Source organism: Pedobacter sp. Leaf216 (assembly GCF_001421515.1).
In the GTDB taxonomy this organism is placed as follows: Bacteria; Bacteroidota; Bacteroidia; order Sphingobacteriales; family Sphingobacteriaceae; genus Pedobacter.
In genome coordinates this window covers 115344-173014 of record NZ_LMKM01000033.1, presented here as the reverse complement: position 1 = coordinate 173014, position 57671 = coordinate 115344, and the positions used below count along the sequence as shown (strand labels likewise).

General features: G+C 37.1%; 47 protein-coding genes (1 of these 47 only partly in view). 12 read left to right on the top strand and 35 right to left on the bottom strand.

Annotation, left to right across the window (positions count from 1 at the left end; all coding sequences use genetic code 11):
• Positions 1–69 carry the beginning of a murein L,D-transpeptidase family protein gene (locus ASE74_RS19060; protein ID WP_055912486.1) on the bottom strand. Its footprint begins 666 nt before the window's first position, so the window shows 69 of its 735 coding nt (coding positions 1–69); its start codon is at positions 67–69; its stop codon lies off the left edge, out of view.
• 255 nt (positions 70–324) lie between these two features.
• Here ASE74_RS19060 and ASE74_RS19055 point away from each other — a divergent pair, with 255 nt between their 5' ends.
• Both ASE74_RS19055 and ASE74_RS19050 read left to right on the top strand, forming a co-directional pair.
• Positions 325–2409, top strand: coding sequence for a hypothetical protein (locus tag ASE74_RS19055; RefSeq protein WP_055912483.1), 2085 nt, complete (start codon positions 325–327; stop codon positions 2407–2409).
• A gap of 145 nt (positions 2410–2554) precedes the next feature.
• Positions 2555–3103 carry a transposase gene (locus ASE74_RS19050; protein ID WP_055912481.1) on the top strand — a complete coding sequence of 183 codons (549 nt, stop codon included), beginning with the start codon at positions 2555–2557 and terminating at the stop codon, positions 3101–3103.
• 340 nt (positions 3104–3443) lie between these two features.
• Here the strand turns inward: ASE74_RS19050 and ASE74_RS19045 are convergent, their stop codons facing one another.
• From ASE74_RS19045 to ASE74_RS19030, 4 genes are all read right to left on the bottom strand, one after another.
• Positions 3444–4058, bottom strand: coding sequence for a trimeric intracellular cation channel family protein (locus tag ASE74_RS19045; RefSeq protein ID WP_055912479.1), 615 nt, complete (start codon positions 4056–4058; stop codon positions 3444–3446).
• Between the two features lie 112 nt (positions 4059–4170).
• On the bottom strand, positions 4171–4470 hold the full coding sequence (locus tag ASE74_RS19040; protein WP_025145767.1) for a septum formation initiator family protein: 300 nt from the start codon (positions 4468–4470) through the stop codon (positions 4171–4173).
• 197 nt (positions 4471–4667) lie between these two features.
• Positions 4668–5963, bottom strand: a complete 1296-nt coding sequence (gene eno, locus ASE74_RS19035) for a phosphopyruvate hydratase (RefSeq protein WP_055912477.1) — start codon at positions 5961–5963, stop codon at positions 4668–4670.
• Between the two features lie 368 nt (positions 5964–6331).
• Positions 6332–6841 (bottom strand): GNAT family N-acetyltransferase, encoded by a 510-nt coding sequence (locus tag ASE74_RS19030; RefSeq protein WP_055912475.1) that lies wholly within the window; start codon positions 6839–6841, stop codon positions 6332–6334.
• Between the two features lie 74 nt (positions 6842–6915).
• On the opposite strand from ASE74_RS19030, the gene ASE74_RS19025 reads away from it, so the two are divergent.
• From ASE74_RS19025 to ASE74_RS19015, 3 genes are all read left to right on the top strand, one after another.
• Complete coding sequence (locus ASE74_RS19025; protein ID WP_055912473.1) at positions 6916–7548, top strand: ATP-binding cassette domain-containing protein; 633 nt, start codon at positions 6916–6918, stop codon at positions 7546–7548.
• Positions 7548–8099: a hypothetical protein gene (locus ASE74_RS19020; RefSeq protein ID WP_055912470.1), complete on the top strand. Its 552-nt coding sequence runs from the start codon at positions 7548–7550 to the stop codon at positions 8097–8099. The genes ASE74_RS19025 and ASE74_RS19020 overlap by 1 nt, the downstream gene beginning before the upstream one ends.
• 66 nt (positions 8100–8165) lie before the next feature.
• Complete coding sequence (locus ASE74_RS19015; protein WP_157255483.1) at positions 8166–8660, top strand: hypothetical protein; 495 nt, start codon at positions 8166–8168, stop codon at positions 8658–8660.
• Positions 8661–8816: 156 nt separating this feature from the next.
• On the opposite strand, the gene dacB is transcribed toward ASE74_RS19015, so the two are convergent.
• From dacB to ASE74_RS18920, 19 genes are all read right to left on the bottom strand, one after another.
• A complete protein-coding gene (gene dacB, locus ASE74_RS19010; protein ID WP_055912466.1) occupies positions 8817–10223 on the bottom strand; it encodes a D-alanyl-D-alanine carboxypeptidase/D-alanyl-D-alanine-endopeptidase in 1407 nt (468 codons plus the stop codon).
• 24 nt (positions 10224–10247) lie between these two features.
• Complete coding sequence (locus ASE74_RS19005; RefSeq protein WP_055912464.1) at positions 10248–11369, bottom strand: ATP-binding protein; 1122 nt, start codon at positions 11367–11369, stop codon at positions 10248–10250.
• A gap of 144 nt (positions 11370–11513) precedes the next feature.
• The gene (locus tag ASE74_RS19000; protein WP_055912462.1) at positions 11514–12116 is read right to left on the bottom strand and encodes a CDP-alcohol phosphatidyltransferase family protein; all 603 of its coding nucleotides are present in this window, start codon (positions 12114–12116) and stop codon (positions 11514–11516) included.
• Positions 12117–12182: 66 nt separating this feature from the next.
• Positions 12183–13172: an aspartate-semialdehyde dehydrogenase gene (locus tag ASE74_RS18995; RefSeq protein WP_055912460.1), complete on the bottom strand. Its 990-nt coding sequence runs from the start codon at positions 13170–13172 to the stop codon at positions 12183–12185.
• Between the two features lie 391 nt (positions 13173–13563).
• A complete protein-coding gene (locus ASE74_RS18990) occupies positions 13564–14436 on the bottom strand; it encodes a sugar phosphate isomerase/epimerase (RefSeq protein ID WP_235526167.1) in 873 nt (290 codons plus the stop codon).
• Complete coding sequence (locus tag ASE74_RS18985; protein WP_055912456.1) at positions 14437–15312, bottom strand: sugar phosphate isomerase/epimerase; 876 nt, start codon at positions 15310–15312, stop codon at positions 14437–14439.
• 11 nt (positions 15313–15323) lie between these two features.
• The gene (locus ASE74_RS18980) at positions 15324–16214 is read right to left on the bottom strand and encodes a hydroxypyruvate isomerase family protein (protein WP_055912454.1); all 891 of its coding nucleotides are present in this window, start codon (positions 16212–16214) and stop codon (positions 15324–15326) included.
• A 1-nt stretch (position 16215) separates the two neighbouring features.
• A complete protein-coding gene (locus tag ASE74_RS18975) occupies positions 16216–17454 on the bottom strand; it encodes a nucleoside permease (RefSeq protein WP_055912452.1) in 1239 nt (412 codons plus the stop codon).
• 157 nt (positions 17455–17611) lie between these two features.
• Positions 17612–18292, bottom strand: coding sequence for a DUF1080 domain-containing protein (locus ASE74_RS18970; protein WP_055912450.1), 681 nt, complete (start codon positions 18290–18292; stop codon positions 17612–17614).
• Between the two features lie 104 nt (positions 18293–18396).
• Complete coding sequence (locus ASE74_RS18965; RefSeq protein ID WP_055912448.1) at positions 18397–19854, bottom strand: Gfo/Idh/MocA family protein; 1458 nt, start codon at positions 19852–19854, stop codon at positions 18397–18399.
• A 31-nt stretch (positions 19855–19885) separates the two neighbouring features.
• Positions 19886–20269, bottom strand: a complete 384-nt coding sequence (locus ASE74_RS18960; protein WP_055912445.1) for a c-type cytochrome — start codon at positions 20267–20269, stop codon at positions 19886–19888.
• Between the two features lie 107 nt (positions 20270–20376).
• Positions 20377–21429: a sugar phosphate isomerase/epimerase gene (locus ASE74_RS18955; RefSeq protein WP_055912443.1), complete on the bottom strand. Its 1053-nt coding sequence runs from the start codon at positions 21427–21429 to the stop codon at positions 20377–20379.
• Positions 21430–21438: 9 nt separating this feature from the next.
• The gene (locus ASE74_RS18950; protein WP_055912441.1) at positions 21439–22596 is read right to left on the bottom strand and encodes a Gfo/Idh/MocA family protein; all 1158 of its coding nucleotides are present in this window, start codon (positions 22594–22596) and stop codon (positions 21439–21441) included.
• Positions 22597–22862: 266 nt separating this feature from the next.
• The gene (locus ASE74_RS18945) at positions 22863–24563 is read right to left on the bottom strand and encodes a GMC oxidoreductase (RefSeq protein ID WP_200912328.1); all 1701 of its coding nucleotides are present in this window, start codon (positions 24561–24563) and stop codon (positions 22863–22865) included.
• A gap of 25 nt (positions 24564–24588) precedes the next feature.
• Complete coding sequence (locus ASE74_RS18940) at positions 24589–25173, bottom strand: gluconate 2-dehydrogenase subunit 3 family protein (protein ID WP_055912437.1); 585 nt, start codon at positions 25171–25173, stop codon at positions 24589–24591.
• Between the two features lie 279 nt (positions 25174–25452).
• Positions 25453–26358, bottom strand: a complete 906-nt coding sequence (locus tag ASE74_RS18935) for a sugar phosphate isomerase/epimerase (RefSeq protein WP_055912435.1) — start codon at positions 26356–26358, stop codon at positions 25453–25455.
• A gap of 47 nt (positions 26359–26405) precedes the next feature.
• Positions 26406–29336: a TonB-dependent receptor gene (locus ASE74_RS18930; RefSeq protein WP_055912433.1), complete on the bottom strand. Its 2931-nt coding sequence runs from the start codon at positions 29334–29336 to the stop codon at positions 26406–26408.
• A 193-nt stretch (positions 29337–29529) separates the two neighbouring features.
• Entirely contained in the window at positions 29530–30552 is a 1023-nt protein-coding gene (locus ASE74_RS18925; RefSeq protein ID WP_055912430.1) for a FecR family protein, read from the bottom strand.
• A 106-nt stretch (positions 30553–30658) separates the two neighbouring features.
• Positions 30659–31219: an RNA polymerase sigma factor gene (locus tag ASE74_RS18920; protein ID WP_055912428.1), complete on the bottom strand. Its 561-nt coding sequence runs from the start codon at positions 31217–31219 to the stop codon at positions 30659–30661.
• 260 nt (positions 31220–31479) lie between these two features.
• On the opposite strand from ASE74_RS18920, the gene ASE74_RS18915 reads away from it, so the two are divergent.
• The 3 genes from ASE74_RS18915 to ASE74_RS18905 all read left to right on the top strand — a co-directional run bounded on the left by ASE74_RS18915 (position 31480) and on the right by ASE74_RS18905 (position 33939).
• Positions 31480–32424, top strand: a complete 945-nt coding sequence (locus ASE74_RS18915; protein ID WP_055912425.1) for an NAD-dependent epimerase/dehydratase family protein — start codon at positions 31480–31482, stop codon at positions 32422–32424.
• Positions 32425–32497: 73 nt separating this feature from the next.
• Complete coding sequence (locus ASE74_RS18910) at positions 32498–33226, top strand: YebC/PmpR family DNA-binding transcriptional regulator (RefSeq protein WP_029274031.1); 729 nt, start codon at positions 32498–32500, stop codon at positions 33224–33226.
• Between the two features lie 149 nt (positions 33227–33375).
• Positions 33376–33939 (top strand): transposase, encoded by a 564-nt coding sequence (locus ASE74_RS18905; RefSeq protein ID WP_055912423.1) that lies wholly within the window; start codon positions 33376–33378, stop codon positions 33937–33939.
• Positions 33940–33985: 46 nt separating this feature from the next.
• Here the strand turns inward: ASE74_RS18905 and ASE74_RS18900 are convergent, their stop codons facing one another.
• From ASE74_RS18900 to ASE74_RS18860, 9 genes are all read right to left on the bottom strand, one after another.
• A complete protein-coding gene (locus tag ASE74_RS18900) occupies positions 33986–34765 on the bottom strand; it encodes a dienelactone hydrolase family protein (RefSeq protein WP_055912422.1) in 780 nt (259 codons plus the stop codon).
• A 202-nt stretch (positions 34766–34967) separates the two neighbouring features.
• Complete coding sequence (bglX, locus tag ASE74_RS18895) at positions 34968–37265, bottom strand: beta-glucosidase BglX (RefSeq protein WP_055912420.1); 2298 nt, start codon at positions 37263–37265, stop codon at positions 34968–34970.
• A gap of 147 nt (positions 37266–37412) precedes the next feature.
• On the bottom strand, positions 37413–39158 hold the full coding sequence (locus ASE74_RS18890) for a discoidin domain-containing protein (protein ID WP_055912418.1): 1746 nt from the start codon (positions 39156–39158) through the stop codon (positions 37413–37415).
• A 15-nt stretch (positions 39159–39173) separates the two neighbouring features.
• Entirely contained in the window at positions 39174–40553 is a 1380-nt protein-coding gene (locus ASE74_RS18885; RefSeq protein WP_055912416.1) for a glucoamylase family protein, read from the bottom strand.
• A gap of 64 nt (positions 40554–40617) precedes the next feature.
• Positions 40618–42090, bottom strand: coding sequence for a RagB/SusD family nutrient uptake outer membrane protein (locus ASE74_RS18880; RefSeq protein ID WP_055912414.1), 1473 nt, complete (start codon positions 42088–42090; stop codon positions 40618–40620).
• A gap of 11 nt (positions 42091–42101) precedes the next feature.
• Positions 42102–45113: a TonB-dependent receptor gene (locus tag ASE74_RS18875; RefSeq protein WP_055912412.1), complete on the bottom strand. Its 3012-nt coding sequence runs from the start codon at positions 45111–45113 to the stop codon at positions 42102–42104.
• Between the two features lie 355 nt (positions 45114–45468).
• Positions 45469–48348 carry a triple tyrosine motif-containing protein gene (locus ASE74_RS18870; protein ID WP_157255482.1) on the bottom strand — a complete coding sequence of 960 codons (2880 nt, stop codon included), beginning with the start codon at positions 48346–48348 and terminating at the stop codon, positions 45469–45471.
• Positions 48349–48611: 263 nt separating this feature from the next.
• Positions 48612–49547 (bottom strand): rhodanese-related sulfurtransferase, encoded by a 936-nt coding sequence (locus ASE74_RS18865; RefSeq protein ID WP_055912408.1) that lies wholly within the window; start codon positions 49545–49547, stop codon positions 48612–48614.
• A gap of 192 nt (positions 49548–49739) precedes the next feature.
• Positions 49740–52187, bottom strand: a complete 2448-nt coding sequence (locus ASE74_RS18860; protein WP_055912406.1) for a DUF5686 and carboxypeptidase regulatory-like domain-containing protein — start codon at positions 52185–52187, stop codon at positions 49740–49742.
• A 246-nt stretch (positions 52188–52433) separates the two neighbouring features.
• Between ASE74_RS18860 and kbl the strand changes: the two genes are divergently transcribed.
• From kbl to ASE74_RS18840, 4 genes are all read left to right on the top strand, one after another.
• Positions 52434–53621 (top strand): glycine C-acetyltransferase, encoded by a 1188-nt coding sequence (gene kbl, locus ASE74_RS18855; RefSeq protein WP_055912404.1) that lies wholly within the window; start codon positions 52434–52436, stop codon positions 53619–53621.
• 149 nt (positions 53622–53770) lie between these two features.
• Positions 53771–54811, top strand: a complete 1041-nt coding sequence (pheS, locus tag ASE74_RS18850; RefSeq protein ID WP_055912403.1) for a phenylalanine--tRNA ligase subunit alpha — start codon at positions 53771–53773, stop codon at positions 54809–54811.
• Entirely contained in the window at positions 54811–55221 is a 411-nt protein-coding gene (locus ASE74_RS18845; RefSeq protein WP_235526166.1) for a hypothetical protein, read from the top strand. The genes pheS and ASE74_RS18845 overlap by 1 nt, the downstream gene beginning before the upstream one ends.
• A 1-nt stretch (position 55222) precedes the next feature.
• Positions 55223–55798, top strand: coding sequence for a TetR/AcrR family transcriptional regulator (locus ASE74_RS18840; protein WP_029274048.1), 576 nt, complete (start codon positions 55223–55225; stop codon positions 55796–55798).
• 159 nt (positions 55799–55957) lie between these two features.
• Here the strand turns inward: ASE74_RS18840 and ASE74_RS18835 are convergent, their stop codons facing one another.
• Complete coding sequence (locus ASE74_RS18835) at positions 55958–56641, bottom strand: hypothetical protein (RefSeq protein ID WP_055912399.1); 684 nt, start codon at positions 56639–56641, stop codon at positions 55958–55960.
• 55 nt (positions 56642–56696) lie between these two features.
• A complete protein-coding gene (locus ASE74_RS18830; protein ID WP_055912397.1) occupies positions 56697–57653 on the bottom strand; it encodes a Fic family protein in 957 nt (318 codons plus the stop codon).
• Positions 57654–57671: the final 18 nt, after the last annotated feature.

Below are 57671 nucleotides of genomic sequence, written 5' to 3'. Positions count from 1 at the left end.
TTTAAAATTGTTTTGGGCATTCACCATAAGGCTTAGAGACAGTAAAAACGTTAAACAGATTAATTTCATAAAGATTGATTTGGTTTAAAAATAGGGATTTAACCACAGAGCGCATAGCGTTCTCTTTTTTTACCACAAAGATCACCAAGAAAAGGCACGAAGTACATTGAGTTGGGCGCTTAAAAACAGTTTAGGTAATCCGTGTTCCTCAGTTTAAAACTCAGTGAACTTTGTGGTTAAATGAAGTTGTATTTTAGCCCTCGCATAAATTCTTTACAGACAATAATCTTGAAAATTTCCCCAAAATTACCATCTTTATGAATTATGACTGTTTTTTTTTCGGGTACATCTATTTTGTTTTTTCTGGGTTGCTTGGCCTTAGGCGTATTGTACGCATGGTTGCTTTATCGTAACAACAAAAATTTAGATAAAAAACTTCAGTATGCCCTTACGGCGTTGCGTATAATCGTTGTAACAACTGTTGCTTGGTTAATATTTGCACCGCTCATCAAAACATTAAATTACACCTTAGATAAACCAGTAATCATTATCGGACAAGATAATTCCTTGTCTGTTGGTCAGGTAAAAGCTGCCGGTTTTGATCAAAAATTATATGAACAAAATCTTAAAGCCTTACAAGATAAACTTTCGGATAAGTATGAAGTAAAAACACTTCATTTTGGTGATGAGGTAGCAGAAGGTTTCGATTTTAAAAATCAGGGTAAATTAACGGATGCTTCTGCGTTTTTTCAGAAAGTGAGGGATGAGTATACCAACAGAAATGTTGGGGCCATTATTTTAGCAACCGATGGTATTTTTAATCACGGTGGAAATCCGCTGTATAGCGTAAATCAGATTAATGCCCCGGTTTATACCATTGCCCTGGGCGATAGTATCCCAAAACGCGATGTCTTAATTTCGAACGTAAATTACAATAACATTGTGTACCTGGATGATGATTTTACAGTAGAAGTTCAGGTGCAGGCTTTTCAGAGTGATGGCGAAAACACCGCTTTAACGGTAAACCAAAATGGTGTTAAAGTTGAACAACAAAATGTGGCTGTTAATGGAAGTTCTTTTGTTAAAACCATTCCGATTAAAATTAATGCGGGTAAAATCGGTGTTCAAAAATATACAGTTCAGCTGGGAGCCTTAAAAAATGAAATCACAACCCGCAATAATATTCAGACATTTTATGTAGAGGTGATTGATGGCCGACAAAAAGTATTGTTGGCTGCAGTTGCACCGCACCCTGATTTAGGCGTTTTAAAGGAGGCTATTTCACTAAATAAACACTACGAAGCTAAACTAGCCCTTGCTGATGATTTAAGTACAACAGATCCGTCGAAATTCGATTTAATTGTATTGTACCAACTACCGGATGCGCAAAATATATCAGTTAGTTTTTTAAAGAAATTAGCAGGTTTAAAGAAACCGATTTGGTATATTTTAGGCGCACAAAGCAATATAAATTCTTTTAATCAGGTACAAAACCAGGTAAACCTAAGTGCAGCAAACGGATCCATCCAGGAAGTTTATGCCGATTTTGCAAGTGGTTTTACAAGTTTTAATCTTACTGAAGATGATAAGAAGCAGTTTTCAGCTTTTGATCCGCTACTAAGTCCGTTTGGAAGGTTAACAGTTAATCCAGGCGCAATACCTGTTTTTAACCAGCGTATCGGTAAAGTAAGCACGCAACAGCCATTATTGTTCTTCGCCAATGAAAATGGCTTAAAGGCAGGCTATTTAATGGGAGAGGGGCTTTGGAGATGGAAACTTTCAGAAGCTGAAAATGAAAGCAATCAGTCAGTTTTAAATGATCTGATTTCGAAAACGGTTCAATATCTTTCCGTTAAAGATGATAAGCGTAGGTTTAAAGTGTTTACTTCAAAATCGGCTTACGATGAAAATGAAAGCATTCAGTTTAACGGCACGCTTTATAACGACAGTTATCAGCCTGTAAACGAATCAGAAGTTAATCTTCAGGTTAAAAATGAAGCTGGAAAAGTATTTAATTATATCTTTTCCAAAACTGAAAATGGTTATCAGCTGGATGCTGGTACCATGCCTGCAGGGAATTATGCTTATTTAGCCAATACAGAACTGGGTGGAAAGAAATTTACAGCCACCGGTAGCTTCTATATAAATGCATTGATTGCAGAATTTCAACAGACAACAGCTAACCACCAGCTTTTAAATACGATTGCTAAACAAAGCAATGGTAAATTGTTTATGCCGGTAGATTTGCTCAAAATAGCCGATGAGATTACTAAAAACGAAAATATTAAAACCATCAGTTACGAAGATCGAAAATACGATGAGTTGATCAGCGTGAAATGGCTTTTTGGCTTAATTATGATTTTGCTTGGAACAGAGTGGTTTTTGAGAAAAAGGAACGGGGAACTTTAAGTTCTTAGGTTTGATGTGCAGTCAGATGTTACCATCTGACTGTGAGAAAAATTTAAGATTTATTGTAAGAATGATGATCCGTTATTTAAGTAACTTTTTAAGTGTCAGATAATAATATCTGACACCATGAAAAAAATCTATTGTTATGGGATTAAGAAACAGGAATTTATTTCTGGAGAAGAAATGTTTTTTCGTGACTACCAGTTGCTTCAAACATTTAAAACTTCTTGAAAGCAGTCCGTGTAAATTAATAATTGCGAATAGTTTAAATTTCATCGCTGTTAAATACAAGATTTCAATTCTTGGATATGTAATTATGCCTAATCACTTTCATGTTTTATTCTATTTTAACGATGAAAATAAATTGTCGGATAGCATGCGCGATTTAAAGAAGTTTTGTGCCTTTGAAGTACGTAAGTATCTTGAGTCTAACCAAAGTTTATTGCTGAATTTGATAAGGATTGATAATGATAAACAGGTTTTTAAAATTTGGGACGATAGATTTGATGATGTTTGGATTGGAAGTAAAGAGCTTCTAGAAATTAAACTGGAGTATATTCATCAAAACCCATTACAATCTCATTGGAATTTGAGTGAATATCCTGAGGAGTACCGTTTTAGTAGTGCTGCATTTTATTTAGGAAATCCAGAAAATATTGTTGACTTAACTGATTATAGAGATGTTTTTGAATGATCGACTTAGTTTGAGTGATGTGCAGTCAGATGTTACCATCTGACTGTGAAGGGCATCTTTTAATTGGCATTACAATAATGGCAATTGTAATTTTGAACAATTTTGAGTGTCAGATGGTAACATCTGACACCACGGAGAGTTTAATCTTGATTTTACTCGGTACAGAGTGGTTTTTAAGGAAAAGGAACGGGGAACTTTAAGTTTTTAAGTTTAATGTGCAGTCAGATGTTACCATCTGACTGTGAGAAAATTTTAAGATTCATTGTAAGAATGATGATCCGTTATTTAAGTAACTTTTTAATTGTCAGATGGTAACATCTGACACCACGAAAAAACTAACTTAATGCCATTCATCTCGGTAAACAAACTTAGGCATGTGCCATTCAAAGCGGATAGAAAGTAGCCTTAATGTTAATCCGGTTATAGCAGCTGTAATGGTGGCCAGCATTTCGCTTCCGTGAAAATGCTCTATACCGATATATACAGCACCGGTAACTATCGCGGCACTGGCATAAATCTCTTTTCTAAAAAGAAATGGAACTTCATTACAAAGCACATCACGAAGTACCCCACCAGCACAGCCAGTAATCATACCACTAAAAAGTACAATTAAATAAGGTAAATGAATTTCTTGTGCAACCTGGCAGCCAATTATGGTAAAAACCACTAAACCTAAAGCATCCAGATAGAGAAAAAGCTTTTTGAGTTTAGTCATTATGGAGGCGATAAAAGCGGCAAGCAAAGCTGCTACAGCAGTTATTACCAAATACTCAGGGTGCTCTACCCAGCTCATAGGATAATGCCCGAATAATACATTTCTTACCGTTCCGCCACCTAAGGCCGTAACCCAGGCAATAATACAAACGCCAACCCAATCCATATCACGTCTGCCGGCAGATAGTGCAGCAGTCATTGCTTCAGCTGTTATGGCAATAATATAGAGGATGTGGAGCATTCTACTGGTTAACTGTTTGAATGGGTTAATCGGTTAACTGAAAGAGAAATTGTTTTATGGTTTATTGTTAACTCAAACTGTAAAATTTTAACTGAACACTTCCAACTGAAAATTAATCTTTCTTCTCTTCCTGGATAATTACAAAAACATCTTCATTGTCTTTTTTCATGAAGTATTTTTCGCGGGCAAATTTTTCAGCCGTATTGAGGTTGGTATTCAGTTCGTTTAAATCTTTTTTAACCTGAGCGGTTTCTTTCTCAAAATATTCTTTTTCTTCCTGTAACTTATTGGCCTGACTGCGGTATTCGTATTGCGACATCATATCGTTTTTGTCGAAAAACAGCATCCACATCGCAAAAGCGACAGTAGCAAGGAAATATTTATTGCGAAAAAGATCTATTAAACGTTTCATATATGATATGAGATTTTAGATGTGAGATTTGAGAAGATCAAATCCAACAAACAAATATAGTATTAAAATAAAAACATCCGAAGATTTAAAATCTCCGGATGTTTCGCAAATAAGTTTTTCAACTTGTTAACACCTCTCTGCCTTTGGCATCTCTCTTAAAGGAGAGAAGAAGAAGTCCCCTTCAGGGGATTTAGGGGTTATTTCTTAGCGTATTTGAATTTCGAACCGATAAAACGAGCGTTTTCACCCAATTCTTCTTCAATACGTAATAATTGATTGTATTTTGCAATCCTGTCTGAACGTGATGCAGAACCCGTTTTAATCTGTCCACAGTTTAATGCTACAGCTAAATCTGCAATGGTAACATCTTCAGTTTCTCCAGAACGGTGACTCATTACCGAAGTATAACCACTGTTTTGTGCTAAAGTAACCGCATTAATGGTTTCAGTTAAAGAACCGATCTGGTTCACTTTTACCAAGATTGAGTTTGCCGTATCTTCATCAATACCACGTTGTAAACGCGTTACGTTAGTAACAAATAAATCATCACCAACCAACTGAACGTGGTCGCCAATTTTATCTGTTAAGCTTTTCCAGCCAGTCCAGTCGTTTTCATCCATTCCATCTTCGATTGAAATAATTGGATATTTTGCAGAAAGATCAGCTAAATATTGAGCTTGTTCTTCGCTAGAACGGATAACGCCCGTAGCACCTTCGAATTTTGTGTAATCGTATTTGCCATCTTTGTAAAATTCAGATGAAGCACAATCTAAAGCCAAGCAAATTTGCGAACCTGATTTGTAACCAGCAGTTTCAATTGCTTTTAATACTGTTTCAATTGCATCTTCAGTACCATCAAAAGTTGGTGCAAAACCACCTTCATCACCCACAGCGGTAGATAAACCTCTATCGTGAAGGATTTTTTTCAGGCTATGGAAAACTTCAGTTCCCCAACGTAAAGCTTCAGAGAATGAAGGAGCGCCAACTGGCATAATCATAAATTCCTGGAAAGCAATTGGCGCATCAGAGTGAGAACCACCGTTGATAATGTTCATCATCGGAATTGGTAAAGTGTTTGCGTTAACACCACCAATGTAACGGTATAATGGTTGGCCAATTTCATCAGCAGCAGCTTTAGCAACCGCTAAAGAAACACCTAAAATTGCATTAGCTCCTAGGTTACCTTTGTTTTCGGTACCGTCTAGGTCGATCATTAATTTATCGATTGCATTTTGTTCAAAAACATCAATACCTCTTAATGCATCAGCAATTTTAGTATTTACATTTTCTACAGCTTTTAAAACACCTTTACCTAAATATGTAGATTTATCACCATCACGTAATTCAACAGCCTCATATTGTCCAGTAGATGCACCGCTTGGTACAGCTGCACGGCCAAAAGCGCCTGCCTCTGTTACTACTTCTACTTCTACTGTTGGATTGCCTCTCGAATCGAGAATTTGTCTGGCATGGACATTAACGATTATGCTCATTTTTATTTGATTTTTATTGATTTTTTAACCTGCTTAGTGTATAAAGTACAATTACTAAGCGCAACATCAAAGTTAGTATATTTTTTAAATAAATAAAGAGATTAAAGGCTTAATGTTACGATAGTTGTTTAAGCTTAATTGGCTGTTAATTTTAAGTTAATATGGTGTTTATTAATAGTTATTTTCATCTATTTGCTTATTAAAGCAGTTAATTTGCCTGGCTACATAATTTTTTATGGAAAAGCAGTGTGAGTGGCTTTTTTGAGGCTGTAGTCCCGCTTTTTGTTACAACAAAAGCTGAAAAAGCTTTTGGTTTCCACGGCAATCGGGTTTAAACCATAAAGTGCTGGTAATTCTTAGGTAAGTGATTAACCTAGCTGATTTTTTCTGAATCCAAAAATTAATTCATCAAAGTATTCGCCATTTTTAAAAATAGTCCCCTTTAATTCTGCCTCCAAAATAAAACCTGCTTTTTTTAAAACCCGCTGTGAGGCCAGGTTGGTATGCGCAGTGCGTGCAAAAATCCTTTCCACATCAAATGTTTCGAAACCATATTTAAGCATCTCTTTTACAGCTTGAGGAATAATGCCCTTGCCCCAAAAGTCTTCAGCAATCCAATAGCCCATTTCTGCACTTTTACTATAAATATCAGCTAATTGGTGCACACCTATCGATCCAATTACTTCATTATTTACCACAATAGCCTTAATTTGAAGGGGATGATGACTTAAAGCCAGTTGAATAAATGCCTCTCCATCTTTTTTTTGATATGGAAAAGGAAATTTATCAGTCAAATATTTTGAAATGTTGAAATTGTTGGCATGTTTAACCAAATTATCAAGATCGTTATGTTCGTATGGGCGTAAAATTAATTGCATGGTGTAATCGTTTATCAAGATGAATCTGATTTGTAACTTTTTATTAAAACCAAAGTCAGAATTAAAATGATTTTATGCTGCACATCAGTCAATTTGAAAAATCCTATTTCGGTCATCTCGTTTTAAAGATAGATAATATTAAAATCCCGGATGGTATTTTCTGGATAAAAGGAAGCAATGGTTCGGGCAAAAGTACACTGTTGAAATCAATTGCAGGGATTTTGGCCTTTAAAGGAGATATTGCCATTCACAATGTTTATTTAAAAAATCATGGCGTTAAATTCCGAAAACTTGTAAATTTTGCGGAAGCTGAACCAATTTTTCCAGAATTTTTAACAGGCACAGAAATGATTGGCCTTTTTGCGAAAGCGAAAGGTGCAACAGTAGGCCAGGAAAATGAATTGATTGCTGATATGGGTATGAAGGCATATATTCAGAATCCTCTTGGATCATATTCTAGTGGAATGCTTAAGAAACTGTCATTGGTTTTGGCTTTTTTAGGACAACCAAAACTCATTTTACTGGATGAACCATTGAATACGATAGATGTAGAATCGTTAAATGTATTGTACCATTGGATTGAAGAAAAACATCTAAGGGAGAAAGTCAGTTTTTTACTTTCTTCCCATCAGCCCCTTGATGAAACAAAATTATCTGGTATTAAACAAATTGATATCAAGGATCAGAGATTAACACTAAATTTTTAATGTTTACTACATCGAATATTGCTTTAAAGAAAATATTTGTAGATGGATTTTACAGAATTCATGCAGGTATGCTGGTGTTTATATTTGTAATTTTAATCAGTTATTGTTTATTTATCAATACCCTTGGCACAGTTCGGCCTGAGCAAATAGATTTCTGGCAATTCTTCTTTACCATCAGTATTGTAAGCAATCCGCTCATTTTAACTTTTTATCTGGTAGGAAGCACACTTTATGCATATAAAAGCCTTAAATATGTTTTAGATCAAATGGCTTTGCCACAGCAAGAATTCTTGTTTTACAGTTTTACTGCATCAGCAAGAAAAAGCCAGTTTAAACGCTGGGTTATGGTGTATAGCTATATATTTTTACCTGTTTTAAGTTATACGTTATATGCCTTAACAATCGGACTTGTATTTGGATTTTATATCATTTCAATTGGCATTTTGCTTTTTCAGCTGCTGCTGATTGCTGGCAGTGCATACATCTGTTTAAAAGAAAATAACCGTTTGGTTGAGGTTAATAAGTCCAGTTGGTTAATCAGGATTACCTGAAAATGGAACAAGCCTGTTTTCTTGTTGTATAGTTTTCAGGTTTTGAACCGGTCAAAATTGGCGTATGTGCTTACCAAATTACTTTCATGGGTACTGATTTCGGGCATATTATTGGTTTTTGCTGATCTTAAAGATGATTTAAGATTATTGATGCTTGTCACCTCATGTATTGTTGTTGCACATGTTGTACTCATTTACGAGGAAAAGGTTTTTAATGACAGATATTTATCCTTTTTGCCCAATTTTCCTTTTAGTAAATCCAGGGTGTTTTTTAGCTTTTGCTTAAATTATCTTATTTTATTATTGCCCGAGCTATGTTGGATTTTTACCCGTTTTGGCTTTATAACTTCATTCTTTTTAGCTGCATTTGCTTTTTCTGCCATTCTTTTATTCAGAAGTTTGCTTTTACTAAATGGGATTCGGGTTAAAGGATTTTTAATAGGCGTTTTTTGCCTGTTTTTACTTTTTTATGTGTTTATTATGTATGGCTTAGGCTTGGTGATTATTCCAATGAATTTGATTCTTGCCTGGATGGTGTTTAGAAGAAACTTTGAACCATAATTGTTTAGGTGTGTGATAAATGGTTTTTCAATCAAGATCTTTATTTTTCATTAAATCGAGATTGGGCTTTTATGTTCTTAAGACCCTGAAATGAATTCAGGGTGACGGCCGGAATGGATGTATCACCTAATATGTAATTACTCGAAGTTTTTTCTTCTACTTCAATTCATCCAACACTCTAAATAATTTTTTATTAATTCCACTTCCACTATAATTATTTATGTTGATTACCACAATGTATTTATTGCCTGCTGCATCGGTGTGGTAGCCCGCAAATGCTGAAACATCGTTTATTGTTCCGCTTTTAATTTTCATGCCATTATATTCAGGCAAGGCTTTATAATAATCAGAAAACCAATTTTCTTTTTGAATCTGAAATAGTATCCTTGCCATTGCTGATGTTGTTATCCTATCTCCAGGAGAAAGTCCGCTGCCATCGATAATGTTCAGTGCTGTTTTGTCAATTCCTTTATCTGCCCAAAAATTAATTTCCGTTTCTACACCTTTACTGGTTGTGCCTGTTTTACCAGATTTTATGGCAATGGTTTTCAGAAGTGATTCGCCATACAGGTTGATGCTTTTCTTTAAAAACCAATAAGTGATTTCGCTTAAACTTGGAGAACTTATGGTACTTATTTTTTGTGTAACCGAAGGAATTATCTGGTTGTTTAAAGTCATTAAACGGGCAGTTGTAGCTTGTTGAGAAACAGAAATCCCCAATCTCTTAAGCGTATCCTGCAAACGGTAGGCACAATCAAATGCAGGGTCGGGGAGGGCGACTGAAATACCAGATTTGGCAATGCCAATTCCCCAGCTTCCTCTGATATAAGCGGTATTACTGTACGGTGGCAAAAAAGCATAAGCACGATCACCCGAGCCTGGGCTGCCGGTTTTTAACTCATTTACAAGTTGGAGATAAGGTGTAGCCGGAACTGTTTTTATCACTTTAACAGCATCTGCTGTACTACTTCCAGACTTTAAATGAATATCGAATTGGTTTTCTCTCCAGGCCAATCCAGATGTTCCGGCACCGTAATAATTTCCTATATCTTGCCAAACCCAGCCTTCAGGTGTGGTTTGTGTACCAAAAATTCGGTCATCACCAATTATTGTACCTTCAATTTTTTTAATCCCTGTTGATTTTATTGCAGCAACCCATTGTGTTAAAACAGCATTTTCTTTATTTTGATAACGCCATGAGCCCAGGGTTGGGTCACCGCTCCCGATAATGATTAAATTTCCTTTTAAAATTCCATCTGTGGTAATTGTTCCGGTATAGGCCAATGTAGTTTGAAACTGAAAATCTTTACCCAAAATACTGAAAGCAGTAGCTGCCGTAATTGTTTTAAGTGTTGATGCGGTTGCTAAACCAATCTGTTCATTTTTAGCAAATAATGTTTTGCCTGTATTGGCATCCAAAACACAAAGTGATGCAATGGCATGTTTTGCCTGTTCATCATTTAATAAACTATTGAAAGCTTTTTCAAGATTTTGAATCCTGTTTTGAGCAAGCGTAGCCGTAACTGAGAAAACGAACAAGAATATTAATTTGAAAAATTTCATTTTTTTATGATCAAAGATGAGTTATTACAAAAATTGGGTATAATTTGATTTGTTTATCACATATGTTTCATTGGTGGTGTATGCATCCAGAAAAGTGGATGGAAATCTTACTTTTTTGTTTTCATTCCATTTAATCTCTATTGCATTTATTTTTCCATCAACTTCTTCAATTAAATCAATTTCCTGTTGCTGAAAACTACGCCAAAAATAATATTTGGCATGTTTTCTTTTATTGTTACTGGCTTTTATATACTCAGAAACAATATAATTTTCAAAAAGCTGACCAGCATCCTGCCGCAATCCTAATGTGTTAAAATTTTCAATCACCGCATTGCGGATCCCGGTATCGTAAAAATATATTTTTTTGCTTTTTTTTATTTCGTTCCGAAGATTGCTACTGTAAGCACCTAACCTAAATACTACGAAGCATTGCTCCAATAAATCTATATAACGCTCAACTGTTAATTTATCTGCTTCAATCATTTGCCCTAGCTCGGTATATGATACTTCATTGCCAATCTGTAGTGCCAAAGCCTGTACTAATTTTTCGAGTTGTAAAGGTTTTCGGATACCGGTAAGTGATAAAATATCTTTAAACAAATAACTGTTGGCTAAATTTAACAAGAGTTCTTTTTCTTCTCCCGGATAGTTTATAGCATCAGGGTAAGTACCATAAATTAACCTCTTTTCTAAAGCTTGCTCTTCGATAAGTACATTCGTATCATCTACAAGTTCTGCAACTGAAAATGGAAAGAGGTGGTATTCGAATTTTCTTCCGGTTAATGATTCTTTTATACCAGCAGCTAAATCAAGTGATGAAGAACCTGTAACTAAAAGCTGTACATTGGTAAAGTTATCTACGATCAATTTTAGTGTTAGGCCGATATTTGTAACGCGTTGTGCTTCGTCGATGAAAATAAATTTATTTGAGCCGATAATTGATTTAAGTCGCTCAACACTGATGTCTGTCAATATCGTTCGGACATTTGCTTCATCGCAATTCAGAAAAACGAAGGATAGGCCTGTTTTATTTACCAATTGCTTTAGCATAGTGGTTTTACCCACCTGCCTTGCACCGGTAACAATAATCGCTTTTTGCTTAAAAAACTTCGATTCAATATGGGTTTGCAAACTTCTAATGATCATTTCATGGTGTCATCTTCAGTAACAAATGTACAAAATTTTTAACCTAATCTCTTTTTTATATATAATTTAGTGATTATAATCTTCTTTTTATATATAATTTAGTGATTACAATCTCTTTTTTATATTCTTTAGTTATGTTTTACATTAGCCATTAAACAATTTATTGCGTTTAATTTCTTTCCCTTGTCTCAGTTTTATGGCGTGATAGATTGAGGGTACATCGTTTATCCATTTTTTTAGGGTGATAACAATGGCAAGTATTTCTATTCTTGTTGCTAAACCAAGCCAGAAACAAATTTCGAAAAGCATAACAGACTCACAGTGTATCATAATTTCTATCAGTGTGGCAAATATTGTTAATGTCCAAATTTTAGCCCCGATAGAATGTGTAGCAATTTCCTTTTTAAATTTTATATAACTCAGTACATAAGTAGAAGCCTCAAAAGCACCGAGTACAATCAATTTAATCAGGTTTGTTTTAAAAAAATCCGGGCATTGGATATAGGTAGCAACAGCCACCGAAATAAAAAATACCTGATCGATGCCTGAATCCAATCGCCTTAGCTTTTCTGAAGATATATTAAGCTTGCGGGCAATTATCCCATCAAAAATATCTGTTAATAAACCGATGGATAATAAGGTGATGGCTAAGATGGAATAGTGATTAATATGGAAAACACTTAAAAGAATTATTCCAAAGCCGATTAGTAACCTGGAATAAATTAAGGCAATAGGGAGATGTTTCATGGTGGAGAGCGTGCATAAAAAAAGTCCCCAGATGTATTATCAGGGGACTTTTTTTGAATTATTGATTTAAACCAATTCTTTTTGAACCAGGTATTCGGCAATCTGAACTGCGTTGGTTGCTGCTCCTTTACGCAAGTTATCAGCAACAATCCAAAGGTTTAATGCTTTAGGGGCCGATTCATCTCTACGGATACGGCCTACAAAAACTTCATCTTTCTCATGTGCATCTTTCGGCATTGGGTATTTTAAGTTGGCAACATCATCAACAACTATGATACCTGGCGATTTTTCTAAAATACTACGTACTTCAGCTAAATCGAAATCATTTTCAAACTCGATGTTTACTGATTCGGAGTGGCCACCCATTACCGGGATACGAACAGTAGTAGCGGTAACTCTGATGTTATCGTCGCTCATGATTTTGTTCGTTTCCTTAACCATTTTCATTTCTTCTTTCGTGTATCCATTATCCATGAAAACATCGATATGAGGAAGAACATTTAAGTCGATTTCGTAAGGATAAGCCTTAGGACCATCAATGCCTTTACGCTCATTCATTAACTGCTCAACCGCTTTAACACCTGTACCGGTAACCGATTGGTAAGTAGAAACAATTACACGTTTAATTTTGTATTTATCGTGCAAAGGCTTTAAAACCACCACCATTTGTATGGTAGAACAGTTTGGGTTGGCAATAATTTTATTATCAATAGAAAGTTCGTGTGCATTTACTTCAGGTACAATTAATTTAATTGCAGGGTCCATTCTCCATGCAGAAGAATTATCAATTACCGTTGTTCCAGCTTCTTTAAAACGTGGAGCATGCTCCAATGAAGTATTTCCACCTGCAGAAAAAAGAGCGATATCTGGTTTCATGCTGATCGCAGTATCCATGCTAACGATTGGGAACTTCTTACCCTTAAAAGTAATTTCCTTACCAACGCTCTTTTCTGATGCTACGGGAATTAACTCTGTTAAAGGGAAATTTCTTTCCTCCAATACTTTTAACATTACAGTGCCTACCAATCCGGTGGCACCTACTACTGCTACTTTCATTTTAAATTTTAATTATATTTTATTAAACATTTGATATAAGTCCAAATATGCTAAAAATTAAGCTTATATCCCCATTGTTGCCAATTAAATTTGCTTTTTATATTTCAAATGTTAGTTTTTCGATAGAAAATAAGGTGTAAGAATTATGCATTAATTCGATTTAGCTGTAACTAAAATGTATTAATCAGAAAGTGAATGGTAAGCTAGCGTTTTAGAAACGCTGCAGCTGGTAAGGCGAGCCTGAATTTATTTCAGGATCTGTACCACAAGAAAGTTGCTAAATATTTGGTAGCGAGGAGGGAGTTGAAATACTTTTCTACCAGGAAAATAAATCAGCATTACATTTTGAATGTGAACCCCGCAGATTTAGAACCTGCGAGGTATATTCAATTTAAATTAAGTTGGCTTTGATATAATCGCAGCTCGTTTTAATAGAACCGATTGGATTTGGCTGATAGTTGGTTTCGTGTTCTACAAAGAAATGTTGCATACCCGAAAGTTTTGCCTGGGCAAAAATCGCTTTGAAATCGATAGAACCTTTGCCTACTTCAGTATTCCATTCTGGTTTGGTTTTGTCCATATCTTTAACATGCCACATTGGGAAACGGCCAGGATATTTTTTAAATAATGCCAGCGGATCGTTACCTGAACGGACAGCCCAATATAAATCTAATTCAAAATTTACCAGATTTTTGTCTGTTTCGGTTAAATACACATCATAACCAGTTGTATCCCCTAATTTTTTAAATTCGAAATCGTGGTTGTGATAGGCAAATTTTAAACCACTTGCTTTTGCAATTTCGGCAACTTTATTAAAGTCGTTTGCGGTTTTTTTAAAACCGTCTGCACCCTTGCTTGTATCAACAGATGCGCCTGCGATGGTAAAATATTTACCGCCAATTGCTGCTGAAGATTCTATATCAGCTTTCAGCCTTTCTGTTTTACCTGTTTTTACAAAATCATCCATGTGGTAATGGCCACTTGGTGCTTTTAAGCCGTTTGCATCTAATAAAGCCTTAAATTCTTTTGGCGTTAGGCCCCAGAATTTACCATTTGAAAAACCATAGGTTTCTACTTCTTTATACCCGGCCTGCGCTACTTTTTCGATCACACCTTTTACATCTTTTGGTAATTCATCACGTAGGCTATACAATTGCAGGCCAACGTTTTTAGTCGCTTTATCAAAAGCAAATGATGGGATTAGCAATGCGGCACCCGCAGCTAAACCTGCCTGTTTTAAGAATGTTCTTCTTGAATTCATCATTTAAATAATTTCTTTTTTAATGTATGCGCAGCTTGCTGCAACAGATTCCATTGGATTTGGCTTATAATTGGTTTCGTGCTCTACAAAGAAATGTTTCATGCCCGAAAGTTTGGCCTCTGCAAAAATTGGTTTAAAATTGATTGATCCTGTTCCAACTTCAGCATTTAAGGCAGGGTTTGTTTTATCCATATCTTTAACGTGCCACATGGTAAAACGACCTGGATTTTCTTTAAATAATTTTATCGGATCGTTTCCAGATCTCACTACCCAATATAAATCAAGTTCAAAATCAACAAGATTTTTATCCGTTTCTTTTAGCAAAATCTCATATCCAGTTGTATCTCCCTGTTTTTCAAATTCGAAATTGTGGTTGTGGTAAGCCAATCTGATACCTGCTCCTTTTGCCAGTTTACCCGCTGCGTTAATTTTTACAGCAAGTTTTTTATAGTCGTCGGCAGTTTTTCTAATGCTTTCATCTAACCAGGGTATGGTAACATATTCACTTCCCAATACCTTTGCAGCGGCAATAGCAGCTTTTAATTCTTCGGTATTGCCATCGGTTAAATAGCTGCCTAAACCATAATGGCCGCTTGGTGCTTTTAATCCGTTTTCATCAAGCAGTTTTTTAAACTCAGCAGGGGTTAGGCCCCAAAATTGATCTTTAATCGAAAAACCATAGGTTTCAACTTCTGCAAAGCCTGCTTTTGCTACTTTGGCAATTGTTCCTTTAACATCTTTTGGCAACTCTTCTCTTAAAGAATATAATTGCAAACCAACTGATTTTTTATCGGCAGCCAGGCAAGCAAATGATGGCACCAATAGTGCTGCAGCGGCAGCCATACTACTGTTTAGTAGAAAACTTCTTCTTGATAACATAGGTATCTATTTTAGATGTCGCAGATTGCAACTGCCTTTTTTAACGAAGCAATTTTATCCGCATTTTTAGGTATAAATTCTTGTGCAACAAAACCTTTAAAGCCGGTTTCGGCAATGGCTTTCATTATTGCAGGATAATATAATTCCTGCGTATCATCAATCTCGTTTCTTCCAGGAACACCTGCGGTATGATAATGAGCAATGTATTGATGGTAATCCCTGATGTTTCTGATTACATCTCCTTCATCAATTTGCATATGATAGATATCATACAACAATTTAAAATTTTCTGATCCTAAACGTTTGCAAAGTTCAGCCCCCCACGAGGTTCTGTCGCATTGGTAATCTTTATGGTTAACTTTACTGTTCAAAAGCTCCATTACCAGCACTACATTGTGCTTTTCTGCCAGTGGCATTAATTGTTTTAAGCCTTTAACGCAGTTGTTCCAGCCTGTTTCATCATCTTTACCACGGCGGCTTCCGCTAAAGCATATCAGGTTTTTGTATCCTGCTGCTGCAACAAGCGGAATCATTGCGGTATAATTTTGGATTAACTTATCATGAAATTTTTCGTCGTTAAAACCATCAGTTAAATTAATTTCGGCACCATTGCACATGGTAGATTCCAAACCATGATTTTTTAACGTAGGCCAATCTTTCGGACCAACGAGATCAATACCTTTAATACCGATTTTTTTGGCTTCAACACAAAGTGCTTCTACATCAAAACTGCTAAAGCACCAGCGGCAAACCGCATGGTTAATCGTTCCTTTTAGCCTTAACGGCTGATCTGATTCTGGTTTATCCATTGCTAATGCTGAAAGACCTGAAGAAACACCAATTGCAGCGGTTCCTGCAATGATGTTTTTGAGTGCGTTTCTTCTATTTACGTTCGAGGCCATTTTAAACTGCTTTAGGTGCTATTTCTGACTTGGTTTTATCGTTAAATAATAACGCAAATAACAAGAATACTGCGGCTGCAATTCCTGCCGGAATAATCCAAACCATTTTCCAGTCGGTTACCTCGCCAGTTTTGTACATATCTGTAATTAATCCCGCCACTTTAAAGCCGATAAGCATACCCACACCATAAGTTGCAAGGGTAATGATTCCTTGTGCTGCACTTTTAATTTTTTCTCCTGCTTTTGAGTTGGTATAAATCTGACCGGAAACAAAGAAGAAATCGTAACAAACACCATGAAGTGCAATACCGATAATTAACATAAAACTAAGGTTACCGGCATTACCATAAGCAAAAAGTACATAACGTACAGCCCATGCCAACATACCAACTATAATGGTTTTTTTAAAGCCGTATTTAGAAAAGAATACAGGTATGGCAAGTAAAAACAATGCTTCTGAAACCTGGCCTATGGCCATTTTGCCTGTAGGATTGGAAACCTTGATATCTGCCAAGAAAAGGCCAGCATTTTGATAATAAAAGGCTAAAGGGATGCAAATTAAGATGGATGAGATGAAGAAAACAGCAAAGTTTTTATCTTTTAATAGTTTTAAGGCATCTAAGCCTAAAATGTCTCTTAATTTTATTTTTTCGTCTTTAGCAACTTTTGGAGGAGTTGCAGGTAAGGTAAAGCTAAATAAGCCCAATGCCAGGGAAGCAATTCCGGCCATTAGGAAAGTACTTTTTAACATTCCTGCCTGAATTCCTTCAGGTGAATCCCAGTGGAATGCAAAACTGATTAATAAACCAGCAATGATCCAACCAATGGTACCAAATACCCTGATGTTTGCAAATTCTTTTTCGGCATCTTTCATTTGGTTAAAAGAAACTGAATTCACTAAAGCAAGGGTTGGCATAAACAAAATCATGTATCCTAATACGTATGGATAAAAAACACTTACATCTGGTGCATTATACATCTGATACATTAAAATAGCACCAATAATGTGTAATACTCCTAAAATTCTTTCGGCGTTAAAATACCTGTCGGCAATTAAGCCGATTATAAAAGGGGCAATAATTGCACCCCATGATTGGGTTGAAAATACGGAGCCAATTTCTGAATTGGTTGCTTTTAGGTTATTGCTCAAAAAAGCGCCTAAAGTTACAAACCATGCGCCCCAGATAAAAAATTCCAGAAACATCATGGCAGAGAGTTTAAAGCGAGTAGTGCTATTCATTTGGTTTATATAAGGTTATATTATGGTATTAGGTTAATGGTTTATGCTGTAAGGTTTAATACGAAAGCGGGTAAGCTTTATGCTTTCCCGCTTTCTAACTCAAATTTATGGTTAAGCGAAGGAAAAGAAACCTTCAGCCTTACGCCTTAAACCTTGATTATAGTTCTTTTATTGAGATGTTTTTGTACCAAACTTCATCTCCGTGATCTTGTAAAGCAATTTTACCGGTTTTAAAGGTGCCCCAATTTTCCCAGGTTGCAAATTTGCTTCCTGCTACAATTTTTTTCCAGTTATCATCCCAAAGCGTAGTTTTTACAACTTCAACTCCGTTTAAAATTAAAGTTAATTTGCCTTTTTTGCTAATAATTTCTGCTTTATTCCATTCACCAACTGGTTTAACTGGTTCTGACGAGCTTTTTACCAGGTCGTATAAATCGCCTGCACGGTGTTTGGTTATTTTTCCATCCGGGTGACCATAGTTATCAATAACCTGCATTTCTAAGCCTGTAGAGTAAGTTGCGCCATATTTAGGTTCTTCGTGAACATAAAAAATCAATCCACTATTTGCTTTTGGTGCTACTTTCCAATCATATTTTAAATGGAAATCTCCGTATTCTTTATTGGTCACTAAATCGCCACCGCCATCGGCGCCTTTTTTAGCTAAATCCAGGTGTAAAGCACCATCCTGTACTTGCCAGCCGCTACCAACGGTAGTTTTGTTATAAGTATGCCAACCGGTTGTTGTTTTACCGTCGAACAATGGTTTAAAGCCTTTTTGCGCTTTAGATATTTGTGTTACTGCAAGTAAGATACAGGCAGAAAGAAAGATTTTTTTCATTTTTTTAAGTTTAAACCTCGCAAGTTTAATTCGGGGTTTTTATTGTTTTTAAAGGCCTCATTGAGGACTTCGTCGTTTAAAAACCTGCGAGGTTTGTGGTTTTATTAAAGTGTTAAATTGTTCCAGCCTTTGCGGTACTCGCGTTTTACAAATTGGTTGGCTTCTTCGAAATTGGTTACTTTCATATTGTCATTATCCCAAAGCATTTTGGTATACCTGCCTGGGTAAGTAACTTTATCACCTACAGTTTTTTGGATATCAAAGCTTCTGATTGCAAGATTGGCCATTAATAAAGCTTCTGTAAGCGGACCAGCAATTTCGAAAGGCGAACTTACTTCTTGTTTACCATAACCGGCAATTGCTGCTTCTACCCATTGTTTGTAGTGTCCGTTTGCACCATCAGGTACACGTGCATACTTTTGGGCAACTTTAATGTCTTTATTTCTGCTTAAAGGCAATAATTTTGGATTTGCACTATAAGTTTCCGACATCATTTTGCCTTTTGTACCAACAAATAGGGTACCGTTGCCACCATCACCAAAAGTTTCGTTTGCTTCTAGTTCTTCAGGGCGTTCTGGCTGGATACCACCATCCATCCAATGTAAAGTTACATCACCTTTGGTTTTATTTGTTTTAGGAAACTTTAAGGTAACATGACTTGATGGAGGGCAACTTTCAGGGAAATAACCGCGTTTAAATTCATCTACATAAACAGAACCAACACTTGCTTCAACTTCTTTGGCGTATTTTAAATTTAATACACTAAATGGAGCTTCAATCAGGTGACAGCCCATATCGCCAAGGGCACCAGTTCCGTAATCCCACCAGCCACGCCAGTTAAATGGAACTAATTTATCAACGAAATCTTTTTCAGGAGCTGTGCCTAACCATAAATTCCAATCTAATTCTTTCGGAATTTCGGCCTTTTTGTTTGGCCATGGAATACCCTGAGGCCAAACCGGGCGGTTTGTCCACGCATATACCGTATGTACATCGCCAATTAAACCTGCTTCATACCATTCTTTCATTTGGCGCGGACCATCATTTGATGCGCCCTGATTACCCATTTGAGTAACTACCTTATATTTTTTTGCAGCAGCGGTTAAAATACGTGCTTCATAAATATCATGCGTTAAAGGCTTTTGAACGTAAACGTGCTTGCCCAACTGCATAGCCGCCAAAGCTTGAATGGCATGGTTATGATCTGGAGTGGAAACAGAAACAGCATCAAAATTTTTATGTTCTTTATCTAACATTTCGCGCCAATCTTTATAGTATTTTGCTTTAGGGAAAGCTTTAACACTATTGGCTGCGCGGCGGTCGTCAACATCACATAAAAAAGCAATATCTGCCTTTCCGCTTTTGCTGAACATACTGAGGTCGCTTTCGCCTTTTCCGCCAACGCCGATTCCGGCAACTAATAAACGGTCGCTAGGTGCTAAATAACCCGGCCCGCCCAAAACGTGGCGGGGTACGATCATAAATGCTGCGGCAGCGATTGCCGAAGTTTTAATAAAATCACGGCGGTTACTCGTGTTTTTATTTTCTTGCTCTGTTTTCATACTAGTAAATCGATTTGCTAATTTGGTTAAATTATTTTTTTAGGGATAAAATGTACTTCACCATTAATTTTGCATCGTCTTTTTTAAGGCTGGCATGGGCTGTCATTGGTAAATTACCCCAAACGCCTGTACCACCTTTAATAATTTTATCGGCTAACATATTGATGTTTTTCTCGGTAGCCGGATATTTTTTTGCAATTTCTACGTAAGCAGGACCGATAATTTTATTGGTTTTGTTGTGGCAACCTAAACAATCGTTTTTATTGATCAATTTTTCGCCTGGATTTGACTGAAAAGCAGCATGATTTGTCATTGTTGCTGTTGCAACCACAGTTTTCTCTTTCGATAAGTCCGCTTTTGAAAAAGACGCCATAAAAATGACTACAGCGCCTAGAACTAAAAATGTTTTTTTCATATGTGTGTATTGTTTTAATAAGATTCAAGCTTGCATAAGCGGTTTTTGTTTTATTTGTTAATGCTTATGCAGGTTTTCATCCTGGGTGTGTTTTGTGTTTTTTAACCTTATAATCCTAATATTTTTTTATTGAAAGCGCTATCACTTCCCGATGCAGCAAAATCATCAAATGCTTTATCGGTTACGTTAATGATATTCTTTTTAATAAATTCAGCACCTTCACGGGCACCGTCTTCCTGGTTTTTAATACAGCATTCCCATTCCATTACTGCCCAACCTTTAAAGTCATATTGGGCCAATTTACTAAAAATGGTTTTAAAATCAACCTGGCCATCGCCTGGCGAACGGTAACGTCCGGCTCGGTTTGCCCAGCTTTGGTATCCACCAAAAGTGCCTTGTTTGCCTGTAGGATTAAATTCTGCGTCTTTTACGTGGAATGCTTTTATGCGTTCGTGGTAGAAGTCGATGTATTGAATGTAATCCAATTGTTGCAACACAAAGTGAGATGGATCATACAATAAGCATGCCCGAGGATGATTATTTACGGCAGCAAGGAACATTTCGTAAGTTTCGCCATCAAATAAATCTTCTCCCGGGTGTATTTCGTAGCAAACATCAACGCCACATTGGTCAAATTCGTTTAAAATTGGAGTCCAGCGTTTTGCCAATTCTGCAAAACCCTCCTCTACCAACCCTGCCGGGCGTTGTGGCCATGGATGGAAATACTGCCATAACAATGAACCACTAAAAGTAGCATGAGCGTTTAAGCCTAAGTTTTGAGAGGCTTTTGCTGCATATTTCATTTGTTGTACTGCCCATTCTGTTCTTGCTTTTGGGTTTTTGTGTACTTCTTTTGGTGCAAAAGCATCAAAAAGATCATCGTAGGACGGGTGTACTGCAACCAATTGTCCTTGTAAGTGGGTAGATAATTCGGTAATTTCTAAACCGTAGGATGCAATTTTGCCTTTCAGTTCATCTGCATAAGTTTTACTCTCAGCTGCTTTTTGGAGATCGATAAATCTTGTGTCCAGGGTGGGCATCTGTATGCCTTTAAAACCTAATCCGGCGGCCCACTGGCAAATGTTATCTAAAGAATTAAACGGAGCTTCGTCGCTTATAAATTGTGCTAAAAATACTGCTGGTCCTTTTATAGTTGTCATGCTGGATTGTTATAATTTATAATCTAACCATTTCTGATCTGACTGGCTTGAGGCTACTACATTTTCGATAAAAGCCATACCTCTAATACCATCGTCACAGCTTGGGAAATCTAACATTTCTGCGGTTGGCTGTTCATTATTTAGTTTCGCATTTACGGTTAGGGCAAAGTTTTTATAAATATTCGCAAATGCCTCTAAATAACCTTCAGGGTGCCCGCCTGGGGTGCGGGTATTGTGCTGAGCAAAGCTGCCCATGTAACCATTACCTGTTCTGTAAATCTGGGCTGGTGCATTTAACCATTTTACAATTAAGGTATTTGGTTCCATTTGGTGCCATTCCATGCCACCTTTTTCGCCATAAACTTTAATTTTTAGTGCATTTTCTTCGCCTGCAGCAATTTGCGAAGCAATTAGTACACCGTTTGATCCGTTATCGAATTTTAACAGTACGTTACCATCATCATCAATTGCCCTGCCTGGCACAACAATACTTAAATCGGCACAAATTTTTGCAATTTTTAAGCCAGATATGTATTCGGCCAAATGTGCGGCATGGGTACCAATATCGCCCATACTACCACTTTTACCGGTTTTTGACGGATCGGTGCGCCATGCGGCCTGTGCATTTCCTTCGCGTTCTGAAAGTGTGCTTAACCAGCCTTGAGGATATTCTACTATAATTTTTCTGATTGCACCTAGAGCACCCTCGCTCACCATTTGTTTGGCCTGTTTAACCATTGGGTAGCCCGAATAGGTGTGGGTTAAGCATAATGTTAAACCAGTTTCTTCTACTTTAGCTTTTAGCTGTTTTGCTTCTTCTAAGGTTAAGGTCATTGGTTTTTCAATTACCACATTAAAACCTTTATCCAAAGCCATCATAGCAGGGGCAAAGTGGGCAAAATTTGGGGTAACAATAGTTACAAAATCAATTCTTTCATCTGCTGGCAGTTCACTTTCTTTGGTCAGCATTTCTTCGTAATTGGTATAAATCCTGTTATCTGGTAGAAAAAGTATTTTTCCAGATTCATATCCAATTTCAGGATTTACACTTAAAGCTCCGGCAGTTAATTCGATCAGGCCATCCATATTGGCAGCCAAACGGTGTACGGCACCGATAAAAGCGTCTTTTCCACCGCCTATCATGCCCATTCTTAATTTTCTTTTCATGTTTATAAAGGTGAGGGGTTTGAGGTTTAAGGCGAAGGATATTTCCCCACTTCCTTAAAAACCTGTGCCTTTAACCTGTCTAGATGTTTATTCTTATATAAATACTTATGAGATAAGGCTTAATGCTCAGGCTAATGTTTCTATACCATAAGACCTTATGTCACTTACCTCTTCCAGAGGTTTTTTATGTCGTCTATTTTAAGTTAAAGGCTTAGGGTGTAAGGAGTTTAAACCCCTACACCTTAAGCCTTTTACCTGAAACCTTTCTATATGTTCTTTTTCTTTAATTCTTTTACTGCATAATCACAAGCGCGTGCAGTTAAAGCCATAAATGTTAATGATGGATTTTGGCAGGCGATTGATGGCATACATGATCCGTCGGTTACGAAAACATTATTTACCTCATGCATCTGGTTAAATTTGTTCAATACCGAAGTTTTTGGATCGTTACCCATTCTGGCGGTACCTTGTTCATGGATGGCCATGCCCGGATAACAGCCGTTATCGAATGTTTTGATGTTTTTCATGCCTGCTTTTTCTAACATTTCAGCTGCATCGTTCATCATATCCAAACGCATTTTTTTCTCGTTCTCTTTGTATTCGCAATCAATTGCCAATACCGGCTGTCCCCATTTATCTTTTTTGGTTTTATCAATGTAAACCCTGTTTTCGTAGTAAGGTAACATTTCTCCAAAACCACCCAATCCCATTGTCCATTTACCTGGTGTGGTCATTTTTTGTTTCAGATCCGCACCGAATGACAGCTCTGCGACATCACTTTGCCAGTTGCTTCTGCTTGCTCCGCCCTGGTAACCAAAACCACGTAAGTAATCACGCTTATCGTTGCCAATATTTTGATACCTAGGTACATAGATTCCGTTTGCACGGCGGCCGTAGGTGTATTTATCATCAAAACCTTCTGCTTCTCCATTTGCTCCGCAACGGAAATGGTGATCCATCAGGTTATGACCTAACTGACCGCTTCCATTACCCAAACCATTTGGATGAGCTTCAGAAGTGGAGTTTAACAACACGAAAGTAGAACCCAGTGTAGAACCGTTTACGAAAACAATTTTGGCATAAAACTCCATCGTTTTGTTGGTTTCTGCATCAATTACCATTACACCTTTTGCTTTTTTAGTGTCTTTATCGTAAATGATATGATTTACGATAGAGTATGGCCTCACAGTTAACCTTTTTGTTGCCATAGCAGCCGGAAGGGTAGAGGATTGGGTACTGAAATAAGCCCCAAACGGACAACCGCGGCTGCATAGGTTCCTATACTGGCAATTGCCACGGCCTTTGTGCGGTACTGTAAGGTTGGCAACACGGCCAATCATAATTATGCGTTCTTTTTTATAATGTTCTTCTACGCGGGCTTTTACCGATTTTTCTACAATATTTAAATCCATTGGGGGTAAAAACTCACCATCCGGGCATGTAGGCCAGTTTTCTTTTGAACCACTGATGCCCGCAAACCGTTCTGCATAATCGTACCAAGGGGAAAGTTCGGCATAGCGAATTGGCCAATCATTTCCATGACCGTCTTTTTTGTTGTCTTCAAAGTTATGATCGCTAAAGCGGTAACTCTGGCGGCCCCACATTAATGATTTTCCACCTACATGGAAACCCCGGTACCAATCGAAGCGTTTATCTTCGGTATATGGGCATTCTAAATCATTGACCCACCATTTTTCATTTGCTTCCTGGTACGGATAATCTCTTTTTTGTACCGGGTGGGTACGTTTTTGCTCTTCGGTTAGTTTGCCTGCATGTTTAAAATCCCATGGATTTTTCATTGCTGTTTCATAACCGGTAATGTGTTCGATGTTCATTCCTCTTTCGAGCATTAACACGCGCAACCCTTTTTCGGTAAGTTCTTTTGCAGCCCAGCCGCCACTAATCCCCGATCCTATAACAATAGCATCGTAAGTATTTTCTTCTTTTAAATTTGTATTTAAATTCATGATGTTTTGTAGTTGTGGTTAGAAATTAGGTTGCCCAAGATTTTTGACCTGGTTTTAATGGTGCATTGCCATCATATCGGCCCGGAATAAGCACATATTCGCGTGCTTTGGTACAACCAATTTCTGAAGAATAATAACCGAGCAGGGTTAAATCCCTTGCGGTTATGAAAAAGTAAGACAAATCTTTATTTTCTTCTGATTTGCTTTCTTTTTGTGCAAGCGCAATGGCTCTTAAATCGATCATTAATTTTTTGCGGTCGGCTGGTGTTAAAGTGACATAACTTTTTCCAAAATCTTTCATTGATTTAGCCTGAAGATCTTTAAGTCCCTTTGCAAATGAGGTTTGCATTTCAGCGGGATAACAATCTTTCATCATCATAGGAATAAATTTCCCTAAGCCAGCGGCCTTGGCTCCGGCAGATGATTTGGTAGTTGGTACAATAATATCAGCGAATTCAGCAAAAATTTTTTCGTCTTCTAATGAATATAGAACGAAGTTTTTTTCATTTTCGGGGAGCGTAAAACTTTCAAACAAAACGCCCATTGTACTTGCCGAGATTGCTCCTCCCAGCAAAAATGCAACGTTTTTGAGTGCTTCTCTTCTGTGCATCGTTTTTATGATTTTATATATTGGTTACTTATGTGTTGAATTAGTAATATTAGAAAAAATATAATGGAAAGAGTAATTTTTTGTGGTTAAATTATCAGTCTGCAATGTGATTGTTACCGGATAGAATAATTCTAAACAACTGTTGTTTTCTTGCTCTGTACCCATTTAGAGGCATGTTTTACAATAAATTTACTTGGTGTAAAAAGTACATTTAGTACAGGCAAGTTTATTATTTACTAATAAATTTAAAATTGGCATTATTTTATGCGCAAAATCTGCTTAAAGCAGATTTTTTTTGATGTAATTATAGCTTTCTGAAATACTTTCGTAAGGTTCTTTTTTTATGATATCCTGTTCGGTAAAAATGTAATCTACACCGGCAAGTTTTGATGCTGCGAAAATGCGCTTAAAGTCGATTCTGCCAGCTCCAACTTCTACAAAAACAGCCTTATCTGTTTTATCCATATCCTTAATATGGAACATTTTATAGCGGCCTGGATTTTTCCTGAACATTTCTACCGGATCTAACCCGGCATTTACTGCCCAAAAAATATCCAATTCAAAACCCACTCTTTTGGGATCGGTTTCTGAGAGCAGAATCTGGTAACCGGTAACACCTGCCCCCTGATCTTTAAATTCGAAGTTATGGTTATGATAGGCTAATTTTAAACCTGATTTTTCGCAAAGTAAAGCTGCTTCGTTAAATTTAGATGCCATGCGTTTATAATCATCTAAAGTGCCATTGGCCCTAATATCAGTTGGTAATGCGGGTATTACGAAATATTTCTGGCCAACTGTTGCTGCCGTTTCGATGTGTGATTTCAATACTTTATCATCCCCGGTTGATAAAAATTCGGTTACGTTATAATGCCCGCTTGGCGAGCTGAGGTTATTTGCTTTTAACAAGGCATTAAAATCTTTTGCTGGCAAGCCCCAAAATCCTTTCACTTCGTATTTGCCAGGGTAGCCATAGTAGGTTTCTACCTGGTTATAACCTATTTTTGCTACTTGTTCTATTGTGGCTTTTACATCTGCGGTTAGCTGTTCGCGGAGGGTAAACAACCCTATACCGATTTTAGAAACCTTTGCTGGTGCTGCCAAGGCGTTTGTAATTGCTGCCGGACTTAAAAAAGCTGCTGCGCTTGCAACACTTAGCTTTTGTAAAAATGATCTTCTTGTTGTCATGATATTTTTAAATTAAAAAACCGGAGCGTAAACTCCGGTTTTGTTTGTTAGAATGAATAAGCCAATGATCCCCAGAAAGTACGTTGAAGTAATGTTCTGCCAATCATTAATGTGCCAGGGGTTACGGCCGAGAAATCTCTGAACTGATCTCCACGAACATCGCCTTCTGTCAACACTTTTGCATTTAACAAGTTGTCTGCCCAAAATCTTATTGAAACTTTTTTAGTAAAATTATATCCTGCTCCAGCTTTCATTACTACATAAGCAGGTAATTTGTAACTATCGCTAGGCGAAGTAAAACGGCTGCCAACATAGTTTGCCGCTATATATAAGTTAAAGTTTTTGTAATCGTAATTGGCACCAAGCTCAGTATTTAAAACCGGAACACGTTCTGTCCTTTTTCCGGTAAAACTATAGGTACGATCACCAAATTCGGCCAATACGGCTGCATTTCCTTTAGTTGAGGCTTCGTAATCGGTATATTTAGAATCCTGTAAGGTTCCTGTTAAACGCAGGCTAAGTGGTTTGGCAATTTTGTAAGAAACTTCGTACTCTGCACTAAATGTACGGGTTGATCCAAAAGCAACCAAAGCCTGTGTACCTGCTGCCGTGGTTGGTACATTAATGGTGAGTGATACATTTTTAATTGCAGAATAACTTCCTGAAGCAAAAATAGCCAGGTTGTTTTTGGCATATTTAAAACCTACCTCCCCTAAATAAACAGGGCGTTTTTTAATGTTTGCAGGATTAAATGCTGCCGCATTATAATCGCCCACGTTGGGTGCGTTGTATGCTTTTGTTGCCCTTGCAAAAATACTCGAAGTGGAATTGATTTTGTAATTGGCGCCAACAGATGCAGCCCAATTTGTTAAGGTTTCGTTGTATGGGGTGTAACCTAAAATTGTTGCGGTAGCTGCTGCAGTGGTATTTATGGTTCCATTTGAATTTAATACATAATAAGGTCTGTCGCCTTTTACATTTTGATTGTCAATCCTCGCACCGATATCTAAACGCCATTTTTCCGAAATTTTAATCTCATCAGATGCATAAGCAGATAAAGTTCTGGTATCTCCAATAAAAGTATTTTTAGTCTGAATCGTTCTCTCTCCAGCTGTAGGCGATTGCAATAAAATGCTTGGATGTTCTTTAAACTCAGAGAATGAGCGGAATGCATAGCGCAAATCGTCGCGGTTATATTGATGGATACCTGCACCAATGCCCAAACTGTGGTTTTTGACGGTTTTTTTCAGGTCTAAATAATCCACTATCTGTACATCACTGTTAATTTGTCCGTTTGCTGAAGAAGTAATTACATAATCGCCAGTAACAAATGGAGCAACAGCACCTCCGGGATAATAATAAGGTGTTGCGGCAGTTCTTGCTGCAATTCCGGCAGGAACTGTATATGTAGAATTGGTATGGGTATTTTGGTAACGGAAGTTGTTTACAATCTGCCAACCGCTATCAGTTAAATAATTAAACTGAAAACCTGCTGAACCTAATTTGGTATGGATACCATCTGTTAAGCTGAAATCATGGTTTCCTGTTGTTGGATCGTTATAACTCCACTCGGTTTGCAATGGCACGATAGATTGCGAAGCCATATCGTAATCGCGATAAGTGGTTGGTTTCCCGGTACCATCGTATGGATAATAACTGGTTAGCAAGAACTGAACTTTATCATTTAAATATTTGCCATATACCCTGATAAAGCCTTTATGGTTTTTGAAATTAAAAGTCATGTTACCTTTAATTTGGCCACCTTGGTTGGCCGGGTTAAAGCCCTGATCTACCACGCCATTGTCAGTACGGTAAAAACCTCCGATGTTATATTTGATGTTTTCGTTTATTTTTCCGCCAGTATTTCCATCAAAACGGTATAAACCCTGCGAAAAGCCTGTAGTGAATTTAAACTGACCATACTGTTTATCGGCACCAACGTAACTGATGTTGTTTACTACGGCACCTGGTGTATTGGCCTGGATAATGGAAGCATTGCCACCTCTCACCGCTTCAATATTCTGAATGGTTAAATCTGTTTTATAGTATTGATCTACAGAAGGATTGGTGTTGAAACCTGTTGGTAAAAGTGGCAAACCATCTTCCTGGATACCCAGAAAAATATAACCGCCCTGTTGCGGAAAGCCTCTTACCCACACATTTCCCGGTCCATCGCCTCCTGTACTTTCTACTGTTAAGCCTGGTATTGCTTTTAATAAATCGGTACTGTTTAAGGGTGCCCTGTTGGTAATGTCTTTATTGCTTACTGAAGTTAAAGCCACACTACTTTCTAATTTTTTCTTTGGATTACCACCGGTTACCATTACGCTTTCCAACTGGAGGTTATCTTCTGACAGGCTAATGGTTAAATTTTCGTCGGCATTGCCGGGCGATAGGTTTACTTCTTTAGAAATGAAACCTACGTACCTAACCACCAGCACGCGACTATCTACAGTAAGGCCTTTTAAGGCAAATGCACCATTTTCGTCGGTGGTGGTTCCGATTGATTTCCCTTTAACGGTAACTGATACTCCCGGGATGGCATTTCCTTTGCTATCGGTTACTTTTCCGGTTACAATGCCTTCAAAAGCTTTTAATAATTCGAGATTGTTATTAGCGGGAATAGAATAGAGCAGAATCTGGTCTTTAACTATCCTATATCCCACGTCATAACGTTTTAGCGAATTCTCAAGAAAGTATTTAAGCTTTTGGTTTACCACATTAATGGAAACTTTGCGGTCGGAATTTATTAATTGTGGACTATAAACAAATTTAACATTGGTTAAGTGTTCGGTTTTTTCTATAATGGTTTTAATATCTGTTTGATCGGCCTTGATCGAGATTGGTTTATTCAGAAAATCTTGGGCGTCGACATTTTTGGCAAATGCGCCGCAGGTAAAAATTATTATTGCAAGTACTTGGTAAATCGAAACTCTCATTGCATATATCGCCAGCGAAATAAGTTGATTTTTTTTCATAAATTTGGTTATTGTTCATTAAATGATTGGATTTATTGGACATAGGAATACCATGAATACAATTCTTTGTATTTAACTCGCCGGCAATGCCCCACATTGTCGGCTTTGTTTTTTAGAAAAATATTATGGAAAATGGTGCCCTGGTTACGGGCTGTTGGTGTTGTGGTTCTGCTTCATTGTTTTTTATATTTGGTTAGTTTTTATTGGAAACCACAATACTGGTTCCCTGGATGTAATATTTGCTGGATATGGTTCCACAGATTAGGTCGAGCTGCTCATAAAGCCCTTTTTTGCTTAAATCTCCGGTAAAAGTATATGTTGCAATTTGCTCGTTATCAGATTTTATTTCTATTCCGTAAGCTTCTGATAAGGTTTTGAAAATTTCCTTAATACTTTCTTCTTTAAAGTTATAGCTTAAACTTGTTGGTACATTATAGGCTTCGGCCAACGGAATAGGCTTACTTACCAGTGTTTTATTTAACTGATGGTTTGAAAAAACACCTTTTTGGTTCGGTGTAAGCAGAATTGGCTTAGCCAGTTTTTCTTTGGCTAATGAGAACATTGAACTCTTCTCATTTTCCCGCACCTGAACTTTTCCTGTTCTAACGGCTACTTGTGCTGGTAGTTGATCAGTAGATGATTTTACCCAAAAGCTGGTACCCAATACGCGCACAACCAGTTTTTGATTGTATACATAAAATGGTTTTTTTGGATTTTTGCTAACCGAAAAAAAGGCTGTACCTTTTAAGTAGACTGTTCTTTTATCGGCAGCAAAAACTTTTGGATAAATAATATTTGCCTGCGGTTTAAGTGTTACTGTACTTGCATCGCTAAGCGCTATAATGATGGGACGATCAGTTTCGTTGGTTTTACTTACTAAAGCTAAATTGCCGTTTTCGTCAATAAAAGATTGTTCAGCATGGTTATACCGCATTAAATATAAGCCGGCTATAAAAAAGGCAATCATAATAGATGCTGCGATGGCAAACTTTGGCCAAAGCTTTTTAACCTTTACTATTGGTGCAGGTTTGCGTTCAATATTGTTGATGTTAAGCCAAACATTCGTTTGCATTTCTTCAAGTGCTGTAGAAGAAAGATCCTTAAAGTTTTTATGATTCAAATTCTGATACCATTTATCTACCCAGTGCTTTTCGGCTTCTGTACAGTTTCCATTTTCATAACGGCTGAGTAAATCGTAAAATGATTTCTGGTTCATAAGAAAGAATATTTGGCTTTATACAATACAAGTAACACTGTGGAGGGGAACCCCTAAAGCTAATCGACAAAAAAGAGAAAATTAAATGTAATTAACTGATAATCAGTTATAAAAAGATATAAAAGTTTTTGATATATTCTTTTATCCGCTTAATTGAGCGGGTAATGTGGTATTCGACCGCTTTTTCGGAAATGTTTAACCCGTTAGAAATATCTTTAGTGGATTGATGTTGGTAGCGGCTAAGTCTGAAAACTTCCTGTGTTTTTTCTGGCAACGAATTGATGCCTTTTTCGATGATGGAGGATAAATCGTGCAGATCTACAAGGTTTGCAGTATCCTGGTGGTTTTCTGAGTAGGTTAGGGTTTGGTACGCCATGTATTTATTTTCCATCACCATACTTCTGATGTGGTTGATCACACTTAATTTTAAAGCACCAAATAAATAAGCCTGCAAGTTGTTGATATGTGCTTCCTGCCGTTTTTCCCAAAGGGAAATGAAAATATTTTGCACCAGCTCTTCTGCGATTACCCTGTCGCCTGTTTTTTTGTAAGCCGCCAATAATAATTCTTTACTGTAGGTAAAATATATTTTTTCGTAAGCCTGCTTGTCGCCCTTTTTAAGGCGGCTCAGTAAATCAGAAGATTTTTCAGGCTCAAAGGGAGTCATTGGTTATTTGGTTATGCAGGTACGTGTAGTAAATGTATAAAATTAATGTCGAAATGTTTAAAGCCGGTTTGCAGTTACTCCATTCAGTTGATCATTAGCAATTCTCAATTAATCATTTTAAAACAATTAACCTGTACCGTTTACAGTTTGCAATTCCCAGGCATCAATTTATCCAGTTAACCTGCTCTTCACATACTAAGTATAAATATTTTAGTGCGTTTTATCTCATTTTTTTACCTTTGCTCAATCTCATAAAAAATATGCAAGAAAAAATTGTGGTTTTAGGCTCTAACGGGCAAATTGGTACCGAATTGGTAACGATGTTACGCAAAATATATGGAGATGACCATGTAGTTGCATGCGATATACGCAGGCCGGATTACGACATTAAAAATTCTGCTCCTTTCGAATTTGTGAACGTACTTGATAAAGAAATGATCAAGGGTATTTTTCACAAATACAAACCTACTCAGGTATATCTTTTAGCCGCATTATTATCGGCTACAGGAGAGCAAAACCCAAAGCTGGCCTGGGATTTAAACATGAATGGTTTGCTGAACGTATTGGATCTGGCATTAGAATATAAAACAGCCAAAGTATATTGGCCAAGTTCTATTGCTGTATTTGGACCGAATTCGCCAAAAGATAATACCTCACAATATTGCATTATGGACCCGAATACAGTTTACGGAATCAGTAAATTGGCAGGGGAGCGTTGGTGCGAATATTATAATCAAAAATATGGATTGGATGTGCGCAGTATCCGTTATCCGGGATTAATTAGCTGGAAAGCCGCACCAGGCGGTGGAACTACAGATTATTCGATCCACATTTTTCACGATGCATTGAAAAAAGGCAGTTACCAGAGTTTTTTAAACGCAGAAACAGAATTGCCAATGATGTATATGGACGATGCCATCCGCGGAACAATTGAACTGATGGATGCACCTGCAGACCAGATTTCGGTTAGGAGCAGTTATAATTTTGGAGGAGTGAGTTTTACCCCCGAAGTTTTGGCAGCAGAAATCAGAAAACATATTCCGGATTTTACATTAACTTACGGCACTAATGATCCACGGCAGCAAATTGCAAACAGCTGGCCACGTTCTATAGATGATAGTTATGCAATAAAAGATTGGGGTTGGAAACCAGAGTTCGATTTATCGAAACTGACAGTTGACATGTTAAATAATTTAAAAAAATAATATAAAGGTAGGGGGTTTTAAGGTTGAAGGCGTAAGGTCTAATATCTCATACCTCATATCTCAATACTACAAAATGGGAAGAGCATTCGAATTTAGAAAAGAGAGAAAATTTAAGCGTTGGGCCAAAATGGCGGTTCAGTTTACGCGTATTGGTAAAGATATTGTAATGGCAGTTAAGGAATCGGGGCCTCACCCTGAAACCAACTCGCGTTTACGTACAGCTATGCAAAATGCGAAGGCTGTAAATATGCCAAAAGATAGGGTAGAGGCTGCTATTAAGCGTGCTTCTGATAAATCGATGGCCAATTATGAAGAAATTGTTTACGAAGGTTATGCCCCTCATGGCGTTGCAGTTTTAATTGAAACAGCTACTGATAATACCAACCGTACCGTAGCAAATGTGCGTAGTTATTTTAACAAAACTGACGGAAGTTTAGGTAAAACCGGATCATTAGACTTTGTTTTTAACCGGAAATCTGTTTTTCGTTTTGTACCGGCAGAAGGTTTGGATCTGGAAGAATTGGAATTCGAATTAATTGACGCTGGTTTGGAAGAACTATATGTTGAAGCTGATGAAGAAGGAAACGATATCGCAGTTGCGCAAGGTGCTTTCGAAAACTTTGGTTCTTTGCAAAAAGCATTAGAAGAAAAAGGCATTGAGTTAAAAAGTTCAAAATTAGAGCGGATCGCCTTATCTCATCACGAGGTTACCGAAGAGCAGGCAGCCGATGTATTGAAATTGATCGATAAATTAGAGGAAGATGATGATGTACAGGCGGTATATCATAATATGGCTGAGTAACAACATCTGATATTTATTAAACAAAGTCCCGTTTGCATATAACGGGACTTTTTTATTTTCTTGGCAGTTAGACCTCGCAGGTTTTTAAAACCTGCGAGGTCTGAGTATATAGATATTTGATTTTTCTGAGAATTTATTTAAGTTTAGGAATGATTAAGACAATTCCTTTAGAATGTGAAACTTACTATCATGTATATAACAGAGGGAATAATCGTGAAATCATATTTCGGGAGGAATCAAATTACCTTTACTTTCTGAAATTATTAAAGAAGTATATTTTACCTGTAGCAGATGTTTTTGCCTTCTGTTTATTAAATAATCATTTTCATCTTTTAATTAGGATAAAAGAAGAACATAAAATTACTGTGAGCATTGAAAAGAGTTTTTCTAATTTATTCAATGCTTATGCCAAAGCCTTTAATAAACGATTTGATCGTACTGGGAAACTTTTTGAAGAAAGGTTTAAAAGGAAGAAAATTGAGGACGAATCTTATATCACCGAACTGATCTATTATATTCACTCTAATCCTCAAAAACATAAATTATTAGAGGATTTTAGAGTCTATCCGTATTCATCATACAATATTATTTTGTCGGATAAATTTACAGCCTTAAAAAGAAATGATGTTGTTGATTGGTTTGGAGGATTATCTTTTTTTAAAGAATATCACGAAAGGAAACATCAACAATTAATCGATGAACTTGAGGATTAAAGCTATTTTAGACCTCGCAGGTTTTAAAAACCTGCGAGGTTGCTTCCTATTTCTTATGCGAAAACAACCAACTTAACAATTCAGGTTCGGCAAACGTACTATCCCAACTGTTGTGGTTAGCAGTAGGGTAAAGCGTAAATTTCACTTCATCTCCCACTGTTTTTAAACGTTCGGCAATGGCAATTGAGAATGCCGGATCAACAATATCATCTTTTGCACCATGGAAGATCCAAAGTGGTATTTTTTGGTATTTTTTAATGTTATTGGTGTTGTCGCCACCACAAATGGCAATAGCAGCGGCAAATTTACGGCGTTCTCTTCTTAAAAGCTCGTAAGTGCCCATACCGCCCATTGATAGGCCTCCCACATAAACCTGCTCTTTATTTACATAAGGCTTTTTAAGGAAATCTTTAACCATTCCCTGCAGCGCATGCATAATTTTGGTTGGTTTTCCACCTTCAACAAAACTTATTTTCCTTTTGCCACTGGCATCTTTATCGAAATTGGCATTTGCCCAAAAATCGTTTGATGGGCACTGAGGAAAAACTACAATGGCAGGAAAGTTCTTGCGTACATCACTTTTTAGGAACAATTTACCACCATGCACCAGCTGACTGTCATTATCATTACCTCGCTCTCCGCTTCCATGTAAAAAGAAAATAATCGGATATTTTTGATCGGGATTAAAATTTTCGGGAAACAGAACTCTGTAATAAATCGAATCCTTTCCTTTTATGAAACTTCCCCTGTCGTATTTTTTTAAGTCTTGAGCGTTTAAAAAAAGTACTGAAAAAAGAATGCAGATGGTAAAAAATATCTTTTTCATCCGTTTAGTTATTAATGCGTTGCTAATTATTTTTAATGGGATAATGGGTTGCAAGCCGGGCTTGATTTTAATGGTAATGACTTCATCATTCTTTGTTATTCCATTGCATATTTTGGAAAACTATGATGGTTTCATTCAACAAAAATAAAAAACCCTGGCTACTTTACAATAGCACAGGGTTAATAAACAAACCTAATTATTTTTATTTCAGGCTGAAAGATGCTTCTTTTACATCTTTTGAATTTGTGCCTATAAATACTTTAAAATCACCGGGTTCTGCTGCGAATTTTAATGCAGAATTGTAAAATTTAAGGTCATTTTCTGATATGTTAAAAGTGATCTTTTTACTTTCTCCAGCTTTTAAACTCACCTTTTGGAATCCTTTCAACTCTTTAACCGGACGGGTAATACTGCCCACTAAATCCTGAATGTACAACTGAACCACCTCTTTACCATCATATTTACCTATATTGCTTATGGTAACCGATGCAGTGATTGATTTTCCTTTGCTTAAGCTGTTCGAACTTAGCGTAATGTTGCTGTAGCCAAATGTGGTATAGCTTAAACCAAAACCGAAAGGATATAATGGATCGTTGCTTACATCTAAATAGTTAGAACGGAACTTTTCGAACCATTTACCTTCTGCCAATGGCCTACCGGTGTTTTTATGTGCATAATATAATGGTACCTGACCTACATTTTGAGGAAAAGTTGCACTTAATTTTCCTGATGGATTAACATCACCAAAAAGTACATCTGCAATGGCACTTCCAGCTTCGCTACCCGGAAACCAAACATTCAATATTGCTGGAATATTTTCCTGTTCCCAGTTTAAGGCCAGCGGGCGACCTGTAAATAGCACCAAAACAATTGGTTTACCTGTTTTTGCCAACGCTTTTAAAAGGTTTTTTTGTGTTTCAGGAATCTGGATATCAGTTACGCTGCTGCTTTCGCCGGTAAATTCAGAACCTTCACCAATTGTGGCCACAATAACATCTGATTTTTTGGCAACCTCTAAAGCTTCTTTAATCATTTCGGCCTCAGTGCGGGGATCGCGTTTGTAAGTAGGGTTGTGGATGTTTACATAACGGTGCTCCATTGTAGAATCTGCAAGGAAATTTGCACCACGAGCTGTTAAAATTTTCGCATCGTTACCTAAGGCATTTTTTAAACCCTGAAGCACAGTTACCGATTTATCAAAAAGTGCTGCCACACTCCAGGTACCATACATATTGGCTGTGTTATCTGCTAATGGACCGATTAAACCAATTGTACCTGATTTTTTTAAAGGAAGTAAATTGTTGTTGTTTTTAAGCAATACAAAACTTTCTGAAGCAACTTCACGCGCAATCAGACGGTTAGCCGCACTAAAAACCTCTTTTTCTGCTCTTTCAGGGTTACAGAATTTATAAGGATCAATAAACAAACCCAATTTATATTTGGCCTGAAGCACCAATCTGCAAGCCCTGTCTATCTGGGCAAGAGCAACTTTTTTCTCAGCCAGCGATTTCTTTAAAGTTCCCAAAAACCCTTCGCCTACCATATCCATATCAACACCAGCATTTAAGGCCAGGGCAGAAACAGTTTGTAAATCGCCCATTCCGTGCGCAATCATTTCAGGTATACCGGTATAATCGGTTACCACAAAGCCTTTAAAACCCCATTGGTTACGTAGAACATCGGTCATCAGCCATTTACTCCCTGTTGCTGGTATACCATCAACCTCATTAAAAGATGCCATTATACTGGCCGCTCCTGCATCAACCGCAGCTTTGTAAGGAGGGAAATATTCGTTGTACATGCGTACTTTACTCATGTCGGTGGTATTGTAATCTCTACCAGCTTCGGCAGCACCGTAAAGTGCATAATGCTTTACGCAGGCTAAAATTTCATTGTTTGCCTGAAGTTTCCCTTGATAACCTTTTACCATGGCTGCGGCAATTTGTGACCCAAGGTAAGGATCTTCTCCACTTCCTTCTGAAATGCGGCCCCAGCGTGGATCTCTGGAAATATCAACCATCGGAGAAAATGTCCAGTTGATGCCACTTGCACTAGCTTCAATGGCGGCAACCCTGGCTGATTTTTGAACTACACTCATGTCCCATACGCAGCTCATTCCCAAAGGAATAGGGAAAACGGTGTTGTAACCATGGATAACGTCCATTCCAAAAAGTAATGGAATTTTCATGCGACTATTTTCAACCGCAATCTTTTGAACAGCTTTAATCTTATCTACACCTTTGATATTAAATAAACCACCAACTTGACCGGCCTTAATTTTTTTAGAAATGTCGCTGCTGTTGGCTTGTCCGGTAGTGATATCACCAGAACTTGGTAAGTTCAACTGACCGATTTTTTCATCAACAGTCATTTTCGCCATCAGGTTGCTGATGAAAGTATTCATCTTTGCATCTTCTGCCGAAACAGGTTTTTTGTTTTGTGCCGATCCGTTCAGCACAAGCAGGGTTAAAAAAACAACCAGGATATTCGCTCTCTTCATTATATGTGTGTTTTACTCTTTATTAATCAAATTTTACTGATCGTTTAAAACGATTGGTTATTTCCAAACCGTTTAAAACGATTGTGGGTGATTTCTTATTAATTTGCTGGTATGTGTTTCCAGCCTTGCCTAAATAAAAATGTTTATTTAATCAACCTTCTTTAATTCAGTTTTTGCCGATACACCATTCTCATTTATGGCCTCAATAGAAAAATAATAAGGTTTTTGACTGTCCATTGCTTTAAACCAGTATTCGTTAAAATCGTGTATCATGATACAATTGTAAAGCTTATCGGGTGCTGTGCCATAGTAAAGGTTGTAGGCAAAGGCATTATCTACAGGTTCCCATTTAATGTAGGCACTGCGTTTATCTTTTTCTGTGCGGAGTACAATCAGATTTTTCACTTTAGTTGGTTTTTCTCCGTTTCCATTACCAAAAATGCGTAAACCGCTAATGGCAAATTTTCCGGTAGGCATATGGATGTTAACCATTTTGATAAACCTCGTTTTTACAGGGTTTGGGAGCTCGATGTAATCATGTGGTACATCGGTTTTATTTTGGCTTTTATCTACCAGGGTGGTCCATTTTTTACCATCAGTGGATGATAGGATTTTATATTGGTGAAAAATCCCGGTCTGTTTACCAAGAAATTCTGCATCCTGATCGGCATAATTGATCTGGATGGCATTAACTGTTGCCAGGCTACCCAAATCAGTCTGAATCCATTCGCCATTGTTTGCTGTTTTAGCGCTCCAATACGTTTTAATGTTTTCATCAACGGCATTATTGGCATTAAAACTTCCCAATGTTGAAGAAACGGTTACTGGCTTTTTATAGTTGATGAGCATCCAGCCTGGGCCTGCCGGGTCACCTTCTTTTCTTTCGGCAGGTAAATAAAGTGGGTAATCGCCAAATGCGGTGTTGGTCCACATTACATCATCTTTATCAAAACCTGTCGGCCAAATGCCAATTCTGCGTTCCCAAGTGTTTTTTACACAGATGATACTGGTAGAAATGTGCCAATAATTTTTGCTATTGTCTTGAAATGTGGCACCATGACCAGCACCTCTTGAAAAACCACCTCCTTTATAGCTTAAGGGATCGGATTGTGGAGTAGATGGATTGTCGTAAAACAAGGGTTTGTTACCCACTACCACTCCGTCAGAATATCCACTAAATTCCGTTCCGGGTGCACCATATTGAAAGTAATATTTGCCATTATGTTTAGTCATCCAGGCACCTTCTGCAAAAGGATCAAGGAAGGTATTGTCCATATATTCTCCAAAACGTTGCCAGCCATACCGCCAGCTCTCCAGTAAATACATTGGTGTACGGGTACCCTTTGGCTGGAAAGTTTTGCGGTCTAATTCTACCCCGTACATAGGATAATTGTTGCTGCTTCCGTTGTACATATAAAATTTGCCATCATCATCGGTAAAGAATGATGGATCCCAACCTCCAATTTCTAAAGAATCTACCAATGGGAACCATTTATTGCCTTTAGGATCTATACTTCCCCATAAGGTGAAGTTTTTGGTATACGTGCTGCCAAAAACAACCATGGTATCGCCAACAATGCCAACACCAGGTGCGCATAGTTCATCTTTGGTTTTATTCCATGGGCGAAGGAATTTTCTTTCATGAAATTTCCAGTTCAGCATATCGGCACTGTGCCAGTAACCCCATTGGTTGGTGCTAAAAAGATAAAAATCCCCTTTATAATTTACAATTACAGGATCGGCAGTTGCGCGATGTTTTCCCCACTCGGTGAAAGATTCGAAAGGTGTATAACCATAATCGATATTAATCGGGTTACAATAGGTTTTCTGTTTTTGAGCAAGTACCGCTAAAAATGAAGTGAAAAAGAAAATTGTAAGTATAGTTTTTCTCATTTTATGGGCTTTAAATTATTTTATTTCCGGGCTTTCAAAGCCGAGTTTGGTTAAGCCATTTTTTACATCGGTATTTTTCATAAATAACTTCCAAAGCAGCCCTGATCTGTAATTTTCGATCATCACTACCATTGGTCCCTGATCTATGCCTAAATATCTTTTTGGGTACCAGTTGTCGGTTTCAGAAAACGCATCATAAAAGCCATATTTACCCCAAACTTTATCGCCCAGATCTTCATAAAGGTGTCTGATTACCTTCATCGATTCTTTAGGAGTATAAGGTATAGATGAAATTGCAGCAGTTGGAGAAATAACGCCCAAATCTTCCTGAAGGCTATGGGCTGCATAACCTTTTACTGAATAACTGGCGGTTAAACCCCAGTTATTTTCACCATAACCTTTAAATTTCTTCGGATTGGACACACAGTAATCGTGGATAGCCAATGTTTGATTTACATTATTTTGCCAATAATCAGCATAACGATCTTTTAAACCTTTCGGGTTTAGGCCTAAATATGAGTAATGTGCCCAAAATAACGGACCCACAGAATTTTTTGCACCTTGATAATCTAATGGAATATGATGCCCATACAGATCGAAATTTGCTTTAATTGCGCCACTCCTTGCCCAACCTTCGTGGTACACTTCGGCAGGAACGCCATGGGTAGGGGATGAGGCTGCCATAACATACATAATTAAACATTCATTATAGCCTTTTACGGGAAAGTTCATTTCCCAGTTGTATTCTGGCGACCAATGCCAGTACAATACATTTTGCCCGTTGCGGAACCAATTAAAATCGATGCCTTTCCAAAGCGCATCTGCTTTTTTTGCCAGGGCTTTTTCGGGTTCGGTTCCATTTTTATAATATTCGTTGATGCAGATTAAAGCCTGCGCCACAAATGAAGTTTCAACTAAGTCGCCTCCATTGTCTTTTTGTCCGAATGGACGTACTTTTCCAGTCTCGCCATTGATCCAGTGAGACCAGGCTCCATGAAAACGATCTGCTTTAGATAGGAAATCCAATATTTTGTTTAATCTTTCCAAACCCTCTTGTTTGGTTACATAGTTTCTATCAATACCACTTAAAATAGCCATCAACCCAAAACCTGTTGCCCCTGTAGCAACTGTGTTTTTATCATTTTCAGGATAAACGTTATCTACATGAAAACGCTCCCTGCCAGCACCTGATGTTGGCTCAGCTCCATCCCAAAAGTATTGGAAGGTTTGTTTCTGAACGAGATCCAATAACTCAACATCTGACAGGTTTTTCTTGATGGTGAGATCAGGGGTATATTTGATGTTTTTATGCTTTGAACAAGCACTTACAAGTAAAAAAGAGCCGAATGTGGCTGCAAATATTAAAGTGATTTTTTTTAGGTATGTTTTTGACATGGTACGGAACAAAGGAAATAAAGGCTGTCGGTTTTAGCCGACAACCTTTATTTAGATTTAAGTTTTAATAGCCAGGATTTTGTTTTAATAATCCACCGCTTAAGTCAATTTCATTCTGAGGAATTGGCCAAACTTCATTTTTATTTGCTTTCCATCCTTTAGGACCAAAAACTGTTGCTGCTCTTCCCTGACGTATAACATCAAAGTAACGGTCGTTTTCCATTGCAAGTTCAACCTGTCTTTCTTTCCAGATCGCCTGACGCAATGCATCCTTATCTGTGGTGGTAACATTTGGAAGGATATTATTATTTCCACCTCTTGCACGTGCACGTACCCTGTTTAGTGAGGTTAATGCTTGCGAAGGATTGCCCAATTCATTGGCAGCTTCTGCGTTTATTAAAAGAACATCGGCAAATCTCAATACCCTGAAATTCTGCTGAGCACCTTCGTTAAAGCCAGATACCCGTGTTGCAAATGGAACATACGATTTTTGATTGTATCTTTCGTTCGGTACAGTAGTAGGGACTAAATCGCCTTGAGGGGTCGTTTCTCCTTTAAATAAAATAGTTGCATCTCTGCGTGGATCTCCTGGTTCAAAAGCATTTGCTAGTGCCTCAGATGGTGTATTGAAACCCCATCCCATAACACCGGCTACACCCTGAACCTGGCTATATTGCGAATTTGAAGCATCTGCATTACTCTGTAATAATTCTGCTTGTACTTCAAATAAAGACTCAATATTATTTTCATTTTGTGTTCTGAAACCTTTCTCAAAATCTGGAAACAGATCATATCCTAAGCCCATTACCTGGTTGGTGAGTGCAAGTACATCTGCCCATTTGTTTTGATACATGGCAACTTTAGCTTTCATGCCAAGTGCTGCACCTTTTGTAGCTCTCCCTAAATCTGCAGAACCGTATGATTGTGGTAATACAGCAGCTGATTCTGTCAGGTCTTTTTCAATTTGAGCATATACCGCAGCTTTCTCAGCTTGTGGAATATTAAATTCTGTATTTTCTTTAGGCACTGTTAGTCTTAAAGGAACTCTTCCATAAGCTCTTACAAGTCTAAAGTAAGAATATGCCCTGATAAATTTTGCTTCAGCTAAATATCTGGCTTTAAGTGCGGCATCCATATTGATATTTGGAACATTATCCAATACCTGGTTGCAAAGATTAATGTTTTGATACTGACCTGTCCAGAAATCCTGTAAGGTGCCATGTGTAGCGGTAACCGTAAACTGATCATACAGATTGAAAAAGGTTGCATCTGTAGGTGTACTACCTTTATCAGCTTCGTCAGATCCGGTACTTTCTATAGCAATTGCATTAAAGGCTACATTGTTCCAGCTGCGTAAATTGGCATAAATTGCATTTACACCTTTTAAGGCATCATCCTGGTTTTGCCAAAACGTAGCAGAAGGCTGTTGACCTTGAGGTGGAACATTTAAAAATTCCTTTTTACATGATGCTGTAAAGAGCATTGCGCCAAGCGCGGCTGCAATTACGCATGATTGTATATTTATATTTTTTTTCATTTTGATGTCGATTAGAAAGTTACGTTAACGCCGAAATTATACGTTGCGAATAATGGATAAACGTTAGTATCTATGCCTGCATTTGTAGGTGCTCCACCAACTTCAGGGCTAAAGCCTTTGTATCCGAAGATGTTAAGTGCATTTTGGGCATTTGCAAATACTCTTAAGCGCTGCATTTTCATTTTACTGCTTATGGCGCTTGGTAATGTATAACCAAGTTGGATATTTCTTAACCGGATATAGTCACCTTTTTCTACATAGAAAGAATTTGGTGCATTATTTAATCCACCAGCTAAATCAGCAGATGAGTATGTATTAGATGTACCAGCACCCGTCCAGCGGTTGTTGATAAAATCTTTAGTGAAATTCTCATTACCGAAACGGTTACCCAAATTCGCATTATATACACTAACATCAGCAACGCCTTGAATATCTAATGTTAAATCGAAATTTTTATAGGCAAAATTAGTGTTTACACCATACGTAAATTTAGGATTTGGATTTCCAAGTACTACCCTGTCTCTTAAATCAATCACGCCATCGCCATTAGTATCAGCGTACTTAAAATCGCCTCTTTTAAAACCTGGCCAAGCTGCGGCTTCAGCATCTGTTTGGAAAACTCCTTCTACCTGATAACCATAAAACTCACCAATCGGACGATTATTCACTGTTCTGGTTGATAAGTATCCGCTGGTTAATCCTGCGCCTCCTCTGTAAATTGGATTTGCTCCAGATGTTACGTTGATCACTTTGTTTTCATTCATGCCAACATTTCCACTGATGGAATAAGTAAACCCGCCGTCTGTTTTATCAGCCCAAGTTGCAGAAAATTCAAAGCCTCGGTTTTGGATATCTGCTTGATTTGCAATAAGAGTTGGGGTTTCAGCACCTGTATTTCCTAAGATAGGAATATCAAATATTGATTGCTCAGTTTTTCTGTTATAATAATCTGTTTCGATAGTTAATCTGTTATTCAGAAAACCCATTTCTAAGCCAATATCAGTACCAGCACTTCTTTCCCAATATAATGTTGGTGGAACAAATGAATTAATACTGGCACCGGTATAAGGAATGCCGTTAAAAAAGGCAATATATCCAGGACTCTGATCTACTCTTAATACAGTAGGGTTAATTGGAACACCAGCATTTCCTACTTTACCCCAGCTTCCTCTAAGTTTTAAATTGCTGAATATTTTTTGATCTTTCATGAATTCCTCATTACTGATCACCCATCCTGCACCAATAGAAGGGAAATTCCCCCATAAGTTATTCGTGCCATAAAACTGTGAAGCACCATCTCTTCTTATAGAGGCATTTAATAAATACCTGTTTTTATAAGAATAATTAAATCTTCCAAAATATGAAGCAAAGGTTGATAATTCACCTAAATCTGTAACGTTTCTGGTAGACGCGTCGCCAAGTGCTAAATACAAATCTCCTTCTGATGAATAAGGAACGTTTAATGCATCTGCATTGATCGTATACATTTTATTACGCTGGGCAGTTTGTCCTACCAACACTGTTAAACTGTGGTCGTTCCACTTTTTATCGTAAGTTAAAGTGTTTTCTATAATCCAGTTTCTGTTTTCAACACGATCAATATCCAATTTACTATTGGTATTTTGTTGGGTATTGCTTGCTTTATACACCGGAATATAACCTCGAACTTCGTCCTGACTAAAATCACCACCAAAGCTTGTTTTAAATGTGAAGTCTTTCAAGAACTTCAACTCTGCAAATATATTTCCGGTAACCTTGTATTTTGTGGTTTGCTGATTAAAGAAATCCAATGTAGCTTGAGGATTCATGTTACTGCCATTACCCAAGTTAAACGCATTAGGATCGCCATAAGTTCCATCAGCATTAAATACCGGAACAACAGGAGATGCTGCATATAAGGCCCTGAATATAGATGATGGTGCATCTTTAGACTTGCTTGAAGCTGCTGTTACATTATATCCAATTTTTAATGGTTTGAAAATCTGGAAGTCATTTGATAATCGGGCTGTATACCTTTTATAATTGTTGTTTTTAACAATTCCATCCTGATCCAAATAACCTAAAGATAGGTTATAAGTAGATTTTTCGCTTCCACCACTAACAGAAAGCTGGTGATTGGTAATCAAAGCATCTCTTAAAACTACATCATACCAGTTGGTTCCTTCTCCAAGGTTGGTATTTGAAAATAATGGAGCAACAGCAGGGGTTTGAAGTGCGTAAGCCTCATTTACTGCAGTAGCATATTCTGAAGCATTTGCCATTTCAACCTTGTTAGTAACCTTCTGGAAACCCACGGTACCATTGTAATTGATTACTGCATCACCTTTTTTACCTTTATTTGTTGTTACCAGAACTACACCATTGGCAGCCCTGATACCATAAATAGATTGCGCAGAAGCATCTTTTAAAATACTAATATTTGCAATGTCAGAAGGATTTAAAAAGTTAATATCATCATACCATACACCGTCTACTACATATAATGGTACTGTTTTACCATAAATGGTACCGGTACCTCTGATGGTGATGGTTGGTGAACCGCCTGGCGTACCAGTATTGGTAATGGAAACACCTGCTACTTTACCTTGTAATGCACCAACAGGATTTGTTGAAATCTGTTTTGAAATATCTTCACCCTTTACTGAAGCTACGGATCCTGTAACATCAATTTTTCTCTGCGTACCATAACCCACAACCACAACCTGCTCTAATTGTTGTGTTGATGATGCTAGGGATACATTAAGGGTAGTTTGATTATTTACAGCCTGCTCAAGTGCTGTATAGCCTACAAAGTTAAATACTAATGTGGCATTAGCCGGCGCGCTAATGGAGTAGCCGCCGTTTACATCTGTTTGCGTGCCAGTTTGTGTGCCCTTAACTAAAATAGTTACGCCAGGTAAAGGTGTTTTATCACCCCCATCAATTACCTTACCTTTTATGGTAATGTTTTGCGCAAATGCTACGTTAATTGTTAGCAAACAAAATGCAGCGAGAACAGAAATTCTTGTAAAGATTCTTTTCATGCTTTATTATAAATTTAGTTTAATTGTTAGTTAAATGTGAGGTTGTTTTTGGTGATGTGCAAGTGTTTCTACCTCTACATTAATACATCATGAAAACCAGTTTGGTTTAGTTAACGATTAAACCAAATGCCATTTTAGGTCAAAAACACAGTTTTATTGGATTTTAACATAATATTAACATATGGTTAAGTGTATAAATAACACTAAGTAATTTGTGGGGCGTAGAAACCCAGCATGAGAGGTAATGATGTAGTGCCGATTTGATGGTTAATAGCAAATAATCCGCAAAAAGCGTTTTTCGCATAAATTTTTCCGTGCTCCCCTGATTAAGTTTTTGCTTTTAAAATGAGCTAAATTAAAGCTCCATTAAAAACTCAGTTAAGTTTTTATCATGTGGCACTTCGAGCTTTTTACGCAAACGGTAGCGGCGTATTTCTACACCTCTTAAACTGATATTAAGTAGTGACGACATTTCTTTGCTACTCATATTCATCCTTAGGTAGGCGCAAAGTTTTAAATCGTTCGGAACAAGATCGGGGTGCTGTGCTTTTAATTTTTTAAAGAAACTTTCATGTGCTTCATTAAAGCTGTTTTCGAATAAATGCCAATCGCGTTCATCATTCATTCCGTCATTAATAACCTTCTGAATTTTTCGGGTTTGATCATCCGAAAGCTTTTTACCATTTTCGTCTTTAAGTTTGGTTATTTCATCACTCAGTTTCTGGAGCAACTCATTTTTATACACTAAAGTCATGGCAGAGTTGGCCAATTCTCTGTTTTTGGAAGCCAGTTCGGCCTGTAATTTCTCCGTTTGCAACTTAATGATCTGCTTTTCATTAATTTCAGCTTCCTTTCTTAATTTCTCTTCTTGCTCAGCTTGTAAACGGTCACTTATTTTTTTACTATCCCTATTAAGTTTTCGCTCGTAAAGTTTTTTGCCTAAAATCAACACGATTACAAATAAAATAGTGTAGCACAATATTGCCCAGTTATTAAGATACCAGGGGCGCAAAATGGTAAAAGAATAAGTTGTTTCCTGGCTTACTGTATTATCATCTATTTTGGCCCTAACTTTAAAAATATAATTACCTGCACTTAAATTGGTAAAATCTTTCTGTGTGGCGTAACTCCAGTCAGACCACGATTTTGAATAACCTTCTAAATAAAATTGGTATTTAACTTTAGCCTGGCGGTAATATGGCAATGCATAAGAAATTCTGATGTTATTTCTGCTGTTTTGAATCTCCGTTGTTTCCTCATTATTTCCTGATTCGCTTATGAGTGAAAACTTATCGGTAATGTCTTCAACACGACGGATCAGCACAGCCGGAAGCTTCTGCTTCTGCATATTCAGCTGGGCAGTTGGATTATAAATCACAAAACCATCATCAACACTGATCAGATAAATTGAATTGCTAATTCGGCTGATGTTTTCATAATATTGTACCATCCGGCCATCTAAAATGCTAAACTGGTTCGAATCTATTTCTACCTTTCCAGGCTCGCTAAAATTAACGAGGGCCGTTTTTCCATGGTTAATAAACCAATATTTTTTACCACCAGCATTAATAATTTTATTGGAAGATTGAAAAGAGCCTAATTCTTTATTTAACGCTTCATATTTGGTAAATTTATTGCTAAGTTCATCGTAGGTATAAAAACCAGCATCAGAAGAAAAAACAATCTTATTTTCTAAATTGAAAATGTTGATGTTATAATTACCCGGCAAACCATTCTTTTCATCGAAATATTTAGTACTCGTTACACTGGTATAATTTGCACTTAAAGTTAGTTTAAATAAACCTTTGTACGCATGTGCAACCCAAATATCTCCTTTATTATCTTGTTCAACGTACCTGGATGGAGCATCAAATCCTGTAACATTCGTCACAAATTTTAAACCAGATGCCGGAGATTCTTTAAAAAGCGAAAGCCCGGTGTAAGTACCCTGAACCAGGTAATTTGGATTTGTATTGAGTTTTTTAATCGTCCAACCGCCAGCAGATCTTGAAAGCCAGTCGATCTTATCCCCGTTTACTTTAAATGTACCACTATTATGCCCGCAAATGAGTTCATTGTCGATAATGGTGAGTTCCCATACCTGGCCCTGCGAATTGGGAATTAATCGGAAATTAAAAGGTAAAAGATTATCCGGCGACCAATCACTATAAAATAAACCCTGGTTAGTACCCAGATAAATTTTATTGTTGAAAATTATACTGGAATACACGGTACCGAACTGACCGGTTTTATCAAAATAGAAATATAAAGGCGAATTAAGTTCAATCCTGTCGATCCCGTTATCTAATCCCGTCCAAAGATTCTGTTCATTATCTGCGTATAAACTTAAAACAGTGTTGTTTTGTAAACCGCTCGATTTATTAATGCGTTGTACAACCCTTCCATTTTCGTCAATAATGATCAATCCGTTCAGAATGGTGCCGTAAGCAAAGTATTTACCCAGCAAGCTAACACCATTGTTGAGTTGATAAGTTTTAAGGTAACTGTTGGCAGGAGTGTTCAATGGTGTAAAATCTTTTCCATCGTAAGTAAAAAGCCCGTTTTTACTGGTGCCGATAATCAATCCATTGGTTTTATAAGGAAGGATAGACAGAATCCCTTCTTTGCCAAGTTTTTCACTATTTGGGATATGATTCAGTTTATTTCCAACAAGTTCGAAGAGCCCTTTTTCAAGTACCTCTATAAGGTATCGGTTATTTATTTTATGCAGAAAGAGAAATGAAGATGGCGATTTTACCACTTCGATTTTGTTATTTTTATAGATGAAAATTTTAGAAAAGGATTGAAAGATCACCCGATCCTGATCTACATAAATTTTCCATACCTCATCATTTATTTTTATGCCTTTAGGTAATAAACTGATAAGCGAGTTATAACTTAATTTATTGTTTTTAATGGCCCAGTAGCCAAATTCGCCAAAGCTACCCGTGTAAATACGCCCCTTATTATCAGTAGCTACCGATCTTACAATCTGCCTGTTGGGCATCTGGTATTTTTGCCAATAGCGTCCATCAAAAGTTAAAAGTCCTTCAGCATTACCAAAGTACATTACGCCATTTTTATCTTTTGTGATGCTCCAGTTTTGGTTTCCTGATGAATAAACCGATTTGGGATAATTTTCTATATAGGGTACGCCAATGCTTTTAATCTCTGAGGCATAGCAGTTAATCGTAAAACAGGATAAAAGTATTAGGAACCGGAAATAGTTTAGCATAAAATGGCAATTGGGTAAACCCATTATTACACAAAGTAAATGAAAAATTGTTTAATAAGGGCGATACCGCACAATCGTCTTGCTGAATTTATTTCAGCATCTATTGTTAAGATATGCTCTAAAATGAATTCAGGGTAACAACACAAAAAACCAATACAACCGTCTTGCTGAATTTATTTCAGCATCTCTTGTTAGGATATGCTCTAAAATGATTTCAGGGTAACAACACTAAAAACCAATACAACCGTCTTGCTGAATTATCGCTAGGCCTTAACCGCTACCGGCTGAGGAACCTTAACATAATAGCCAGTACCATCATATGGGCGTTTACGAGGGTTTGTAGTGCACGCTGTTGAGCAGCAACCCTGAAGTTCTTCTCCGCATTCATCACATTGAGTAATGTGCTCATTACATTCCGGATTGGCACAATTGATCATCTTTGGGGTAGTTTTACCGCAATTATAGCAAACCGAAACTATGGTTGGGTTTACTTCATTTACATCAACAGCAATACGGTTATCAAAAACATAACATTTACCTTCAAAATCTTTTCCACCCGCTTCTTTACCGTATTTAATAATCCCGCCATGCAATTGGTAAACATCATTAAAACCATGATGTAATAGTAATGCAGAAGCTTTTTCGCATTTAATGCCACCAGTGCAATAAGTCAGTATTTTCTTGTCTTTATATTGTGCAAGCTGATTAATCTGCTCCGGAAAATCTCTGAAATTCTCGATATCTAATGTTACTGCGTTTTTGAATTTACCGAGGTTATGTTCATAATTAGAGCGTACATCAAGGATAATAACATCCTCGTCATCTTTCATTTTCATGAAATCAACCGGTTCTAAATGTTTTCCTGTTTTTTCATTGGGATTGATAATCGAAGTATCCCTTAAACCCGAATGTACAATTTCAGATTTATAACGGCAGTGCATTTTAAGGAAAGAAGGCTCTTCAACATCGTCTATTTTGAATTCGGTTTTAGCGAAACGCTCATCTGCGTGTACTGCTTTCATATAAGCTTCGCAAGCTTCAGCCGTTCCGGAAACGGTTCCGTTCAAACCTTCATCAGCAACGATAATGCGGCCAACTAAATCCAGAGATTTACAAAATTTAAGGTGATCGGCAGCCAATTGCTCTGCCTCTGCTATGTAACTATAGCAATAGTAAAGTAGTGTTTGATATTTTTTCATAACGCTGTTGATACCGTTGCAAACGGCGTTTAAAGCGGGGCAAAGATAGTAAAAAAGGATGAAGGTAGAAAGGCTGAAGGCAGAAAGGTTGAAGACCTCTATGCCCTAAACTCTTCATCGACAAACTTATCATCGATTTGAAAATTTAGTTGTATTTGCCCTAAAACTTCCTGCCCTCTACCTTCAACCTCCTTAAAAGCCGTAAGAAATTCTAAATCCTTGCGTTAATTTGGTGCCGCCATCATAAGCAAAACCATAACTTGCCCTTAAAACCAAGCGTTGAATACCAAAATAAAACTCTTTATAATTCCTTTTTTCAGGAGAAGAAAGATAACCCCCACCAATAAATTCTTCCAGCTTAGCTTTACGCAACAATGGAATTTTGTTCATGAAAAAACCTGCAAAATTATGCTCCAAATGTGCTTCAAAATATTGCTGGTTGGTACTGAACTGGTAAAAATCCAAATATTGGAACTTTCTTAAGTTAGGAGGGAAAATTGTAGAAATATTACCCGCAAAGTGTTTAAAATCAGGGTAATACATTTTATCATTATTTAAGAACTTGCCCACACCTGCCAGAAAAGATGTATAACCCCATAATCCCAATCCGATTCTGTCTTGAGAAACCTCCAGCTTAACAAAATCATAGTCAATATCGCTATTTAAAACACCATGAAATCCCTTTTTATACAATACCGTAATTTTAGGAAAACGCGATTCTGTATAAAACTTACCGTCAGGGCGTGTAATGTATTTTTGCCCCATGGTATAAGTTAAACTTGCGGTTGCACTAAGTGAATTATAAGTTGGGAAAAGTGGTGTTTCAACAGTCGGACTAAAAGGATTGTTCGAAGTAAACTCCCTGTCTTTTGCATCTATAAACTTAAATGTAGTGCTATTACTTAAATTTTTGTTATGGCTGTAATCTACACTTACACTTGCTTGTAAACCTGTAGCCAATTCGCGGGTGGTGTTGATGTTGATGAAATTCTTTTCGTAAAATTTAGAGAAGTTTTTCTCATAAAACAAGGAGTTGATAGAATTACCCAGAGCCGTCATAGAGCCCAGGTTGTTCAAGTCGAAAATTCCGTTTCCGAAAGATGCACCTACACTGGCTCTTTTAAGTGGGTTGTAATAATAACTTCCTGTTAAACTTCCTGTAAGTTTTTGATTTGCAAAACCATACCTCAATTCTGGTCGGATGGAGTAAGATCTTCTATTGGCGAATTCTTTACGGTAAGTAACGCCATATTTAACAGCAAAACCTTCTACAGTATTGTAAAATATTGCCCTAAGCACAGGGTCGAACGACCAATATTCTTTATCATAACGATCGTTAATGCTATACCCCCTGAGCAGCAGTTTGCCAATTCCGAATTTGTTGTTGTCTTTTTCTAATGAATCAAGATACTTTTTCGATTCTTTAAGTTTGGCAATGCTATCTTTTTTAACATAATTAAGCTTTTCATCACCCGTTAACGGAATAGGCCGGTTATTGGCCCAGTAAGCAGAATCTTTCTTATTTACCATTTCGGTAATTTTCAAAATTTCGCCACTGAAGTAATTTTTAGGGAATTTTGGATCAATGTTGTAATTGTTATATATCCCAACGTAATAGCCAGCAATTTTAAAGCCCAGTACATTACCGGCAAATTGAAAGTTAATCGCCGTTGGCATATAAAGATCTTTAACCTTGGTAAACTGTTGACTGATGTTTAAAGTATCAATAAAGTTGATGCCGGCGTTTTTGGTAAGGTAAACATCGGTGTTGTATATTCTCCAGCTTTCATCTATAATGTAAATAATCCCTCTAAAAACAGGATCGTTTTCACGGCGTGGAATTACCTCAATTTTATGAATAAGCTCCCCATTTTCTTTGCTTTCGCCAAGCAGCTTGTATTTATAATAAAATAATGCATTATCTGCAATAGGAGAAATAAATCCCCTTGCACTCAGTTTATTTTCGAGTAGGTAATTGTCGTAAAAATTAATAATCAGATCCGATGCTTTGTTAAAGCTAAAAGCATTATTCCTTCCAGCAACTTTTGATGAAATCATTTCTTCATGTACATCATTTGGTCTTCTGAAATTAAACTTACTCTGTGATTCTGAAAGATAAATAATCCCTTTTCTATTGGTGTCGAGTTCTAACACCTTTTGAATATCCTGACCGAAGAATTTTTTTGGAGCACCCTTTAAGCGTTGCACACCTTTAATATAAACATCGCAACTAAAGGCCTTAACTTCTTCTAAATGTGTTTTTCTTTGTTTAATTGCCTTACGGATAATGGCATAAGCAGGATCTTCGGCATTTGCCCTGATATTTACATTTTCTAAAGTATAACTTTCGGATGTAACGGTTACATTAAGGGTTAAATCATCCTTAAGGTTAATAATGTGATCCTGCTGCTTAAAGCCTACTGCCCTGAAACTTAAAGTATATTCTCCGCTTTTTAGCTTCATGGAATATTTTCCATCAACATTTGCAGAAGTTCCGGTAGTGGTGTTTTTTAGATAAACAGAAGCAAAAGGAACAGGCTGACCGCTGCTATCTTTTACTGTTCCTGTAATGGTAAATTGTTGAGCTAAAACAAAATTGGTGAGGCCACAAAAAAATAGGAGCGCGCAAATTTTTATCATAAGTTAGATTAGTAAGCTATAAATATCGAATAACTTTTAAGACTATACATATAGGGGTGTGTTAAAGTTTGTTAAGATCGAAAAAAAATAATTTGCATAAACCGATTTACTTACCGACTTCAAATTTTCACAGATTATACAATCGATCAAACGTTTGTGTGTAAAATATAGGGATAAAATTGCGTTTTTAGGTCGGAGAAGACTTTTTTTTATAACTTTGGGCGTAAAATCAACCATAAAAAGGCCATGTACAAAACATTACAACCTGTTCTTCAAAAAGAACTTGAAGAAATCGAAAACGCTGGATTATTTAAACGCGAACGTATAATTATTACCCCTCAGGGTGCCGACATTAAAGTAAGTGGCGGTGCTGAAGTAGTTAACTTTTGTGCAAATAATTATTTAGGGCTTTCTTCTCATCCAAAAGTGATAGAAGCAGCTAAAAAAGCAATCGACGATCATGGTTATGGAATGTCTTCAGTGCGTTTTATCTGTGGTACACAAGATGTGCATAAAGAACTGGAAGCAAAAATTTCTAAATTTTTAGGTACAGAAGATACCATTTTATATGCAGCTGCATTTGATGCAAACGGTGGTGTTTTTGAGCCATTGTTTAATGCAGAAGATGCCATTATTTCTGACGAATTAAACCATGCATCGATCATTGATGGTGTAAGGTTATGTAAAGCACAGCGTTTCCGTTATAAAAATGCGGATATGGAAGATCTTGAAAAACAGCTAATTGCCGCTAAAGATTGCAGACATAGAATTATTGTTACCGATGGAGCTTTTTCGATGGACGGATCTGTAGCCCCATTGGATAAAATTGCTGATTTGGCTGATAAATATGAAGCTTTGATCATGATTGATGAATCGCATTGCACTGGCTTTATCGGTAAAAATGGACGCGGAACGCACGAACATTTTAACGTGATTGACCGCATCGATATCATTACAGGTACTTTGGGTAAAGCTTTAGGTGGTGCATCAGGAGGTTTTACCTCTGGAAAAAAGGAAATCATCGATATGTTGCGTCAGCGCTCACGGCCTTATTTATTTTCCAATACATTGGCTCCGGCAATTGCAGGCGCATCTATCGCCGTATTGGATATGTTGAGCGAAACCACTTCTTTAAGAGATAAATTGGAAAATAATACCAAATATTTCCGTGAGAAAATGACGGCAGCCGGTTTTGATATTAAACCTGGCTTTCACCCGATTGTTCCGGTAATGTTGTATGATGCTAAAATTGCGCAACAATTTGCAGCAAAAATGCTGGAAGAGGGTATTTATGTAATTGGCTTCTTTTATCCGGTTGTACCGCAAGGCAAAGCAAGGATCCGTGTGCAGTTATCTGCCGCACATGAACAACACCATTTGGATAAAGCGATTGCCGCTTTTACCAAAGTTGGTAAAGAATTAGGTGTGATTTAAAACTTATAGATCTAACGTAAACAACAAAAGCCGCTTTATGTGGCTTTTGTTGTTTACGGGTTCATTTTCTTTTATAAGGATATTGTAAACAGATTATTTGAACCCGGCAACTTTAAAAATATTAGATAATTTGCCGTATATTTGAAGCCATGTTACAGGACAAAATAACACTATATACCGATAAAATTAATGCTTTCGTAACCGAAAAAGCAGACGAGTTAGAGCAATTCCGCATTAAATACTTAGGAAGCAAAGGCATTATCAAGGAGATTTTCGACGAATTTAAATCTGTTTCTGTTGAAGAAAAAAGATCATTAGGAAAGGTTTTAAATGAGTTTAAACAACTTGCCGAATCTAAATATTTAACATTAAAGGAATCTACAGAAAGTACTGAAACCAATACAGAAAGCGCTCAACTGGATTTAACTTTACCAGGTGAAGGTTTCGAAATTGGTTCGCGCCATCCATTGGCCCTTGTGCGAAGAGAGATTGTAGAAATATTTGCCAAATTGGGTTTTACGGTAGCAGAAGGTCCTGAAATTGAAGATGATTGGCATAATTTCTCCGCTTTGAACTTCCCTGAAGAACATCCGGCAAGAGATATGCAGGATACTTTCTTTATTAAAAAAGGTGGCGAAAAAGGCGATATTGCTTTGCGTACACATACTTCTTCCGTACAGGTACGGATGATGGAGCAGGGCCAACCACCATTCAGGGCAATTATGCCTGGTCGCGTTTACCGTAACGAAGCCATTTCGGCACGTGCACACTGTTTTTTTCATCAGGTAGAAGGTTTGTATGTTGATGAAAATGTTTCATTCGCAGATTTAAAGCAAACCTTGTTTTATTTTGTTCAGGAGTTATATGGAGAAGGAACCAAAGTGCGTTTCCGTCCATCATATTTTCCTTTTACAGAACCATCTGCAGAGATGGATATTTCTTGTACCATTTGTAAAGGAGCCGGTTGCCAGTTTTGTAAATATAGCGGCTGGGTAGAGATCTTGGGCTGCGGTATGGTAGATCCTAATGTATTGGAAAACTGCGGTATAGATTCTAAAAAATACAGTGGTTTTGCATTTGGAATGGGAATAGAGCGTATTACCAACCTAAAATATGAAATTAAAGATTTGCGTTTATTTTCAGAAAATGATTCACGTTTTCTGAAGCAATTTAAATCGGCTTTAATTTAATGATGAAGCATTTATACAGCATATTGTTTGTGCTTGTTTTTGCCACAGCTTGTGGTAAAGATGAAGGTTACATTCCGGATGTGCCTGTAAATTATAATGTTACCTTAACAGAATTCAGTATAAAAGCTGTAAATAATGTATTGGTGGTTTCTAATTATGGTGTTGGTGGCTTGTTAATTGTTAAAACGCCATTGGGTACTTACGTAGCCTTTGATCGTTGCAGTACTGTAAATCCAGAGAAAATTTGTAAGGTAGCTCCGGATGAGAGTGGTGTAACGGCTACTGATGCATGTTCGGGTGCTAAATTTTCACTGCTTGATGGCAGTCCGCAGAAGGCACCAGCCGAAAGAAGCTTAAAAGCATACAATATTTCGTTGCAGGGCAACACACTATTACACGTAAGCAATTAAAATGGAAGCTGAAAAAATAAAAGAAACAGTAAAAAAAGCTGCCAAAGAACTATTCAGAAAGTATGGTTACCATAAAACCAGCGTAAACGAAATTGCTAAAAAAGCGCGTATAGCAAAAGCAACCATTTACAAATATTTCGAAAGTAAAGAGCAGGTTTTGGATAGCATCCTTATGGATTATCTTGATCAGAACCTTCACGAAATTCTGCATAATAAATTAAGCTATGCTTCAGAAGAGGAGCATTTAAAGGCCTTGGTGATGAAAACCAGCCGTTTATCGTTTACAGCCTGTAATGAGTTTATCGGTTGGGATTTTGTACGCGAAAATGCCAATTCACAAGAGTTTTTAAAACACCTTTCTGATCAGTTGGAGGCCTTATTATTGGCCGCTTACCTTCAGTTGGATAACTTTAAGAATAATCCTGCAAGGAGAGAAGGGTTGGCCTTTTTGCTAAAAGCGAGTAAAAGCATTGTATTTTCGTTCGCATTTACTTCGGTAAGTGACTCGGATGTGCGCAAAAACTTTGTAAGCTTTCAAAAAGAGATTTTGCCATTTTTGGTAAAGGCTGCACTTTAAACTATTTAGCTATATAAGGTGATCGTTATGCTGAATTTATTTCAGCATTTTTTTTGAGATATAGACCCTGAAATATATTCAGAGTGAGCACTTTAGGTAATACATCTTTAGAGAGTTTTTTCTAAAAGCGAGCTTTAATTTGAAACGAGGTTAATAGATTTACTGATTATAATAATCTTTCATTTTAAACTTTTGCACAGTTCTTTTCATTTTGCCATCAACCAGTTTTTGCGTAATTACGGTAACATTATCGGCAATACTTGAGTCTTCAATTACCGATGAATCTTCGTAAAGCAAGCTTTTAGCATCATATTTATAATTAATGGTTTTGTCAAAACAGCATCCATCTTTTTGGTGTGTGGCAATCTGTTTGGCTTTTTTATCTACATCAAACATGCCCAGGTTTTCGCTTGCAAGTTTGGTGAGTTCGCTATTCAAAACAAACTTGTTGTCTTTTGAGGATAAATAAACATTATACGAGGGACTGGAATAAGCACCATTGTTTCCATTTCTAATGGCGATATCTTCAAATCCATCAAAGTTAAAATCGCCAAAAATAAGTGGAGTTTGGTATTTACCAAGTTCAAGCCAGCCAAGTTTCGCGTTCTGTGTTTCCGTTAAGCCAAAATCAAGGTCTTCTGAATGGAAAGTATCAATTTCCCTGTCTGATATTTTATCATAAATGATAACAGTTGCTTTTCCGCTGCAAGCGTTACCTTCGCATTTATCTACGAAAATTTTTGCCTTATACTGATTGGAACTGTTGTTAGCTAAAAACTTAAATTGGGCTTTCGAGGTACTGGCAATCAATAAAATACTGCAAAAAATGATTAAATTTTTCATTAAATATTTTTTGGTAAAATTACATCAATATCACAGGGTAAAAAGTTAAAAAAGGTTAACGTTTTCTTTTACGCGTTTTGATATAACTTTGCACTGCCGACTTGGTTGTAACCCAATCTTTCCCTTCCTTATAGGCATCTATTTTACCTTGCCTGGCCAATAAACTCACGTATTCTTGCCCATATGGAACATCAGGCTCTGAAACAATATGTGATATCGGCTCATAATCTCCGTAAGTGTTTCCAGGCAAAGCATTGATGTAAATGTTAAGTGAACGTTCTAAAGCTTGTAACATCAATAAGCAAAGTTTATAATAACTGCCTTTATTTGCCTGGTTAAGTGCTTCGTAGTATTTTTTTCTGTCGTTTTTGAGGATAATTGCAGGAGGGAAGCCATTTCTCATAAGCAATAAATTCATGGCTAACCTTACTGTACGGCCATTCCCATCGAAAAAAGGATGGATCCAAACAAGTTTATGGTGAAAAATAGTAGACAATAGTACATCGCTTAAGCCTAAAGTGTTATGGTTTATAAAATCGATCAATTGATCCAATAAATCAGAAACCTTATTTGCATTTGGCGGAGTAAAATTTGCCCCAACAATACGAACACCACCATTTCTTAAACGGCCGGCAAAATCATCTTCGATGCTTCTCAATACTAAGCCATGCAGCGATAAAATATCAATATTTCTAAGCGTGTAGTTTTTATTGATTAGGGTATAAAGGTAATCGATTGCTTTTTCGTGATTATAGGCTTCAAAATGCTCCCTTAACGATTTTCCTTTAACAGTCATTCCTTCCTGTAAAACCATTTGGGTTTCTTTTAAGCTCAAAGTATTGCCTTCTATACTGTTCGAGTTATACGTCCACTCTAAGGTAAGGTCTTGTTTAATGCGGTGTAGAGCGCTATTTGGCAATGGCCTAGAGGTTTCTAACCGGGCCTTTTTTTCATAAAGCCTGTCTATCTGCGGTTGCAGCTCTTCTAAATCCCTTAAATCAAATTCCCACATACTCAAATGTATTAAATA

What these genes read in the sequence shown, in the direction of transcription:
- ASE74_RS18840 (WP_029274048.1), top strand. Translation starts at nt 55,223, where the DNA reads ATGGAAGCTGAAAAAATAAAAGAAACAGTAAAAAAAGCTGCCAAAGAA.
- ASE74_RS18865 (WP_055912408.1), bottom strand. Translation starts at nt 49,547, where the DNA reads ATGAAAAAATATCAAACACTACTTTACTATTGCTATAGTTACATAGCA.
- ASE74_RS19020 (WP_055912470.1), top strand. Translation starts at nt 7,548, where the DNA reads ATGTTTACTACATCGAATATTGCTTTAAAGAAAATATTTGTAGATGGA.
- ASE74_RS18930 (WP_055912433.1), bottom strand. Translation starts at nt 29,336, where the DNA reads ATGAAAAAAAATCAACTTATTTCGCTGGCGATATATGCAATGAGAGTT.
- ASE74_RS19050 (WP_055912481.1), top strand. Translation starts at nt 2,555, where the DNA reads ATGGGATTAAGAAACAGGAATTTATTTCTGGAGAAGAAATGTTTTTTC.
- ASE74_RS18990 (WP_235526167.1), bottom strand. Translation starts at nt 14,436, where the DNA reads ATGATGAATTCAAGAAGAACATTCTTAAAACAGGCAGGTTTAGCTGCG.
- ASE74_RS18925 (WP_055912430.1), bottom strand. Translation starts at nt 30,552, where the DNA reads ATGAACCAGAAATCATTTTACGATTTACTCAGCCGTTATGAAAATGGA.
- ASE74_RS18870 (WP_157255482.1), bottom strand. Translation starts at nt 48,348, where the DNA reads ATGCTAAACTATTTCCGGTTCCTAATACTTTTATCCTGTTTTACGATT.
- ASE74_RS18830 (WP_055912397.1), bottom strand. Translation starts at nt 57,653, where the DNA reads ATGTGGGAATTTGATTTAAGGGATTTAGAAGAGCTGCAACCGCAGATA.
- ASE74_RS18860 (WP_055912406.1), bottom strand. Translation starts at nt 52,187, where the DNA reads ATGATAAAAATTTGCGCGCTCCTATTTTTTTGTGGCCTCACCAATTTT.
- ASE74_RS19030 (WP_055912475.1), bottom strand. Translation starts at nt 6,841, where the DNA reads ATGCAATTAATTTTACGCCCATACGAACATAACGATCTTGATAATTTG.
- kbl (WP_055912404.1), top strand. Translation starts at nt 52,434, where the DNA reads ATGTACAAAACATTACAACCTGTTCTTCAAAAAGAACTTGAAGAAATC.
- ASE74_RS19045 (WP_055912479.1), bottom strand. Translation starts at nt 4,058, where the DNA reads ATGCTCCACATCCTCTATATTATTGCCATAACAGCTGAAGCAATGACT.
- ASE74_RS19025 (WP_055912473.1), top strand. Translation starts at nt 6,916, where the DNA reads ATGCTGCACATCAGTCAATTTGAAAAATCCTATTTCGGTCATCTCGTT.
- ASE74_RS18950 (WP_055912441.1), bottom strand. Translation starts at nt 22,596, where the DNA reads ATGAAAAGAAAATTAAGAATGGGCATGATAGGCGGTGGAAAAGACGCT.
- ASE74_RS18975 (WP_055912452.1), bottom strand. Translation starts at nt 17,454, where the DNA reads ATGAATAGCACTACTCGCTTTAAACTCTCTGCCATGATGTTTCTGGAA.
- ASE74_RS18960 (WP_055912445.1), bottom strand. Translation starts at nt 20,269, where the DNA reads ATGAAAAAAACATTTTTAGTTCTAGGCGCTGTAGTCATTTTTATGGCG.
- ASE74_RS18980 (WP_055912454.1), bottom strand. Translation starts at nt 16,214, where the DNA reads ATGGCCTCGAACGTAAATAGAAGAAACGCACTCAAAAACATCATTGCA.
- ASE74_RS18965 (WP_055912448.1), bottom strand. Translation starts at nt 19,854, where the DNA reads ATGAAAACAGAGCAAGAAAATAAAAACACGAGTAACCGCCGTGATTTT.
- ASE74_RS18910 (WP_029274031.1), top strand. Translation starts at nt 32,498, where the DNA reads ATGGGAAGAGCATTCGAATTTAGAAAAGAGAGAAAATTTAAGCGTTGG.
- ASE74_RS18955 (WP_055912443.1), bottom strand. Translation starts at nt 21,429, where the DNA reads ATGACAACTATAAAAGGACCAGCAGTATTTTTAGCACAATTTATAAGC.
- ASE74_RS18915 (WP_055912425.1), top strand. Translation starts at nt 31,480, where the DNA reads ATGCAAGAAAAAATTGTGGTTTTAGGCTCTAACGGGCAAATTGGTACC.
- bglX (WP_055912420.1), bottom strand. Translation starts at nt 37,265, where the DNA reads ATGAAGAGAGCGAATATCCTGGTTGTTTTTTTAACCCTGCTTGTGCTG.
- ASE74_RS19055 (WP_055912483.1), top strand. Translation starts at nt 325, where the DNA reads ATGACTGTTTTTTTTTCGGGTACATCTATTTTGTTTTTTCTGGGTTGC.
- ASE74_RS18970 (WP_055912450.1), bottom strand. Translation starts at nt 18,292, where the DNA reads ATGAAAAAAATCTTTCTTTCTGCCTGTATCTTACTTGCAGTAACACAA.
- ASE74_RS18880 (WP_055912414.1), bottom strand. Translation starts at nt 42,090, where the DNA reads ATGAAAAAAAATATAAATATACAATCATGCGTAATTGCAGCCGCGCTT.
- ASE74_RS19005 (WP_055912464.1), bottom strand. Translation starts at nt 11,369, where the DNA reads ATGATCATTAGAAGTTTGCAAACCCATATTGAATCGAAGTTTTTTAAG.
- ASE74_RS18940 (WP_055912437.1), bottom strand. Translation starts at nt 25,173, where the DNA reads ATGCACAGAAGAGAAGCACTCAAAAACGTTGCATTTTTGCTGGGAGGA.
- ASE74_RS18835 (WP_055912399.1), bottom strand. Translation starts at nt 56,641, where the DNA reads ATGAAAAATTTAATCATTTTTTGCAGTATTTTATTGATTGCCAGTACC.
- ASE74_RS18905 (WP_055912423.1), top strand. Translation starts at nt 33,376, where the DNA reads ATGATTAAGACAATTCCTTTAGAATGTGAAACTTACTATCATGTATAT.
- ASE74_RS18875 (WP_055912412.1), bottom strand. Translation starts at nt 45,113, where the DNA reads ATGAAAAGAATCTTTACAAGAATTTCTGTTCTCGCTGCATTTTGTTTG.
- ASE74_RS18845 (WP_235526166.1), top strand. Translation starts at nt 54,811, where the DNA reads ATGATGAAGCATTTATACAGCATATTGTTTGTGCTTGTTTTTGCCACA.
- ASE74_RS18995 (WP_055912460.1), bottom strand. Translation starts at nt 13,172, where the DNA reads ATGAAAGTAGCAGTAGTAGGTGCCACCGGATTGGTAGGCACTGTAATG.
- ASE74_RS18945 (WP_200912328.1), bottom strand. Translation starts at nt 24,563, where the DNA reads ATGAATTTAAATACAAATTTAAAAGAAGAAAATACTTACGATGCTATT.
- dacB (WP_055912466.1), bottom strand. Translation starts at nt 10,223, where the DNA reads ATGAAATTTTTCAAATTAATATTCTTGTTCGTTTTCTCAGTTACGGCT.
- pheS (WP_055912403.1), top strand. Translation starts at nt 53,771, where the DNA reads ATGTTACAGGACAAAATAACACTATATACCGATAAAATTAATGCTTTC.
- ASE74_RS18935 (WP_055912435.1), bottom strand. Translation starts at nt 26,358, where the DNA reads ATGACAACAAGAAGATCATTTTTACAAAAGCTAAGTGTTGCAAGCGCA.
- eno (WP_055912477.1), bottom strand. Translation starts at nt 5,963, where the DNA reads ATGAGCATAATCGTTAATGTCCATGCCAGACAAATTCTCGATTCGAGA.
- ASE74_RS19000 (WP_055912462.1), bottom strand. Translation starts at nt 12,116, where the DNA reads ATGAAACATCTCCCTATTGCCTTAATTTATTCCAGGTTACTAATCGGC.
- ASE74_RS18890 (WP_055912418.1), bottom strand. Translation starts at nt 39,158, where the DNA reads ATGAGAAAAACTATACTTACAATTTTCTTTTTCACTTCATTTTTAGCG.
- ASE74_RS18920 (WP_055912428.1), bottom strand. Translation starts at nt 31,219, where the DNA reads ATGACTCCCTTTGAGCCTGAAAAATCTTCTGATTTACTGAGCCGCCTT.
- ASE74_RS18885 (WP_055912416.1), bottom strand. Translation starts at nt 40,553, where the DNA reads ATGTCAAAAACATACCTAAAAAAAATCACTTTAATATTTGCAGCCACA.
- ASE74_RS19040 (WP_025145767.1), bottom strand. Translation starts at nt 4,470, where the DNA reads ATGAAACGTTTAATAGATCTTTTTCGCAATAAATATTTCCTTGCTACT.
- ASE74_RS18985 (WP_055912456.1), bottom strand. Translation starts at nt 15,312, where the DNA reads ATGTTATCAAGAAGAAGTTTTCTACTAAACAGTAGTATGGCTGCCGCT.
- ASE74_RS18900 (WP_055912422.1), bottom strand. Translation starts at nt 34,765, where the DNA reads ATGAAAAAGATATTTTTTACCATCTGCATTCTTTTTTCAGTACTTTTT.